Here is a 57,671-nt window from a genome sequence, read left to right on the forward strand (position 1 = left end):
CATGGCGATCGAGCGTTCCACTGCGTCCTCCGTCATCGGCTGCCCGGTGCGGAGCACCAGCATCATCTCGTCGAACAGGCGCTGGACGAGGGCGACTTCCCGCCCGTCGCCGACCGCGCTGATCTCATTGCCCCGGACGTGGATGTCGGCCGCCGGGAAGGCCTTCTCGATCACGCGCAGCAGGGAGTCGCCGGATCCCAGGACGGTCACCATGGGGTGTTGCGCGGGAACGGTGAACTGTGCTCTCGCCTGCCCCTGAGCAGGGGTGCGAGCTGTGGGTGTCTGAGTCATGGGCCGGCTCTGTAGGCCTGCGGTTCCTCCTCGTCACGGCCGCGTAGCTGAGGGCGGCCTCGCGATTCCAAGGGTACGACGGTGCACCGTCAACGCCGTAGGGCTTTTCTGCACCCCGGTCCCATGGGCATCGTGCGCCGCGCTCACGCCGAGCGCCCGAACCCGATCGTCGGCACCGCCCGGCGCAGCGGCCAGGGCCTGACCCGCTCCTCCCCCGGCACCAGCCGGTCCAGGAACGCGTACCGCCGCAGGGCGGCCGGATCCTGTTCCTCGACCGACTGCACCCGGCGCCACCAGGCCGCGATCTCCGCCCAGCCGGGCGCCGACAGGGAGCCGCCGAACTCCTGGACGGAGAGGGCGGCGGTCAGACCGGCGAAGGCCAGCCGGTCGGCGAGCGGCCAGCCCGCCAGGGTGCCGGTGACGAAGCCCGCCACGAAGACGTCGCCCGCGCCGGTCGGGTCCAGGGCCTCGACGGCGATCGCCGGGACCTCGGCGCTCTCGCCGGTCCGCCGGTCGACCGCGTACGCGCCGTCCGCTCCGAGGGTGACGACGGCGAGCGGTACATGGGCGGTGAGGGCGTGGGCGGCGGCGCGGGGGCAGTCGGCGCCGGTGTAGCGCATGGCCTCCTCGGCGTTGGGCAGGAACGCCTCGCAGTGCGCGAGGTCGGCGAGGCCCGCCAGGTCCCAGGCGCCGGTGTCGTCCCAGCCGACGTCGGCGAAGATCCGGGTGCCCGCGCGGGCGGCCTCGGCGATCCAGGGGGCGGTCCGCCCGGGCGTGAGGGAGGCGACGGCGGCGCGCGCCCGCGGGGCGTGCTCGGGAGCGCTCTCCTCGGGGGGCGGCTCGTGTCCGTGCGAGACCATGGTGCGCTCGCCCTCGTAGGCCATGGAGACGGTCACCGAGGAGTGCCAGCCGGGGACCGTGCGGGACGGCGCGAGGTCGATGCCCTCGCCCTGCTCCAGGGCGTCCCAGCAGTACTCGCCGTAGTGGTCGTCGCCGAAGGCTGCCGCCAGGGACGTGCGCAGGCCGAGGCGGGCCAGCGCGGTGGCCATGTTGGCGACGCCGCCGGGGCTCGATCCCATCCCGCGCGCCCAGGACTCGGTGCCGCGCACCGGGGCGGAGTCGAGCCCGGTGAAGATGATGTCGAGGAAGACGTCACCGGTGAGGTACACGTCCCAGGGCGGGTCGTCGGGGGTGCGCAGGGCGGACAGCGGATCGATGTGGGCCTGCCACTGCGGGCCCGGGGTGATGGGCGACGGTCCCTTTCCGTCGTAGGCGTCGTACGCGATCACGTGGCGCTCCCTGGCGTGGTGCGGATCTGGCCAGTGTGCACCAAGCCACCGACAATGTGCCGTGTGTCACGTCCGGCCGCCGCCGGGACGGGGACCTGTCCGCGACCGCCCGCCCCCGGGTGCCCCGTGCGCCCCGGCCGCCGCGCCGGGCCGTCACCAGCGGGGGACGGACGGGGTGACCCAGTGCGGGTCGGTGGCGCGCATCGCGGCCGCGTCGTCGCGCTCGCGCAGCCGGCCGTCGTCGTCGAGCCAGCGCCGGTGGAGGAACTCCAGCCGTTCGCGGTCGAGGGTGACGCCGAGGCCCGGGGCGTCCGGCACGGCGACCCGGCCGCCGTCGAAGGCGAGGCGCTCGGTGAGGACGTCCTCCGACTGCCAGGGGTAGTGGGAGTCGCAGGCGTGGTGCAGGTCCGCGACGGTGGCCGCGACATGGGTCATGGCGGCCAGGCTGATGCCCAGGTGGGTGTTGGAGTGCATGGAGATCCCGACGCCGAAGGTGCGGCAGACGGCGGCGAGCTCCCGGGTGTTGCGCAGGCCGCCCCAGTAGTGGTGGTCGGACAGGACGACCTGCACGGCGCCCCGGGCGAACGCCTCCGGGATCTCGGCGAAGGTCGTCACGCACATGTTGGTGGCCAGCGGTACGCCGGTGCGGGCGGCGACCTCGGCCATGGCGGGGGTGCCGAGCGCGGGGTCCTCCAGGTACTCCAGGAGGTCACCGATCTCCTCGGCCACGCGCAGCGAGGTCGCCACGCTCCAGGCGCCGTTGGGGTCCAGGCGCAGCGGGTGCCCGGGGAACGCCTCGGCGAGGGCGCGTATCGCAGCGATCTCCTGGTCCGGCGGGAAGACACCGCCCTTGAGCTTGAAGGAGGTGAAGCCGTGGCGTTCGGTGAACCTGCGGGCCTGCTCGACGATCCCGGCCGGGTCGAGCGCGGCCCCCCAGTCGTCCTTCTCGCAGGCCGTGCCCTCGGGGTGGGCGGCCCACTTGTAGAAGAGGTACGCGCTGTACTCGACCGAGTCGCGGACCTTGCCGCCGAGCAGGGCGTGCACGGGCAGGCCGAGGCTCTTGCCGAGGGCGTCGAGGCAGGCGACCTCGAAGGCGGAGACGACGGACAGGCGCAGCTTGTCGGCGGTCTGCACGCCCCGCAGCCCGCCGACGTCGACCCGGCCGGAGGTGCGGGAGTCGTCGACGGCGACCTCGTCGGCGAGCGGGAACAGCGCGTTCAGGTCGCTGACCCGGCGGCCGACCAGACGGTCGGCGAACGGCCGGGCGAGTTCCAGGTACTTGGTGTCGCCGTAGGTCTCGCCGAGTCCGGTGACGCCGTCGGCGGTGACGATCTCGACGATCAGCCGGGGGGTGTAGGGCTGGTGCACGCCCTGCGTGTTCAGCAGCGGCGGGTCGGCCACCAGGATCGGGGTCAGCCGTACCTCGGTGATGGTCAGGTCGCGGGTCACGGGGTGGCTCCTCCGAGGTCGGTTCCGGCGGTCGGCCGGGCGGGCGCGTCAGCCATCGGAACGTCATCTACATATGAAAATGAAGGTTAGGTACGCGAACAGAGACCGTCAACGACGCCGCCTCTCGATCCCTCGTGACGTTCCTTCATGACACCTCGTCATGAAACGGGACGTTCCTCACATCTCATCCCGGACCCTTCTTCCCGAACAGCACTTTTGATACAAATTGCCCGCACGATCCCGTCTGTCGACGGTCGTCGCGCCTCCCCCGCCTTGAGCCGCTCCTTTCGCATGCCCCGGGAACGCCCGTGTCCGCCCATCGCACCAGCCCCTGGCCCCTCGTCGCCCTTTTCACGGCCGGATATCTCGCCCCGTACCTGCTGCCCACCCTGGTCGGCAGACTGGATTCGGGGCTGCCCCTGTCGGCCACCCAGGCCGGGGCGGTCGGCAGTGTTCTCCTGCTGAGTTCGGCCTCCGCCGGATTCCTGTTCGCCTCGCGCGTGGACCGGATCGGGGCGCGACGGCTGGCCCGGACCGGCCTCGCCCTCGCCGCGATCGGCTACGGCGGCGCGGCGCTCACCGGCGCCGTACCTGCCGTCGTGCTCGGCGCGCTGCTGGGCGGGTTCGGATCCGGCACGCTCACCGCGGTGGCCGCCACCCGGATCGCCACGCAGCCCGACCCGCACCGCGCCTCGACCCTCGGCCTGCTCGGCGTCTCCGGGCTCGCCGGGCTCCTCCACCTCACGCTGCCGCACCTCGGTCCGGGGCACGGCCGTCCGCTGGCCGCGCTGGCCCTGACCGCGCTCGCCGTCTGGCCCCTGACGGACCGTCTGCCGGAGCCCGCGGCCACCGCCCGGACCCCCCGGCGGCAGCGGGCCCGGCGGCTGCGGCCGTGCTCCGGTCTCGTGCTGGTCTCGGTGATGCCCTGCTGGTCCCTGGTGCAGAACTCCCTGTGGGGGGTCAGCGGCCGGATAGGACTGACCCAGGCGCACCTCACCGAGACGGCCGTCGGCGTGGTCTTCGCCGTCGCGCTCGGGGCGGCGCTGCTGGGAGTGCTGGGCGCGCGGGCGCTGGGGCCGCGACTGGGACGGGCGCTGCCGATCGGCGCCGGTACCGCGCTGATCGCCGGCTGTGTCGCGCTCAGCGCGTCCGCGACCGGCCCGACGACCTTCGCGATCGGCGAGATCGCCTGGAACACGATCTATCCGGTGGTGATGTCGTACGTCATCGGGCTCGCCGCCTCCCTCGCCCCGTGCGGCCGCTGGGCGGTGCTCGTCGGGTCGGCCGCCTCGCTCGGCACGGCGGCGGGACCGCTGACCGGGAGCCTGCTGGCGGCGCGGGCCGGGTTCCCCGCCATGGGCGCGGTGCTCGCCGCCGTACTGCTCCTCGTCGCCGTGCCCATGACGGCCGTGGCGCTGCGCGCCGCCGGGCGCCCGCTGCTGCCGGGCGTGGTCCGGCGGCGGGGCGGCGGTGTGCGCGTCGTCGAGGCGACGCCGGACGCCCCGCACGTCCCCGCCCGCAGCGCCTTCGACACGGTCGGCTGAACCCGCCCCCGCGCGGGGGCGGGCGGGAACGGCCGGACAGGACCTACGGGAACTCGTACGCCTCCACCTCGGCGAGGTAGCGCGAGCGCCGCTCCTCGTCGTCCTCCAGGAAGGAGGCGAGGAAGGAGTTGCGGGCCAGTTCGCGCAGCCGGTCCTCGCCCAGACCGAGAGTCGAGGCCACCGCGTCGAAGTTGTCGCCGGCGTAGCCGCCGAAGTAGGCGGGGTCGTCGGAGTTGACCGTGCACAGCAGACCGGCGTCCAGCATGGCGGGCAGCGGGTGGTCCGCCAGGACGTCCACCGTGCGCAGCCGGACGTTGGACAGCGGGCACAGGGTCAGCGGGACGCGCTCGCGCACCAGCCGCTCCACCAGGTCCGCGTCCTCCATGCAGCGCAGTCCGTGGTCGACGCGCTCGACGCCGAGCACGTCCAGGGCCTCGGTGACGTACTGCGGCGGACCCTCCTCGCCGGCGTGCGCCACGCGGCGCAGGCCCAGGGCGGCGGCCGCCTCGTACACCTCGCGGAACTTCACCGGCGGGTGGCCGACCTCGGCGGAGTCCAGACCGACGCCGGTGATCCGGTCGAGGTACGGCTTCGCCGCGTCCAGGGTCTCCATCGCCGACCCGGCGGACTCGTCGCGCAGGAAGCACAGGATCAGCCGGGTGGAGACCCCGTGGTTCTCCTCGCTGTGCCCGAGCGCCCGCCACAGCCCCTCGACGACCGTGCCCATCGCCACTCCCCGGGCGAGGTGGGCCTGCGGGTCGAAGAAGATCTCCGCGTGCCGCACGCCCTGCGCGGCGGCGCGGGCGAGGTAGGCGTTCGCGAGGTCCTCGAAGTCCCGCTCGGTGCGCAGCACCGCCATGAGCTCGTAGTACAGGTTCAGGAAGGACTGGAGATCGTCGAACCGGTAGGCCTCGCGGAGCTCTTCCGTGTCGGCGTACGGCAGCGTGACACCGTTGCGCGCGGCGAGCGCGAACGCCAGCTCGGGCTCCAGGGTGCCTTCGATATGCAGGTGCAGTTCAGCTTTGGGGAGGGGCATCAAAGCATCGTACGGCGGTTTTATCTGCGCTTCGGAACCGGCACTCGGAGCAGATCGTGCGCCACGCTCAGCTCCCCCTCGAAGCCGGCGGCCCGCGCCTGCCGCTCGAACTCGTCCGGTTCGGTATAGCGCTGGCTGAAGTGGGTGAGCACCAGGTGCCGCACTCCCGCGTCCCGCGCCACCCGGGCCGCCTGGCCCGCCGTCAGATGCCCGTGCTCCACGGCGAGGTCCTCGTCCTCGTCGAGGAAGGTGGACTCGATCACGAGCAGGTCGCAGTCCTGGGCCAGCGCGTGCACACCGTCGCAGAGCCGGGTGTCCATGACGAACGCGAACCGCTGCCCGCGCCGCACCTCGCTGACGTCCTCCAGGAGGACGGAGCCGATCGCGCCCTCCCGCTGGATCCGGCCCACGTCCGGGCCCTTGACGCCGTGCGCGGCGAGCCGCTCGGGCAGCATCCGGCGGCCGTCGGGCTCCACGAGCCGGTAGCCGTAGGACTCGACGGGGTGGGAGAGCCTGCGCGCCTCCAGCCGGTACGCGTCCGTCACGGCGAGCGCGCCGTCCTCGGCGACGGGGACCTCCTTGATGTCGACGGTCTCGCGGTAGGCCGTGGCATAGCGCAGGCGTTCGAAGAAATACCTGCCGGAGCGCGGGTAGTGCGCGGTGATCTCGTGCGGCACCCGGTCGAGGTTGATGCGCTGGATCACCCCGGCCAGACCCAGACTGTGGTCCCCGTGGAAGTGGGTGACGCAGATCCGGTTCAGGTCGTGGGCGGCGACCCCGGCCCGCAGCATCTGGCGCTGGGTGCCCTCGCCGGGGTCGAAGAGCAGACCCTCGCCGTCCCAGCGCAGCAGATAGCCGTTGTGGTTGCGGTGCCGGGTGGGCACCTGGCTGGCGGTGCCGAGGACCACCAGTTCGCGTACGGACACCGCCGCCTACCCGGGGGGCCAGTGCATACCGCGCCCGCCCAGGACGTGCGCGTGGGCGTGGAAGACGGTCTGGCCGGCGCCGGTACCGGTGTTGAAGACCACGCGGTAGCTGTCCAGCTTGTCCTCGTCCGCGACCGTCTCCGTCTCGCGCAGCACGTCCGCGGTGAGCGCGGGGTCGGCCGCGGCGAGCTCGGCGGCGTTCGCGTAGTGCGCCTTGGGGATCACCAGGACGTGGGTGGGCGCCTGGGGGTTGATGTCCCGGAACGCGACGGTCGTCTCCGTCTCACGGACGATCGTCGCCGGGACGTGCCCCGCCACGATCTTGCAGAACAGGCAGTCGTCCTGCGGCTCCCCTGCCATGCGTGTGCCTCCTCGCGCGGTCGGTCTCGTAGCAGGCATCGTAGCGAGCCGGAAGGTCACCCCGCGTCCGGGCGGCCGGAGCGGTCCGGGAGATCCGGGAGGTCCGGCGGGGTCCTGGCGGGTGTCGTCTCCAGCGCCTCCAGCGCGATCCGGACGGCCTCCGCGAGCTGGACGTCCCGCCCCGCCGCGTGGTCCTGCGGGCGCTGCACCGCCTCGACGTCGGGATCCACCCCGTGGTTCTCCACGCCCCAGCCGTAACCCTCCAGCCAGAACGCGTACTTGGGCTGGGTGATCAAGGTCTCGTCGACCAGGCGGTAGCGGCTGTCGATGCCGACGACACCGCCCCAGGTACGGGTGCCGACGACCGGTCCGATGCCCAGCGCCTTGATCGCCGCGTTGACGATGTCGCCGTCGGAGCCGGAGAACTCGTTGGCGACGGCGACGACGGGGCCGCGGGGCGCGTCACGCGGATAGCTCAAGGGCCGTATGCCCCGCGGCACGTTCCAGCCGACGATCCGCCGCGCCAGTTTCTCCACGACCAGCTGGGAGGTGTGACCGCCCCGGTTCTCCCGGATGTCCACCACCAGGCCCTCGCGGCCCACCTCCACCCGCAGGTCGCGGTGGATCTGCGCCCAGCCGGGCGCCTGCATGTCGGGGATGTGCAGATAGCCGAGCCGGCCGCCGGACAGCTCGTGCACGTACGCCCGCCGGTCGGCGACCCAGGCGTGGTAGCGCAGCGGCTCCTCGTCGGCGGTCGGTACGACGACCGCGTGCCGCAGGTCACCGCCGCCGGCCGGGGAGACGGTCAGCTCCACCGGCTTGCCGGCCGTGCCCACGAGGAGCGGGCCGGGGCCGGTCACCGGGTCCACCGGATGTCCGGCGACCGCGACGATCGCGTCCCCCGCGCGCACCGCGACGCCCGGCGCGGCCAGCGGGGAGCGGGCGTCGGGGTCGGAGGTCTCCGAGGGCAGCACCCGGTCGACGCGCCAGGTGCCGTCCGGGTGCCGGGAGAGGTCGGCGCCCAGCAGACCCTGGCGGGCGCCGCGGCCGTGGCCGCCGGGCGGGACGACGTACGCGTGCGAGGTGCCGAGTTCGCCCTGCACCTCCCACAGCAGGTCGACCAGGTCGTCATGGGTGGCCACCCGGTCCAGCACCGGGCGGTAGCGGTCCAGGACACCCGGCCAGTCGGTCCCGCCCAGGTCCGCCCGCCAGAAGTTGTCCCGCATGACGCGGCCGGTCTCCTCGTACATCTGCCGCCACTCGGCCGCCGGGTCGACGCTCTGCCGTACCCGGGTGAGGTCGACGGTGGTGTGGGAGTCGCCGTCGTCGTCGCCCGAGGCGCGCCGGTCGCTGGGGACGACCTTCAGCCGGCCGTCGGTCCACAGCAGCAGCCGCTTGCCGTCGCCGGTGACCTCGAAGCCGTCGGCGTCGGCGGCCAGGTGCTCGAGGCGCTGCCGGTCCAGGTCGTAGCGCTCCAGCTCGGTCTTGGGGTCGGGGTCGTCGGGGGTGGCGCGGGAGGCGCCGAGGACCCCGCGCACCGGGTGGCGCAGCCACAGCACACCGTCCTTGCCGGCCCGCAGGGTGGAGTAGCGGGCGGCCTCGACCGGGAAGGGCACGATGCGGTCGGCGAGTCCCTCCAGGTCGATCCGGGTCGCCGGGGTGCCCTCGCTGTCGGGCGTCTCGTCCTTGTCGGGGGCCTCGAAGGGGCGGCCGTGGCGCTGCGGCCCGAACGGCGACGGGGTGGTCGCGGCCAGCGTGATCAGGTGCGGGCGGGTGCTCTCGACGAACGAGAGGTCGAAGACGTGCTCGTCGTAGACCGGGTCGAAGGAACGGGTCGACAGGAAGGCCAGGTGCCTGCCGTCGAGGGTGAACGCGGGCGCGTAGTCCTGGAAGCGCAGCGGGGTCGCCTCGGTGACCGACAGATCGGTGGTGTTGGCGAGCCTGAGCTGGGCCAGCGGGCTCGGGCCGGGGTGCGACCAGGCGAGCCAGGCGGAGTCCGGCGAGAAGGCGAGGCCCTCCACGTCGCCGTGCTCGCTGCGGTCGACCTCGCGCACCTCGCCGGTCTCCCGCTCGACGAGCAGCAGCCGTCCGTCGTGCGCGGCGACGGCGGCCCGGCTGCCGTCGGGCGCCATCGCCAGGTCCAGGACCCGGCCGAGCCGGCCGGCGGCGATCCGGCGCGGGGTCGCGCCGGGGGCGAGGCCGGTCGAGGGCGCGAACTCCAGGGCGTCGTCGCCCTCGGCGTCGGTCACCCACACCACCCACTCCTCGCCCTCCGTGCGGAAGGTGCGCGGCAGCCGGGCGCGTACCCCGGGCCGGGCGGCCAGCGCGCGGGCCGGTCCCGCCCGGTGGGTGACCCAGTGCACCGCGCCGCGCACGGAGACCGCGCTGCCGCGCCCGGTGTGGTCGGGGGAGGCGGAGGCGAACCAGCGGCCGGCGTGCACCGGGTACGGCCGCCGGTCGGTGCGCTGCCCGCCGAGGCGGACGTCGAGGCGGCGCGGTTCGGCCCCGTCGAGGTCGTCGAGCAGCCAGAGTTCACCGGCCGAGGCGTACACGACCCGGCGGCCGTCGCTCGCGGCGTGCCGGGCGTAGAAGCCGCCGACGGGAGTGTGCCGGCGCAGGTCGGAGCCGTCGGCGAGGGAGGAGTACAGCGCGCCGGTGCCCTCGTGGTCGGAGAGGAACGCGAGCCGCTCCCCCGCCCACACCGGGAACTCCAGGTTGCCGTCCAACTCCTCGTGCAGCCGGGTGAATTCGCCGTCGTCCTCGCGGTCGATCCACAACTTGCCGGCCGTGCCGCCTCGGTAGCGCTTCCACCAGGCGGCCTCACGGCCCATCGGCGCGGACAGCAGCACGGTGTGCGGCCCGTACGCCACGTCCCCGACGGGCCCGTACGGCAGTACGGCGGCCGGTCCGCCGTCCAGCGGGACGGCGCGCGCCCAGGTGCGGCGCAGACTGGCCTGGCCATGGGTGGTGAGGGCGAGGACCTGGCCGTCCGGGGTCCAGCCGCGCACCCGGGTCGTCGCGCTGCCCCAGTACGTCAGCCGTTCGGTGGGGCCGCCCTCGACCGGGGCGATGTGCACCTCGGGGGCTCCGTCGCGGGTGGAGGTCCAGGCGACGGTGGTGCCGTCGGGCGAGATGCGCGGCATCGTCACGGGCATGTTGTCGGCGCTGACCCGCCAGGCACGCCCGCCGTCCAGGGGCGCGATCCATACGTCGTCCTCGGCCGTGAAGGCCACCGACTCGCCGTGCAGGTGCGGGAAACGGAGGTAGGCCGACGTGGGGCCGGAGGCAGCAGGCTGGGTCACGCGGTCACCCTATGCAGCGAGGGGCGCACGGGAACAGGGGGACGTCTCACTTGCCCTCGACGGGCCGGCACCCCGGATCGTCCACACACCAGATGGTCCTGGTGACGGTCACCGTGGCGGTCGGGCCGCCCCGCTGTCCGCCCGAACCTCCGCCCGAACCCCCGCCGACGGGCGAGGGGGTGGCGTCGCAGTCGCCGAGGCCGCTCACGTGGAACCGCACCTTGCCGCCCACCTTGGCGGTGAGGTCGCCGCGCACACAGGCGCCGTCCACGGCCCGGGTGACCTTCCCGGTGACGGTGATGTCCCTGCCGTCGTCCGTCCTGCCCCGGCAGTCGACGGTGGCGACGGTGCTCGCGCTCGCCGTGGCCGCCTTGTCGCCGAACGCGGCCGTGCAGGTGAGCCAGCGCACGTCCACCCGCTGCCGCTCGAGCTCCTTCGTCGCGGTCTGGTCGGTGGTGTACGCCACCGAGGCGGAACTCAGCCCGCCCGGATCGCACGCCACGGCGCCCGCGCCGACGACCACCGCGCACCACGCCACGGCCATCGCCCGCGACCCGCGCGGGCGGTCCCAAATCCACCTCAATGCCCCCATGGACGGCAGCGTGCCACTCCTGGGCGTGGGGCGGTAGACCTCATACGGTCACGATGGGGCCTGCGGGGGCCGCGAAGGGGGCGTACCGGGGTCACCGCACAGGGCGCGGGGGGAGCGCGCGGGAACCGGGTCGGCCGCGCGGCGACAGCCGCTCCTACGGCCCCCGCGTCGCCCCCGGCCGCGGCCGGGGGCCGAGGACGTCGGCGTAGCACCGGTGGCGGGCGAAGTCGGTGACGAGCGGCCGTATCCGGGCGAGTTCCACGGCGTCCTCCCCGCGGTCAGGACCAGCGGCCGGTGCGGCCGAGCAGCAGGGCCGCGGCCGCGGTGCCCGCGGTCGAGGTGCGCAGCACGCTGGGGCCGAGCCGGTAGGGGCGCGCCCCGGCCTGCTCGAACAGCGCCAACTCCTCGGGGGAGACGCCGCCTTCCGGGCCGACCACGAGCACGATCTCGCCCTCGGTGGGCAGTTCGGCGGCGGCCAGCGGCGCGTCACCGCTCTCGTGGAGCACGGCGGCGAAGTCGGCGGCCGCCAGCAGCGCGCCGAGCTGCCGGGTCGTCGCCGCGTCCGCGACCTCGGGGAACCGCACCCGCCGGGACTGCTTGCCGGCCTCGCGGGCGGTGGCCCGCCACTTGCCGAGCGCCTTCAGTCCGCGCTCGCCCTTCCACTGGGTGATGCAGCGGGAGGCCGCCCACGGCACGATCGCGTCGACGCCGACCTCGGTCATGGTCTCGACGGCGACCTCGCCCCGGTCGCCCTTGGGCAGTGCCTGCACGACGGTGATACGGGGGGTGGGCGCCGGCTCCTCGTGCACCTCGCGCAGGTCGACGACCAGCCGGTCCTTGCCCTCGGCGGCGGCCACCTCGCCCTCGGCCCAGCGTCCGGCGCCGTCGGTGAGGACGACCGTCTCGCCCGCCCGCAGCCGCTTCACGGACACCGCGTGGCGTCCCTCGGGTCCGTCGAGGACGTACTGTCCGGCGGCGTCGGCGCGGACGTCCTCGACGACGAAGACCGGAGCGGTCATCGGACCTCACCACCCTGCGACAAGGCGGCCCGGGCCGCGTCCAGTTCGGCGGACAGCACCTCGACCAGCCGCCCGGCGGGCAGCTCGCGGGCCATCCGGTGGCCCTGGCCCGCCCACAGCCCCATGCCCTGCGCGTCGGCGGCCCGGGCGGCGGCCTTGCGCAGCGGCGCGGTGAGGTGGTGGATCTCGGGATACGCGGCGGGCGCGTACGGTCCGTGCTCGCGCAGGAAGCGGTTGACCAGACCGCGGGCCGGCCGCCCGGAGAACGCGCGGGTCAGCTCCGTGCGGACGAACAGCGGATCGGTGAGCGCCCGCTTGTGCACGGTGTGCGCGCCGGACTCGGCGGTGGCCAGGAAGGCCGTGCCGAGCTGGGCCGCTTCGGCGCCGGCCGCCAGCACGGCGGCGATCTGGCTGCCGCGCATGATGCCGCCGGCGGCCACCAGCGGCAGGCCCACGCTCTCGCGGACCTGCGCGAGCAGGGCGAGCAGTCCGATGCCGCAGCCGTCGTTCTCCTGGAGGTCGCGGTGGGTGCCCTGGTGTCCGCCCGCCTCCACGCCCTGCACGATCACCGCGTCGGCGCCCGCCCGCTCCACGGCGAGGGCCTCCTCGACGGTGGTCGCGGTGACCAGCGTGCGGGTGCCGACCCGGCGCAGGGCGTCCAGCGTGTCCCGGCCCGGCACCCCGAAGTGGAACGACACCACGGGCACCGGGTTCGCCAGCAGCACCGCGAGCTTGGCTTCGTAGCCGTCGTCGCGCCCGCTGTCCGGGTCGCCGAGCTCCGCGTCGTACCAGGCGGCCTCGCCGGCCAGCTGGTGCGCGTACACCTCGACGGCGCCGGTCTCCGCGTATTCCGGCTGCGGCATGAACACGTTCACGCCGAAGGGGCGGGCCGTCAGGCTCCGCAGCTGTTTGATCTCCTGGTACATGCCGTCGGCCGTCTTGTACCCGGCGGCCAGGAAGCCGAGACCGCCCGCCTCGCAGACGGCGGCGGCGAGCTTCGGCACGGAGACACCGCCCGCCATGGGGGCCTGCACGATCGGATGCGCGCAGAGATCGGTCAGTGCGGAGGACATGTCGGCATGTTGTCACGTCCCTCGAACAAGTCCGAATCGGGCCGGGCGCGGGCCGCGCGCGGGAGCGGACGCGCGGCACGGGCCGCGACCGGGAGCGGACGCGCGGCACGGGCCGCGACCGGGAGCGGACGCGCGGCACGGACGAAGGGCCCGGGGGCGGCTGCCCCCGGGCCCTTCATGTCCTCGTCCGCTCGGCTCAGCGGCCGTTGAACGCGTCCTTCAGCCGCGAGAACAGCCCCTGCTGACCCGGCTGGAACTGCCCCGTCGGACGCTCCTCGCCGCGCAGCTTGGCCAGTTCGCGCAGCAGGCGCTCCTGCTCGGGGTCGAGCTTGTTCGGGGTCTGGACCTCGACATGCACGATGAGGTCGCCCCGGCCGCCGCCGCGCAGGTGGGTGACGCCACGGCCGTGCAGCGGGATCGACTGGCCGGACTGGGTGCCGGGCCGGATGTCGACCTCCTCCATGCCGTCCAGCGTCTCCAGCGGCACCTTCGTGCCGAGGGCCGCCGCCGTCATCGGGATCGTGACCGTGCAGTGCAGGTCGTCGCCGCGCCGCTGGAAGGTGGAGTGCGGCAGCTCGTGGATCTCGACGTAGAGGTCACCGGCCGGACCGCCGCCGGGACCGACCTCGCCCTCGCCGGCCAGCTGGATCCGCGTTCCGTTGTCGACACCGGCCGGGATCTTCACCGTCAGCGTCCGGCGGGAGCGCACCCGGCCGTCGCCCGCGCACTCGTGGCACGGGTTGAGCACGACGGTTCCGAAGCCCTGGCACTGGGGGCAGGGCCGGGACGTCATGACCTGGCCGAGGAAGGACCGCGTGACCTGCGAGACCTCACCGCGACCGCGGCACATGTCGCAGGTCTGGGGGGTCGTGCCCGGCGCCGCGCCCTCACCGTTGCAGGTGGTGCAGACGATCGCCGTGTCGACCTGGATGTCCTTCGTGGTGCCGAAGGCCGCCTCGTCCAGCTCGATCTCCAGCCGGATCATGGCGTCCTGGCCCCGGCGGGTGCGCGAGCGCGGACCGCGCTGCGACGCCGTGCCGAAGAACGCGTCCATGATGTCGGAGAAGTTGCCGAAGCCGCCCGCGCCGAAGCCGCCCGCGGCACCGGCTCCGCCGGACTGCGAGAGCGGGTCGCCGCCGAGGTCGTAGACCTGCTTCTTCTGCGGGTCCGACAGCACCTCGTAAGCGGCGTTGATCTCCTTGAACCGCTCCTGGGTCTTCGGATCCGGGTTCACGTCCGGATGCAGCTCGCGCGCGAGCCGCCGGAAGGCCTTCTTGATCTCTTCCTGCGACGCGTCGCGGCGCACGCCGAGAACGGCGTAGTAGTCCGTGGCCACTCAGGACTCCGCCAGGATCTGTCCGACGTACCGTGCCACTGCGCGTACCGCTCCCATCGTTCCCGGGTAATCCATACGAGTCGGTCCGACCACACCGAGCTTGGCGACCGCCTCGTTGCCCGAACCGTAGCCGACCGAGACCACCGAAGTGGAGTTGAGTCCCTCATAGGCGTTCTCATGACCGATCCGCACCGTCATGCCCGAATCACCGGCCTCACCAAGCAACTTGAGCAGCACGACGTGCTCCTCCAGCGCCTCGAGGACCGGGCGGATCGTGAGAGGGAAGTCATGTCCGAAGCGGGTCAGATTGGCGGTGCCGCCGATCATCAGCCGCTCCTCGTTCTCCTCGACGAGCGTCTCCAGCAGGGTGGAGAGCACCGTCGAGACCGTGCCGCGGTCGTCCGCCTCGAACGCCTCCGGCAGATCCTCCACGAGCCGCGGCACGTCCGCGAACCGGCGGCCCGCGACCCGGCTGTTCAGCCGTGCCCGCAGATCCGCCAGGGAGGTCTCGCCGAACGGCGCCGCGCAGTCGACCACGCGCTGCTCGACCCGGCCGGTGTCGGTGATCAGCACCAGCATCACCCGCGCGGGCGCCAGCGACAGCAGCTCCACGTGCCGCACGGTCGACCGGGTCAGCGACGGGTACTGCACGACGGCGACCTGCCGGGTCAGCTGCGCGAGCAGCCGCACGGTACGGGCCACCACGTCGTCGAGGTCCACGGCCCCGTCGAGGAAGCTCTGGATCGCGCGCCGCTCGGGTGCCGTCATCGGTTTGACGCCCGCGAGCTTGTCGACGAACAGCCGGTAGCCCTTGTCGGTGGGGATCCGCCCCGCACTGGTGTGCGGCTGGGCGATGAACCCCTCGTCCTCCAGGGCCGCCATGTCGTTGCGCACCGTCGCCGGGGACACGCCGAGGTTGTGCCGCTCGGTCAGCGCCTTGGAGCCCACCGGCTCCTCGGTGCCGACGTAGTCCTGGACGATGGCGCGCAGCACCTGAAGCCTGCGTTCGCTCAGCATCTCGCGCACACCTCCAGACTGTCGTCCCCTGATGCCTGCCGCCTGGCACTCTGCGCGCGCGAGTGCCAACGGTCCCCGGGTCAGTGTACGGCCGTGGGGTACACCCCGGGCAAGGCTGGGCCTGCGACGTCGTGCCGGGCCCGCTTCCACCGATAGCGTCGCGGCATGTCGGTGACTTGGGAAGAGCTGGGGTGGGAGCGGTTGGCGGAGGGGGTCGGGCGGTGCCGGCTGCCGGTGTGGGACTGCACGGTGGGGCTGGTCGTGGGGGCCGGATCCGCACTGTTGATCGACGCCGGGTCGAGCCTGGCGGAGGGCGCCCGGCTGCGCGGGCAGGCGGAGGCGATCGCCGGCTGCCGGGTGCGTCTGCTCGCCCTCACCCACCCCCACTTCGACCATGTCTTCGGGGCGGCGGCGTTCGCGGGCGCGACCGTACTGGTGGCGGCCGGAGAAGGCGCGCCGCCCGGGGCGGTCACCCCGGGCGACGGGGGCGGGAACGAGCGCGGGGACGGGCGCGGGCGCGAGGACCGGCCCGGAGGCGGAGTCGGGGACGGGGGCGGGGGCGGGGACTTCTTCGGGGCGGACCGCGCCGGGATGTGTGCGGACGCGGTGCGCAACGGCCTCGACCGCCGGGCCGCGGAGGAGGCCGCCGACGCCCTCGTGCGCCCCCACCGGGCCGTGCGCGGCACCCTGGCCCTGGAGCCGGCCGGCGGCCCGCGGATCCGGCTGGTGGACGTGGGCCCCGGGCACACCGCCCGGGACCTCGCGGTGGTGGTGGCGGCCGACCCGGTGGTGGTGTTCTGCGGCGACCTGGTCGAGGAGTCCGGCGAACCCCAGGCCGGGCCCGACGCCGTGCCGTCGCGCTGGCCCGCCGCCCTGGACCGGCTGCTGGAACTGGGCGGCGAGGACGCGTCGTACGTGCCCGGTCACGGAGCGGTGGTGGACGCGCGCTTCGTCCGCGCCCAGCGGGACGCGCTGGCGCGGCGCTTCGGCGTGTCGTGAGACCGGGCCGACGGGTTCTCCTATCGTCGTCCGAATGCGCTCGTACTCGCCCGACCTGACGCCGCCGTGGAAGAAGACCGGACCCGTACCGGAGGTCCCCGCCGAACCCGGTCTCGTGGTCGAGGAGCCGGGAACCGGGTTCTGCGGCGCGGTGATCCGCTGCGAGGCGGGCACGGTGACGCTGGAGGACCGGTTCGGCAAGCACCGGGTGTTCCCGCTGGAGCCGCGGGGCTTCCTCCTGGAGGGCGCCGTGGTGACGCTGGTCCGGCCGTCCGCGGGCGGCCCGGCACGGCCCGCCCGTACGGCGTCCGGCTCGGTCGCCGTGCCCGGCGCACGCGCCCGGGTGGCCCGCGCCGGGCGGATCTACGTGGAGGGCCGGCACGACGCCGAGCTGGTCGAGAAGGTGTGGGGCGACGACCTGCGCATCGAGGGCGTGGTCGTGGAGTACCTGGAGGGGGTCGACGACCTGCCGGCGATCGTCGCCGACTTCTCCCCCGGCCCGGACGCCCGCCTCGGCGTCCTGGTGGACCATCTGGTGCCGGGCTCCAAGGAGTCCCGGATCGCCGCGTCGGTGACGAGCGAGCACGCCCTGGTGGTGGGGCACCCGTACATCGACGTCTGGGAGGCGGTGAAACCGTCGTCCCTGGGCATCCCGGCGTGGCCGCGGGTCCCGCGCGGCCAGGACTGGAAGACGGGCGTGTGCCGGGCCCTGGGCTGGCCCGCGGACAACACGGGCGCGGTGTGGCAGGCGATCCTCGCGCGCGTGGGCTCCTACAAGGACCTGGAACCCGAGCTGCTGGGATGTGTCGAGCGTCTCATCGACCACGTGACCGTGCCCTGAGGTCGACCACGTGACCGTGCCCCGAAAGCGTGCCGAGCCGCTGATCCGCCGGGACCGGTGGACCGCTCTCCGCCCGCGCGGAGGCGGTCCGCCGATCGGTTCCGTCCACCGGGCCGGGCGGCTCGTGCCCCCCCCCCCGCCGTCGCGGGGGTGGCCCTTCAGTCCACCAGGTCCCGCACCACCGCGTCCGCCAGCAACCGCCCCCGCAGCGTCAGCACGGCCCGCCCGTCGTCGTACGCCTCCCGCGCCAGCAGCCCGTCCGACAGCGCCCGGCGCGACGCCTTGAGCCCCTCCTCCTTCAGAAGCCCCAGCGGCACCCCCTCCCGCAGCCGGAGCTCCAGCAGGATCCGCTCCACCCGCCGGTCCTCGTCCGCCAGGACCTCGCGTCCGGCTCCCGGCGAGCGGCCGGACGCCAGCGCCGCCGCGTACGCCCCCGGGTGCTTGACGTTCCACCAGCGCACCCCGCCCACGTGCGAGTGCGCCCCCGGCCCGGCGCCCCACCAGTCGGCGCCGCGCCAGTACAGCTCGTTGTGCAGGCAGCGGGCCGCCTGCGAGGTCGCCCAGTTGGAGACCTCGTACCAGTCGAAGCCCGCCGCCGACAGCGTCTCCTCGGCGATCAGGTAGCGGTCCGCGTGGACGTCGTCGTCCGTCATCGGCACCTCGCCGCGCCGGATCCTGCGGGCGAGCTGCGTGCCCTCCTCGACGATCAGGGCGTACGCGCTGACGTGGTCGGGGCCGGCGCCCAGCGCCGCGTCCAGCGACGCCCGCCAGTCGTCGTCCGACTCGCCGGGCGTGCCGTAGATCAGGTCCAGGTTGACGTGCTCGAAGCCCGCCGCGCGCGCCTCCGCGACGCACGCCTCGGGCCGTCCCGGGGTGTGCGTGCGGTCCAGGACCTTCAGCACGTGCTGCCGCGCGCTCTGCATGCCGAAGGAGATCCGGTTGAAGCCGCCCTCGCGGAGCGTGGCGAGGTAGGCGGGGTCCACCGACTCCGGGTTCGCCTCCGTGGTGACCTCCGCGTCCGCCGCCAGCCCGAACTCGTCGCGGATCGCGCCCAGCATCCGTACGAGATCGTCCGCGGCCAGCAGGGTGGGCGTGCCGCCGCCGACGAACACCGTACGGACCTCGCGCGGGTCGTCGCCGAGGACCTTGCGGGCGAGGCGGATCTCGTCGATCAGGGTCTCGGCGTAGTTGTCGCGGGAGGCGAGGACGCCGCCGGTGCCGCGCAGTTCGGTCGCCGTGTAGGTGTTGAAGTCGCAGTAGCCGCAGCGGGTCGCGCAGTACGGGACGTGCAGGTAGAACCCGAGGGGGCGGTCGGCGGCCCCGGCGAGCGCGGGCGCGGGCAGCGCGCCGTCGTCGGGGACGGGCTCGCCGTCGGGGAGTGCGGAAGGCATGTGCTCCATTGTCCCGCACGCGCGCAGGGCCCCGGGGCCGGTCGCCCCGGGGCCGGTCCGGGGCTATTCCGCCTGGAGCACCAGCAGCGCCAGGTCGTCCTCGGGCGGGTGCCCGCCGAACTCGTGCACCAGCCCTATGATGCGCTCCGCGATCAGCTCGGCGTCCAGCCCCGCGCAGCCTGCCAGCGCGACCGCGAGGCCGTCGCCGTCGTCGAACTGCCGGGAGCCGGAGCGCCGCTCGGTCACCCCGTCGGTGACGCACAGCAGGCTGTCGCCGGGGAGCAGCTCGAACGTTTCGCTGGTGTAGGTCTCGTCCTCGACGACGCCGAGGAGGGTCTGCGGCCGGGCGACCGTACGGACGTCGCCGTCCGGCCCGAGGAGCAGCGGCAGCGGATGTCCGGCGGAGGCGAGGGTGCAGCTCAGGCCGCCGTCGAAGGGGGCGAGCTCGCCGTAGAGGAGCGAGAGGAACCGGGTCTGCGGGCCGTCGCCGGGGGCGGTGGGGCCGACGAGGGCACGGGCGGAGGCGTCCGCGGCCTCGGTGGCGTCGTCGAGGAGGAGCTGGTTGAGGCGGTCCAGGACGTCGGCGACGCGATAGCCCTCGCGGGCCAGCAGCCGCAGCCAGGGCCGGGCCAGGCCGATCACCACGGCCGCCTCGGGACCCTTGCCCTGGACGTCGCCGACGGCGAAGCACCAGCGGCCGTCGCCGGCCGGGAAGAGGTCGTAGAAGTCGCCGCTCGGTCCGCCCTTGTCCCGGGGCTCGTAGACGAGGGCGCTGCGCACCCCGGGGATCTCCGCGACGGCGCCGGGCAGCAGCCCGCGCTGGAGCACGGCGCTGATGGTGGCCTGGCGGGCGTACTGGCGGGCGGCGCCGATGGCCAGCGCCACCCGGCGGCTGAGGTCCTCGACCAGCCCGGTGACCTCGTCGGGGAAGCGGGCGAGTCCGGCCCGGCCGATGACCAGGGTGCCCAGCGGGCGGCCGCCCGCGACGAGACGGTAGGCGAGCGCCGTCCCGTACGACCCGTCGGCCCCGTGCGCCCCGCCGGATCCGTACGACCCACCGATCCCGTGCGAATCGCTGGATCCGTACGACCCACCGATCCCGTGCGAATCGCTGGATCCGTGCGAATCACCGGGTCCGTACGAGTCGCCGGATCCGTGGGTGCCGTCCACGGACCAGGCCACGGCGGGCCAGGGGAACGGGACCGGGCCGGCGGCGATCCCCTCCGACGGCCGGGGCGGGTCCTTCTCCAGGGCCCTGCGCAGCTCCTCGATGACGTTCTCGCTGCCGTGCCAGACCCGGGCCAGCCGTGGTCCGGTGCCCCCCGCCGGATCGCCGGACCAGCCGCCGCGGCCGGTGGCCTCGTCCTCCAGCCACACCGCGCACCAGTCGGCCAGCCGCGGCACCAGCAGCTGGCCGGTGAGCGCGGCGACCAGGTCCTCGTCGAGCTGGCCGGCGAGCAGGTCGGAGGCCTCGGCGAGGAAGGTCAGGGCGCCGCGGCCCAGCCAGTCCCCGTCCCGCTCGGCCCGCTGCGGCTCGGGGGCGAAAATCTCGGCCACGCCGAGGGCGTACCCCGGGGCGCACGCGTCGTCGTCCGTCTCGGTGCCGTCGGGGGGCTCGAAGGGCAGCCGCGCCCACACCGTCTTGGCGCCCCTGCGATAGGTGACGCCCCAGGCCTCGGCGAGCGTGGCGACCAGGCGCAGACCGCGCCCGTACTCCGGGATCTCGTACGCCGGTTCGGCGCCGCCGTCGCGCGGGGCGCGTGAGGGGTGCTGGTCGGAGACCTCCACGACGACCGCGCCCGCCGGCTCCTCCAGACGGCACACGAGCTCGACGGCCGTACCGGCGTGGACGACGGCGTTGGTGACGAGTTCGCTGACGACCAGCAGCACGTCGTCGGCCAGCCGACCGGTGCGCAGGGCGGCGCGGAGCCCGGCTCGGGCGTCGTGCCGGGGTTCGGTGTTGCGGCCGGTGCCGGGGTCGGTACCGGGCTGCCCCTGATCCGCCCAGTCGACGAGCGCGGCGCGCACGAGTGCGCGGGCGGAGCCGGGCGCGAGGGGGCTCCCGGCCAGGGTCGCGCGCACCTGCGCGCGCTCCGGCGCGCAGGCGTCGGAGGCACCGGAAGCATCGGAGGCAAGGGGAGGGTTCTCCCGTTGCGTCGGAATGGCCCCCATGGGCGGCTCCCGAACGGTTCGGACGAATTGGGCCTCGGTCGTTGCCGACAGCGTGACAGACCGAGCGCGCCCATAAGCGCCGAGTTACCGAAGTGGGCCGCCATGAGTGAGAACCGTGCTACGCGTGTGCTCGAAGACGGCCAGAAACCTGACCGACTCCGAGCATCCGGACATCACATGTCGCCCACCACGCGGGACCGGGCCCCTGCCTACGCCTCGCGCGAGCCCGCGTACATCTCGTCGATCAGGTGCTTGTACTCGCGCTCCACCACCGGCCGCTTCAGCTTCAGGCTCGGCGTGATCTCGCCGTGCTCCACGTCGAGGTCGCGCGGCAGCAGCCGGAACTTCTTGATGGTCTGCCAGCGCTGGAGGCCCTCGTTGAGCTGCTTGACGTACCCCTCGACCATGGCGACCGTCGCCGGCGCGGCGACGACGTCGGCGTACGGCTTGTCCGCCAGCCCGTTCTCCTTCGCCCAGTCCAGGATCGCCGGCTCGTCGAGCGCGATGAGGGCCGTACAGAAGTTACGGTCGGCGCCGTGCACGAGGATGTTGGAGACGTACGGGCACACCGCCTTGAACTGGCCCTCGACCTCGGCCGGCGCGATGTACTTGCCGCCGGACGTTTTGATCAGGTCCTTCTTGCGGTCGGTGATCTTCAGATAGCCGTCGGCCGACAGCTCGCCGATGTCGCCGGTGTGGAACCAGCCGTCCGCCTCCAGCACCTCGGCGGTCTTCTCGGGCAGCCCGTGGTAGCCCTCCATGATGCCGGGGCCGCGCAGCAGGATCTCGCCGTCGTCCGCGATGCGCACCTCGGTGCCGGGCAGCGGCTTGCCGACCGTGCCGGTGCGGTAGGCCTCGCCCGGGTTGACGAAGGAGGCGGCGGAGGACTCGGTGAGGCCGTAGCCCTCCAGGATGTGGATGCCGGCGCCGGCGAAGAAGTAGCCGATCTCGGGAGCGAGGGCGGCGCTGCCCGAGATGCAGGCGCGCAGGTTGCCGCCGAAGGCCTCGCGGATCTTGGCGAAGACGAGCGTGTCGGCGACCTTGTGCTTGGCCGCCAGCCCGAACGGCGCCGTGTGGCCGCCGGTGCGCCGGAAGTTGTCCTGGGTGACCTTGGCGTACTCGCGGGAGACCTCGGCGGCCCACTGGAAGATCTTGTACTTGGCGCCGCCGCCCGCGCGGGCCTTGGCCGCGACCCCGTTGTAGACCTTCTCGAAGATGCGCGGCACGGCCGCCATGTAGGTCGGCTTGACGACCGGAAGGTTCTCGATGATCTTGTCGACACGGCCGTCGACGGCGGTGACGTGCCCGACCTCGATCTGACCGGAGGTGAGCACCTTGCCGAAGACGTGCGCCAGCGGCAGCCACAGGTACTGCACGTCGTCGACGCCGATCAGCCCGGTCCCGGCGATCGCCTTCGCCATGTACGACCAGTTGTCGTGCGGCAGACGCACGCCCTTCGGGCGGCCGGTGGTGCCCGAGGTGTAGATGAGGGTGGCGAGCTGGTCCTTGGTGATCGCCGCGACCCGCTCCTTGATCAGGCCGGGGTGCTTCTCCAGGTAGGCGGCGCCGCGCCGCTCCAGCTCGGCGAGGGTGAGGACCCGGTCGTCGCTCTCGACTCCGGCCGGGTCGATCACCACGACGTGGGTGAGCTCGGCCAGTTCGGCGCGCTTCTCCTGCGCCTTGGCGAGCTGGGCCGCGTCCTCGGCGATCAGTACCCGGCTCTCCGAGTCGGCGAGGATGAACGCCGACTCGTCGGCGTTGGTCTGCGGGTAGACCGTGGTCGTGGCGGCGCCGGCGCACAGGATGCCCAGGTCGGCGAGGATCCACTCGACCCGGGTCGAGGAGGCCAGGGCCACCCGCTGTTCGGGCTGCACGCCGAGTTCGATCAGGCCCGCGGCGATCGCGTAGACCCGCTCGGCGGCCTGCGCCCAGCTGAGCGACTTCCAGTCGTCCGGCCCCTGCCCCGATTCCGCCACCACGGGGTAGCGGTAGGCCTCGGCGTCCGGAGTGGCCGCCACCCGGTCAAGGAAGAGGCCCGCGACGGACGGCGGACGGTTCTCGATCAGTGTCTGTGTGTCGCTCACGACATCCTCCGGGGCCCGCGACGGTGCGGCTGGCTCGGCTGGCCCGGTACGGGCCGGCTCAGTACGGCTGGGTCTGCTCACGAGGTGCTGTCCGAGCGTTGTTTAACTCGCGAGTAACTATCGAGCAGAGATCAGAGTAAGGCGCGACCGCCCCCTGCGTAAGAGGCCGCGGCCTGTCACTTCCTACAGAGAGCGACGGCCCGCACGCACGGGGGCCCGCCGCGCTTTCGCACGACGAGCCCCGATTGCGCCCGTTTCGACGCGGTGCCCACGGGTGACCCGTGGTTACTTCTTGCCCTTGCCCGACCCCGCGCTGTCGTCGCTGGAGAGCACCGCGATGAAGGCCTCCTGCGGAACTTCCACGGAACCCACCATCTTCATGCGCTTCTTGCCCTCCTTCTGCTTCTCCAGCAGCTTCCGCTTCCGGGAGATGTCACCGCCGTAGCACTTGGCGAGGACGTCCTTGCGGATGGCCCGGATGGTCTCGCGGGCGATGACCCGGGAGCCGATGGCGGCCTGGATGGGCACCTCGAAGGCCTGCCGCGGGATGAGCTCGCGCAGCTTGGCGACGAGCCGTACCCCGTACGCGTACGCGGCGTCCTTGTGCGTGATCGCGGAGAACGCGTCCACCTTGTCGCCGTGCAGCAGGATGTCGACCTTGACCAGGCTGGAGGTCTGCTCGCCGGTGGGCTCGTAGTCGAGCGAGGCGTAGCCGCGGGTCTTGGACTTCAGCTGGTCGAAGAAGTCGAAGACGATCTCGGCGAGCGGGAGGGTGTAGCGGATCTCGACCCGGTCCTCGGACAGGTAGTCCATGCCGAGCAGGGTGCCGCGCCGGGTCTGGCACAGCTCCATGATCGAACCGATGAACTCGGAGGGCGCGAGGATCGTGGCGCGCACGACCGGCTCGTACACCTCGTTGATCTTGCCCTCGGGGAACTCGCTCGGGTTGGTGACCGTGTGCTCGCTGCCGTCCTCCATGAGGACGCGGTAGACCACGTTCGGCGCGGTGGCGATGAGGTCGAGCCCGAACTCGCGCTCCAGCCGCTCCCGGATCACGTCCAGGTGCAGCAGCCCGAGGAAGCCGACGCGGAAGCCGAAGCCGAGCGCGGCGGACGTCTCCGGCTCGTAGACCAGCGCGGCGTCGTTGAGCTGGAGCTTGTCGAGGGCGTCACGCAGCTCGGGGTAGTCGGAGCCGTCCAGCGGGTACAGGCCCGAGAAGACCATCGGCTTGGGGTCCTTGTACCCGCCCAGCGCCTCGGTCGCGCCCTTGTGCAGGGTGGTGATGGTGTCACCGACCTTGGACTGGCGGACGTCCTTCACGCCGGTGATGAGATAGCCCACCTCGCCGACGCCCAGGCCGTCGGCCGGCAGCATCTCGGGCGAGTTGGTGCCGATCTCCAGCAGTTCGTGCGTGGCGCCGGTGGACATCATCCGGATCCGCTCACGCTTGTTGAGCTGTCCGTCGATGACACGCACGTACGTCACGACGCCCCGGTAGGAGTCGTACACCGAGTCGAAGATCATCGCGCGGGCGGGCGCGTCGGCGACGCCGACCGGCGCCGGTACCGCCTCGACGACCCGGTTCAGCAGCGCGTCCACGCCGACACCGGTCTTGGCGGAGACCCGCAGCACGTCGTCGGGGTCGCAGCCGACCAGGTTGGCGAGCTCCTCGGCGAACTTCTCGGGCTGCGCGGCAGGCAGGTCGATCTTGTTCAGCACGGGGACGATGGCCAGGTCGTTCTCCATCGCGAGGTACAGGTTCGCGAGGGTCTGCGCCTCGATGCCCTGGGCCGCGTCGACGAGGAGGACGGTTCCCTCGCAGGCCGCCAGCGACCGCGAGACCTCATAGGTGAAGTCGACGTGCCCCGGGGTGTCGATCATGTTGAGGATGTGCGTCGCGCCCTGGTCGGGGCCCGTGGTCGGGGCCCAGGGCAGACGCACCGCCTGGGACTTGATCGTGATGCCGCGCTCGCGCTCGATGTCCATGCGGTCGAGGTACTGGGCGCGCATCTGCCGCTGCTCGACCACACCGGTCAGCTGGAGCATCCGGTCGGCGAGCGTGGACTTGCCGTGGTCGATGTGCGCGATGATGCAGAAATTGCGGATCCGAGCCGGGTCGGTACGGCTCGGCTCGGGCACATGGCTAGGGATCGCGGGCACGCAGGGTCCTGATTCTTGAGGCGTCCGCAGTGTGTGCGGTCTCGGGTCGGATCGTTACGCAGCCTCCATGGTCCCACGCGCGGCGACCGGAAGCCGGTTTGGGCCAGCCGGAGAGCCCCTGGTAACGTGGGGACCTGTGTCTCTTGCCCTCTCAGCACGGGACACACCCCAAGAAAATCACCGGCACGGGACCCGAGCGGCCCCGTGCCAGAACCTGTGAAGGCTCATTCGTGGCGAACATCAAGTCCCAGATCAAGCGGATCAAGACCAACGAGAAGGCGCGACTGCGCAACAAGTCGGTCAAGTCCTCCCTGAAGACCGCGATCCGCAAGGCCCGCGAGGCCGCTGCCGCGGGTGACGTCGAGAAGGCCACCGAGTACCAGCGCGCTGCCGCGCGTCAGCTCGACAAGGCCGTCTCCAAGGGCGTCATCCACAAGAACCAGGCCGCCAACAAGAAGTCGGCGCTGGCTTCCAAGGTCGCCAACCTCAACGGCTGATCCTCTTTCTTGATCTGACCGCCGGAAGGACCCAGAGCGGGCCCTCTCTCATCCGCTCCCGTCCGGCACCCATGGATCTGCGCGCGGCCTGCGTTCGCCACGCGGGCGCGGATCCCCCGGCTTGAACCGAAGGCCCCGGCACCTCGCCCTTCCCCAGGACGAGCACCGGGGCCTTCGGCATGAGCGGAGACGGAGACGGTGGCGCAGGCGGGCACAGAGGCGGGGGCGGGTACAGAGGCCGGGAAGGCGACGGGCGGGCCTGTGGCGCCTCCGCTCCGTTCACCGCTCCGTCCACGCTCCGTCCACGCTCCGGAGCAGCGTCCGGGTTACGCGCGTCCCCGGGACCGCGCCGCCCGTGCGATCGTCACGACCGCCTTCTCCAGGGCGTACTCGGGATCGTCGCCGCCGCCCTTGACCCCGGCGTCGGCCTCGGCCACCGCCCGCAGGGCGACGGCGACCCCGTCCGGCGTCCACCCCCGCATCTGCTGCCGGACCCGGTCGATCTTCCACGGCGGCATCCCGAGCTCCCGCGCCAGATCGGCCGGCCGCCCGCCACGGGCCGAGGACAGTTTCCCGATCGCCCGCACCCCCTGTGCCAGCGCACTCGTGATCAGCACCGGCGCCACCCCCGTCGCGAGCGACCACCGCAGCGCCTCCAGCGCCTCCGCCGCCCGCCCCTCGACCGCCCGGTCCGCGACCGTGAAACTCGACGCCTCGGCCCGCCCGGTGTAGTACCGCCCGACGACGGCCTCGTCGATCGTCCCCTCCACGTCGGCGACCAGTTGGGCCGCCGCGGACGCCAGCTCCCGCAGATCGCTCCCGATGGCCTCGACGAGGGCCTGGCACGCCTCCGGCGTGGCCGACCGCCCCAGCGCGCGGAACTCGCCCCGCACGAACGCCAGCCGGTCCGCGGGCTTCGTCATCTTGGGGCACGCAACCTCCCGCGCCCCCGCCTTGCGCGCGGCGTCCAGCAGCCCCTTGCCCTTGGCCCCGCCCGCGTGCAGCAGCACGAGCGTGATCTCCTCGGCCGGCGCCCCGAGATACGCCTTCACGTCCTTGATCGTGTCGGCGGACAGATCCTGCGCGTTGCGTACGACCACGACCTTGCGCTCCGCGAAGAGCGACGGGCTCGTCAGCTCGGCCAGCGTGCCGGGCTGCAACTGGTCCGAGGTCAGGTCGCGTACGTCCGTGTCGGCGTCGGCGGCCCTCGCGGCGGCCACCACCTCCTGCACGGCGCGGTCGAGCAGGAGGTCCTCCTGGCCCACGGCCAGCGTCACCGGGGCGAGAGGGTCGTCATTCGCAGTCTTCCTTGCCATCCGGACAAGCATGGCACGGCCCACCGACAACGATCCGCGAGTCGGCCGTCGGCCGGCCGTCGGTCGGGCGTCGGCCGGCCGACGAGAGAGCGCCACCGCGGGACCGGGTCCCGGTCCCCGCCGCCGCCCGGGGCCCGGCGTCCCCGGGGTTTCTCGTACCCGGGTTACGGCTCCTCGCGCCAGCCGTCCCACTCCCCCGCGAACGCGTCCAGCTCCCGGGGGTCCAGCCGCCCCTCCGCGTCCTGGATGGCGAGGAGCCACTGCGCGTCCTCGGCATCGTCCTCACCGGCCAGCGCGTCCCGCACCAGCCGTGGCTCCTCGTCGAGCCCGAACCGCTCCCCGAGCGCCTCCACCGCCTCCTCCGCGGCATCACGGTCGGGCAGCACCAGCACATGTCTCACATCGCTCACGGACCCATTCTCCGGCACCGCAACACCCGGCAGCCGCCACCTCCCGTTGCCTGTCCTCGTCAACCGCCCTCCCGTCAACCGTCCTCCCGTCATCCGTCCTCCCGTCATCCGTCCTCGGCGACCCTCAGTTCTCCCTCCTCCTCGGTCACCGCCAACGCCCCGTCCACATCCGTCCGCACCACCACGGCTCCCCCGGCCCGCAGCGCGGCGACCGTACCGGGAGCCGGGTGTCCGTACAGGTTGTCCGCGCCGCAGGAGATGAGGGCCAGCCGCGGCGACACCACCCGTATGAGATCCGGATCCTGATAGGCCGAGCCGTGATGGGCCACCTTGAGCACGTCCACCGCCGCCAGCGCCCCGGCCACCGGCGACCGCAACAGCGCCTGCTGGGCCGGGGGTTCGAGGTCCCCGAGCAGCAGCAGCCGCAGCCCGGCCGACCGCACGAGCAGCGTGACGCTGGCGTCGTTCGGGCCGTCGGGCGCGGGCGCCTGTCGCGGCGGCGGCCACAGCACCTCCCACGAGAGGTCGCCGATGCGGCGCTGTTCCCCGGCGGCGGCCTCGGTGACCGGTACGCCGTGCGCCGCGGCCTGCGTCCGCACGAACTCGGCCTGGTCCGCGGGCTCCGCGAACCCCGTCGTCTCGATCGCGCCCACCGAACGTCCGCGCAGCACGCCCGGCAGTCCCGCCACATGGTCGGCGTGGAAGTGGGTCAGCACGACCAGCGGGATCCTGGTGATACCGAGGGCGCGCAGACACCGGTCGACCGACGCCGCGTCGGGCCCGGCGTCCACGACCACACCGGTGCCCTCCCCCGCCGCCAGCACCGTCGCGTCCCCCTGCCCCACATCGCACACGGCGTACCGCCAGCCCGGCGGTGGCCATCCGCTGATCACCCGGCTCAGCGAGGGCGGCCGCGTCACCACAAGGACGAACAGCACCCCACAGGCCCCGACCAGCCACGGGTTCCTCGGCAGCCGCCGCCCGACCGCCACGACCACCGCCATGACGAGCGCGAGCAGCAGCGCGCCCGCCCAGCTGCCGGGCCAGTCCACTCCCCCGCCGGGCAGCGCGGCCCCGTACCGCGCCACACCCGCGATCCACTCCGCAGGCCAACTCGCGCACCACGCCAGCACCTTGGCCACCGGCATCGCCACCGGCGCGGTCGACAGCGCCGCGAAGCCCAGCACCGTGGCCGGTGCGACCGCGAGCTCGGCGAGCAGGTTGCAGGGCACCGCCACCAGGCTCACCCGCGCTGACAGCACGGCGACCACCGGCGCACACAGCATCTGGGCCGCACCCGCCGCGGACAACGCCTCGGCCAGCCGTGGTGGCACCCCTCGCCGCCGCAGCCCGGCACTCCAGCGCGGCGCCAGCGTGAGCAGCGCGCCGGTGGCCAGCACCGAGAGCAGGAAGCCGTAGCTTCGGGCCAGCCACGGGTCGTACAGCACCAGCAGCAGTACCGCCGTCGCCAGGGCCGGGACGAGGGATCTGCGGCGCCCGGTCACGAGGGCGAGCAGCGCGACCGTGCCGCAGGCCGCCGCCCGCAGCACACTCGGGTCGGGTCGGCACACGACCACGAACGCCACGGTGAGCGCGCCGCCGAACAGTGCCGTCGTACGGAGCGGGATGCCGAGGCGGGGTGCGAGGCCGCGCCGCTCGACCTGCTGGGCGAGGCCGGGCGGCCCGAGGAGCAGGGCCAGGAGGATCGTCAGATTGCTCCCGGACACCGCCAGGATGTGTGCGAGGTCGGTCCTTTTGAAGGCCTCGTCCAGTTCGGGTTCGATGCGCGAGGTGTCCCCGACGACCAGGCCGGGCAGCAGCGCCCGCGCGTCCCCCGGGAGCCCGTCGGTGGCTTGCCTCAGCCCCGCGCGCAGCCGTCCCGCGAACCGCTGCGCCCCCGAGGGGCCCTGTGTCACCTCCGGCGCCGCCCGGTCCCGGACCCGCAGTACGGCAGCGATCCGGTCGCCGCCCGTCGTGGCCGGAGCCAGCCGCCCGGTCACCCGCAGCCGCGTCGAGGGCAGCAGCTCCAGCCAGGGCGAGCCCGCCGGCCCGCCCCGGGGCTCGGACCCGGCCCCGGGCGTACCGACGACCTGCCCTTGCCCTTGCCCTTGCCCTTGCCCTTGCCCTTGCCCTTGCAGATCGTCCCGCGCGTCCGTCCGGCCCGGACCAGGCGGCCCGTCCGAACCGCCACCCCGTCCCGGCCGGGCGCGACCCGCGCGGACGTCGACGATCACCAGGACCGGCGTCCGTGTCGAGACCATCGCCCCGCCCGCCTGCTCCACCCCGCGCACCTCGGCCTCGATCAGCGCGGAGACCGGCGCCGCGCGATCACCTCTGACACGCGGTGCGAAGAGCCTCGGGTCCGAGGTGATCTCGACCTCGGCGGTGACGGTGGCGTACTGCCGTGCCAGCGCCGGCACCGGTCCCCGGCGCAGATCCGCTCCGTGCGGCCCGGCCGAAGCGGCGGCCGCCGCCACACACAGCAGCACGGCGGCGATCGTCGCCCGCGGCCAGGCGCGCGGTCCGCGCTCCCCTCGGCCGGCTGGGTCCGGTCCGGGCCCAGGTCGGCCGACGGTGTCCGGTCCGGGTGCGCGCCGACCGAATCCGGACGACCCGCGGGTCAGCAGGAGCGCGCCGCCCAGGGAGAGGCCCGCCACCACGATGCCGACGACACGCCCCGTCGGTGCGTCCAGTGTCAGCGCGGCCGTCGCCCAGGCCGCGAGGGCCGGCGGTACCAGTCGGAGGTCGGTCGGTCCTTCCTGTCGTGGGTGGGCCGCTCCCAGCCGCTTCCCCGAGTCGGTGTGCACGGATCGGCGGGAGCGGGAGGAGAGGACCGGGGAACGGCGGCGGAGGTCGCCGGTCACGGCCGTACGAGATTTCGCAGATCGGCGAAGCGGCGGTCGCCGATGCCGTTGACGTCGCGCAGTTCGTCCACCGACCGGAAGCCGCCGTGCCGCACGCGGTAGTCGAGGATGTGCCGGGCCAGTACGGGCCCCACGCCGGGCAGGGTGTCGAGCTGTTCCACGGTGGCCGTGTTGAGCGAGACCGGGGCCGCGGACAAGGCGCCGCCGACCGGCCCGCCGACGGAGGTGCCGCCCGTACCGGGCCCGGCCGCCGGGGCCGGTGCCGGACCGCCGACGATCACCTGCTCCCCGTCCACGAGGAACCGGGCGCGGTTGAGGCCGTCGGTACCGGTACCGGGGCGCACCCCACCGGCCGCGCGGAGTGCGTCGACGACGCGCGAACCGGCGGGCAGGCGGTGGATCCCCGGATCACGGACCTTGCCACCGACGTCGACGACGATCTCGGTCCCGGCCGCACCGGTCCCACCCGCGGTCGCGCCCAGACCTGCCGTACCCGCCTGACCCTCCGCACCCTCCGTACCTTGCGCACCCGCCGGGCCCGGGGAGTCGGCCGAAGTGCCCGCCGCGGCCGACCCGCCCGCAGCCCGTACCCCGTACGGCACGGCCGCCCGCACCGTCTCCGGCGCCTGGACGGACCGGGGGCGGCCGGTCCAGAAGTGCTGCGCGGCGAAGCCCGCCGCGACGACGAGCACCACCGTCAGCGCGACCACGTTCCTGCGTTCCAGGCCGCACCGTGTCTGCAACCACACCGGCACGCGCTCCCGCAGAGCCGGTCCGACCCGCTCCCGCCAAGTCCCCCGCGTACGGGCGGAGTCGGAGCCGCCCCCGGTGCCGATCCGACCCGCCGTGGCCCCCATGCCCATCAGGGCCCTCAGGCCCGTCATGACCTTCATGCCCGGAGCCTCGGACCCGGGTTCCGGGTGGGCCTCGGTCACTGCGGCTCGGGCATGCGGCTCCCGCCGACCGAGGTGCGGTCCGCGTGCGCCCACAGGTGTGGGTGCCGGGTCCGGCGGCCCGGTCCCGGGCTCGTGCCGCTCGGCCGTGCGGTCGGCGAAGAGAACCTGTGCACGTCGGCGTAGCTCCTGCGCCGGTGTGTGACGGTGCCGGGAACGGCTGCGGGCCGGGGAACGGCGGTGGCGGGCGCGGACGTCCGAAGCGGGACCGCGGCCGGGACCGCTGGTCGCGGATCCTGTGTGTGAGCGTGATCGAAGTGCCATGCGGCGAGGATCGGACATCCCGGCATTTCGTGTTGATCTTGCTCAAATACCGTGGAAGACCGCCGAACTGTGGATAACTTCGCCCCTCGTACGGGTGAGCCCCGCAGCGCGATCGGACTCCCCGGCCGCACGGTGGGCCGTCACCGGCCGCGCGGCCGGCCCTGCGTCACCGTGCCGACACCACGACGCCGAGCAGTCCCGGCCCCGTGTGCGCGCCGATCACCGCTCCGATCTCGCTCACATGCAGGTCGGCCAGCCCGGGGAGGCGTGTCTGCAGGCGGTCCGCGAGGGCGGTGGCCCGGTCGAGGGCGTCGAGATGGTGGACGGCGATGTCGACGGGGGCGCCGCCGGCCCGGTCGGCCACGATCTCCTCGATGCGGGCGATCGCCTTCGAGGCCGTGCGCACCTTCTCGAGGGGGCCGATCCGGCCGTCCTCCAGTTGCAGCAGCGGCTTCACCGCGAGCGCGGAGCCCAGCAGGGCCTGCGCGGCGCCGATCCGGCCGCCGCGGCGCAGATAGTCGAGGGTGTCGACGTAGAAGTAGGCGGAGGTGCCTGCGGCCCGCTTCTCCGCGGCGGTGACGGCCTCGTCCACGGTGCCGCCCGACTCGGCCGCTCGCGCCGCGGCGAGCGCGCAGAAGCCGAGCGCCATCGCGACCATGCCGGTGTCCACCACACGGACCGGCACCGGCGCCTCGCGCGCCGCGACGACCGCCGCGTCGTACGTCCCGGACAGTTCGGCGGACAGGTGGAGCGAGACGATGTCCGTGGCGCCGGACTCCGCGATCCGGTGGTAGGTCTGCGCGAACTGCTCGGGGCTGGGACGGGAGGTGGTGACCGGGCGCCGCTTCTGGAGCGCCTGGGCGAGGGAGCGGGTGGAGATCTCGGTGCCCTCTTCGAACGCCTGTCCGCCGATGACCACCGTCAGAGGCACCGTGGTGATGCCATGGCGCTCCGTCGTCCGGGGCGGCAGGTAGGCCGTTGAATCGGTGACGATCGCGACATGGCGGGACATGAGCTGGAGGTTACCTGGCGTAGCGCCCAAGCGGCAGTCCGGCCCCTCGCACTCGGACGGGGTACCGCCGGATCAGGTGGTGCTCTCGGGCCGGGGCTTCCTCTGCCAGGGGTAGTCGGGGCGCCGGACCGGTGGGGTGATGGCCGGCTGGACCGGCTCGTCCGCCGGGGCGGACCAGCGGGACCCCGATCCGGTCCGGTCGTCCGCCGGGGCACCGGCCGCCGGCGCCTCGGGCCACGGGGCGGACGTGGGGGTGGGGTCCGCGGTGGTCCAGTGGCGCAGGGCGCCCGCCTCGACGTCGATCTGCGCGCTCAGCGAGTCGAGGTCGTCCTGCGCGAACCGACCGGCCCGGTCGCGGGCCGCCCAGCGCAGGGAGTCCGCGGACTTGGTGATGCGCTCGGTGCGCTCGCGCAGGCCGGGCAGCCGCTCGGCGAGCGTGGCCCGGTCCGGCTCGGACTCCATGCGCTTGAGATCGCGGTCCAGTTCGTACCCGTGGGCGCTGAGGCGCTCGAAGAGGCCGAGGGACTCCTTGAGGGACTCGTCCTCCACCACACCCGTGCGCAGCGCCTCCTGGGTGGCGCGCATCGAGGTGCGCAGCCGGAGCCGGAGCTGGGCGATCTCGCCCGCCGGTCCGGGCTGGGCGAACGACTTGGCCCGCAGCGCGTGGTCCTCGACCGTGCGGCGGGCCTGGTCGATGGTGCGGTCCACACCGCGCTTGGCGGCGCCGACCACCTTCACCGTCGCATAGGCGCCGAGCACCACGAAGAGCAGGAAGAGCAGGGCGAAGACAGTGATCACGGTTGCCACGGTGCTCCTCCTCGGACTGCCGCGGCACGCACCGCGCCGCTCTTCAACGGTAAACGCCACGGGCAGGTACGGAGTTCCGCCAGAACCCCGAACCTGCCCGTAGGGGAGTACCCCGAGCCGGACGACCGGCCCACCTGTACGGCCGACCGGGACGGCCGGCCTCACGGGCGGCCGGGTCTCACGACCGGCCGCCCGGAGGATCCGCGGCTACGCCGTGACGATGTTCACCAGCTTCGGCGCCCGCACGATCACCTTGCGGATGCCCGCGCCGTCCAGCGCCGCGACGACCTTCTCGTCGGACAGCGCCACCTTCTCCAGGTCCTCCTCGGAGATGGCCGGGGAGACCTCCAGACGCGCCTTGACCTTGCCCTTGATCTGCACGACGCAGGTCACGGTCTCGTCCACGACGTAGGCGGGGTCGGCCACGGGCAGGTCCCGGTGGACGACCGAGCCGGTGTGGCCCAGCCTGCGCCACAGTTCCTCGGCGATGTGCGGGGCCAGCGGCGCGATCAGCAGCACCAGCGGCTCGGCGACGGTGCGCGGCACCGTGCCGCCCGCCTTGGTCAGGTGGTTGTTCAGCTCGGTGACCTTGGCGATGGCGGTGTTGAAGCGCAGCCCCTCCAGGTCCTGGCGCACGCCGTCGATCGCCTTGTGCAGGGCACGCAGCGTCTCCTCGTCGGGCTCGGCGTCGCTGACGGTGACCTCGCCGGTCGCCTCGTCGACGATGTTGCGCCACAGTCGCTGCAGCAGCCGGTACTGGCCCACCACCGCGCGCGTGTCCCACGGGCGCGAGACGTCCAGCGGGCCCATCGCCATCTCGTACAGGCGCAGCGTGTCCGCCCCGTACTCGGCGCAGATCTCGTCCGGAGTGACCGCGTTCTTCAGGGACTTGCCCATCTTGCCCAGCAGCCGGGTGACCTGCTCGCCCTGGTGGTAGTACGCGCCGTCGCGCTCCTCCACCTCGGCGGCCGACACCGCGATGCCGCGGCTGTCGCGGTAGACGTAGGCCTGGATCATGCCCTGGTTGAACAGCTTGTGGAACGGTTCGGCCGACGAGACATGGCCCAGGTCGAACAGCACCTTGGACCAGAAGCGCGCGTACAGCAGGTGCAGCACGGCGTGTTCGGCACCGCCGACGTACAGGTCGACGCCGCCGTGCGGCTGGCCCTCGCGCGGGCCCATCCAGTACCGCTCGATCTCCGGGTCGACCAGCGCGCGGTCGTTGTGCGGGTCCAGGTAGCGCAGTTCGTACCAGCAGGAACCGGCCCAGTTGGGCATGGTGTTGGTCTCGCGCCGGTACTTCTTCGGCCCGTCGCCCAGGTCCAGGGTGACGTTGACCCATTCCTCGTTGCGCGACAGCGGGGTCTCGGGCTGGGTGTCGGCGTCGTCCGGGTCGAAGGTGCGCGGCGAGTAGTCCTCGACCTCCGGCAGCTCCAGCGGCAGCATCGACTCGGGCAGGGCGTGGGCGGTGCCGTCCTCGTCGTAGACGATCGGGAAGGGCTCGCCCCAGTAGCGCTGGCGGCTGAACAGCCAGTCGCGCAGCCGGAAGTTGACGGTGCCCTCACCGATGCCCTTGCGGGCCAGCCACTCGGTGATGCGGGCCTTGGCGTCGACGACGCCCAGGCCGTCCAGGGAGACCTGGTCGCTCGCGGAGTTGACGATCTTCGCGTCGTACGAACCGAAGGCGTCGTCCCAGGTGGAGGGGTCCGTGCCGCGGTCGTCGGCCGGCTCCACGACACAGCGCATCGGCAGCTCGAAGGCGCGCGCGAAGGCGAAGTCGCGGCTGTCGTGCGCCGGGACGGCCATGATCGCGCCGGTGCCGTAGCCCATCAGGACGTAGTCGGCGATGAAGACCGGGATGCGCTCGCCGTTGACCGGGTTGGTCGCGAACGCGCCGGTGAACACACCGGTCTTGTCCTTGGCCTCGGCCTGCCGCTCGACGTCGGACTTCGAGGCGGCCTGCGCGCGGTACGCCGCGACGGCCTCGGCCGGGGTGGCGTGACCGCCGGTCCACACGTCGTGGGTGCCCTCCGGCCAGGCGGTCGGGGTGAACTTGTCGACCAGGGGGTGTTCGGGCGCCAGCACCATGTAGGTCGCGCCGAACAGGGTGTCCTGGCGCGTGGTGAAGATGGTGATGTGCTCGCCGTCGATGGGGAAGTCGACGCGGGCGCCTTCGGAGCGGCCGATCCAGTTGCGCTGCTGCAGCTTGATGGCCTCGGGCCAGTCCAGCGCGTCCAGGTCGTCCAGCAGCCGGTCCGCGTAGGCGGTGATGCGCATGTTCCACTGGCGCAGCTTGGCCTTGAAGACGGGGAAGTTCCCGCGCTCGGAGCGGCCGTCGGCGGTGACCTCCTCGTTGGCCAGCACGGTGCCCAGTCCGGGGCACCAGTTGACCGGCGCCTCGGAGGCGTACGCCAGGCGGAACCCGCTCAGGACGTCGGCGCGCTCGGCGGCGGTCAGCTCGTTCCACGCGCGCGTGTGGCCCGGTACGGCGCGTTCACCGGACTCGAACTGGGCGATCAGCGCGGAGATCGGACGGGCCTTGTCCGCCTCGTCGTCGTACCAGGAGTTGAAGATCTGCAGGAAGATCCACTGGGTCCACTTGTAGTAGTCCGGGTCGATCGTCGCGAAGGACCGGCGCCGGTCGTGGCCCAGTCCCAGCCGGCGCAGCTGGGCCTTCATGTTGGCGATGTTGGCCTCGGTGGACACGCGCGGGTGCGTGCCGGTCTGCACGGCGTACTGCTCGGCGGGCAGGCCGAAGGCGTCGAAGCCCAGGGTGTGCAGGACGTTGTGGCCGGTCATCCGCTGGAACCGGGCGAAGACATCGGTGGCGATGTAGCCCAGGGGGTGGCCGACGTGCAGGCCCGCACCGGACGGGTACGGGAACATGTCCATGATGAACTTCTTGGGCCTGGCGGCCAGCGCGGGGTCGCCGGCCAGGTCACCCGTGGGGTTGGGCGCCTCGTAGGTGCCGTCGGCGTCCCAGAAGTCCTGCCAGCGTGCCTCGATCTCGGCGGCCATGGCTGCCGTGTAGCGGTGCGGCGCGGCGTCCGCCGGCACGGCGGCGGCAGCAGCGGGGTTCGTCTCGCTCATGATCCTCAAAGCTCCATCGATCGTCTCTGCCTGCGGAAATGAAAAAGCCCCTCGCACAGGAGGGGACGCCGCGCCGATGCCGACCACGGTCTCACCGGTGGTCGGGACTGATCAGCGCGGCTCGCTAAGCAGAAGGCGTACAGCACGCATGGCGCTAGGGTACCGCAGGCCCTGAGCACGTTGCGTCGTACTTGCGTATGTCTCTGTTGGAGATCATGCACACCACACGAAAGCTGAATCAAGTTCAACGATTACTTCGCGTAACAGCAGCAACAGGGACATCGCAACGGACGCGCTGTCCTTTGATAACAACGCAATAACTCAAACCTCGTACCCATCGGTATGGAGCCACTTAGAGTTCGGCAGCGGGACCGCTTTCCCGAAACTGCTCGGAGTTGCCCCCATGAACCCTCGTCGTAGTAACAGTTCGCTCCCCAAGCCCGGCCGATCGGCCTACGGCGTGGCGTCGGCTGTCGTTCTGATCCTCATCCCCGTGGTGGTGCTGGCCGGAGGTGATCAGTTCCAGCAGTTCCTCAACTTCGGCGCCGGCGTGCTGTCCCTGGTCTGCCTGACCTGTTCGGTGATCTGGGGCCTCATAGCCCAGGACCGGCTCATCCTCAACACACGTCAGCGGATCGTCGCGCAGGGCGTCCACCGCGTGACCGCCGTCGGCTCGATCGCGTTCCTCATCGTCCACATCAGCGTCAAGCTGCTCCTGGGACACACCGTCCTGATCGCCGCGCTGCTCCCCTTCAGCCTGGGCGTCAAGGGCAGCGCCGGTCTCATCGGCCTCGGCTCGCTGGCCGGCCTGCTCATGATCTTCGTGGGTATCACGGGTGCGCTGCGCAACCAGTTCGCCGCGCCGGCCGTGGTCGCCGCCCGCTGGCGCGCGATGCACATGCTGGCCTACCCCGCCCTGTGCGCGGCCCTGACGCACGGTCTGTTCGCGGGCCGTGCGGCGAAGCCCTTCTTCATGGTCTCCTACGAGCTGTGCCTGGCCGGAGTCCTGGCCGCCCTCGCGCTGCGCAGCTCCCCCCGTTCGGTCAAGCGCAAGGTCGCCGACCAGCTCATGAGGTTCATGGGCAACAGCGACATGTCGGCCATGGACGGCCTGGAGGCGAGCCGGGCCCGGGTGGCGGAGGCCGGATCGTCGCTGCCGGGCTACGAGGGCCGCGGCGGTCGTCCGTCGCCGACCGCCGAGACGACGGCCTCGCCCCGGATGACGCCGTCGGCGTCGTACGGCACACCCGCCCCGGAGTCCGGGAACGGCTTCGCGGCCGTCTACCGCACCGCCAACGCGCCTGCGGGCGGCGGACAGCAGCCCTACGCGACCGGGCGCGCGAACGCACCGTTCGAGGCGCAGGCCACGGCGGCCATGCCGCGCGTGGACTCCGGCGGCAACGCCTCGGGCAGCTGGCCGGTCCCCTCCCCGCCGCCGGTCGGCGAGGCACCCCCGTCCGCCTACGACCCGCTCCAGGACACGGGATTCAGCATCCCGGCCTACGGCAGTCAGGGTGCCGCCGGGTACCGCGGGAGTGATGTGTACGACACCGGTGAGACGAACGCCCGGTACAACACGTACAACCAGAACGACACGTACAACAGCGGTCCCGCCAGTGAACCAAACCCCGGTGCGCCGTACGACACGCCGGGTTCGGGCGAACCTTGGAACATGCCTTCCGGAGGCTATAGGTGAACGAGGCCCTGCCCGACGTTCCAGAAGTCCGCGTGGTCGGGCTTCCGCAACTCACGTCGGGCTTCGACCTTGTCGAGAGACTCGATCTGCCCATGCACCTGAAGGTGCACGGGCCGCTCGAACCCCTGGGCGGAGAGAAGCTCGCGCAGCTCTCCGAACGCATCAACCTCAAGGGCCGCGGCGGCGCGGGCTTCCCCTTCCACAAGAAGCTGCGCTCGGTCGCCGACGCGGCGATCAAGCGCGGCGTCCGGCCGGTCGTCGTCGTCAACGGAAGCGAGGACGAACCGGCCTGCCGCAAGGACACGGTGCTCATCAACCGTGCCCCGCACCTCATCCTGGACGGCGCGCTACTGGTCGCGGAGGCGCTGGGTGCCCGCACGCTCGTGGTGGCGGTCACCCGTGAGTCCACCCAGCGGTCCATGGAGGCCGCGCTCGCCGAGCGCGGCCTGAGCAACGGCCGGCGCTCGGCGCTGAAGGCCTTCGTCCAGCGCAACCCGATCCGCATGGTCACCGGCGCGGCCGCGTCCGTGATCCGTTCCATCGACGGCGGCCCGGCGATCCCGCCCGGCCGCAAGGTCAGCGCGTCGCAGAACGGCGTGGGCGGCGCCCCGACCCTGCTGTCCAACGCCGAGACCTTCGCCCAGCTGGCGATCGCCGCCCGCATCGGCCCCGAGCGCTACGGCAACACCGGCCTGTACGACGAGCCCGGCACCGTCATGCTGACGGTCTCCGGCGCCGTGGCCCGCCCGATGGTCCTGGAGGTCCCCACGGGCGTACCGCTGCGCTACGTGCTCCAGCTGGCCGGCGCCCCGCCCGTCCCCCAGGGTGTGCTGACCGGCGGCTACCACGGCAAGTGGATCGACGCGGCCACGGTCAACGAGGCGATCGTCTCCCGCGACTCCCTGGACGCGGTGGGCGGCGCGCTCGGCGCGGGCGCGATCCTGCCGATCACTCAGGAGACCTGCCCCCTGGGCGAGTCGCTGCGCGTGGCCCAGTGGCTGGCCGAGGAGAGCGCGGGACAGTGCGGCCCCTGCTACCTCGGCCTGCCGGCCGCGGCGCGCGGCATGGAGGACATCCTCAACGGGGGCGGGCCCGCCGCGCTGGAGGCCCTCAAGCAGGTCGCCAAGAACGTCAAGCGGCGCGGCGCGTGCTCGCACCCGGACGGCTCCGCGATGTTCCTGGAGTCGACGATCAAGGCGTTCACCGACGACCTGGCCGCGCATGTCCTCGGCAACGGCTGCGGGCGGCCCGTGGAGGGCGTTCTGCCGCTCTTCGAGCCCGGCATGGCGCCGGCGGCCATCATGGGCCCCGAAAGGCCCGCGGACGACAGCGAGAGCCGTCAGAAGATCTTCGTCGACTGGACCCTGTGCCGGGGCCACGGTCTGTGCGCGGATCTCCTCCCGGAGGTGTTCGAGCTCGGCGCCGACGGCTTCCCGACCGTCGCGCAGGCGAAGGTCCCGCGTTTCGCGGAGGCCAAGGCGCTGCGCGCGGTACGCCGCTGCCCGGCCCTCGCCCTGCGCATCGAGGAGGACACCCGTTCGCAGGCGCCCGCCCGCAACCTGCCGGTCGTGTCCCAGGGGCGCGGCCGTCGAGCCCTGGGCCGCTGACCCATCGCGCCGGTGGCCGGCCCCGACCGGGCCGGCCACCGGCGCGTCGCCGTACGGCAGCGGTCGCGCTGTCGCCGGACTTCGTCCCGGGAAATACGAAGAAGCTGGAACACGTAGAAGGCGGATCACTCGACCGAGTGATCCGCCTTCTACTTCTGTGGAGCTAAGGAGAATTGAACTCCTGACCTCCTGCATGCCATGCAGGCGCTCTACCAACTGAGCTATAGCCCCTCGCGGTCATGCGGTGGACCCGCATGTTGACCGTGTCGCCCGGTTTCCCCGGCGGCGACGCCAACATTACACGGTCACCGGGGTGCACCACCAAATCGATTCCGTTCTGTACGGATTCGCTCGGGATAGTGTCGTTCGCTGTGACCGCGCTCACGCTCTCCGCAGGCCACCGCCGCACGCCGATGGCCCTGGGGGCCTGCCTGTTCTCCTTCGCCGCCTTCTGGATCGCCCAGCGGGCCGCCCACGTCTCGATGATCGACCTGATGGTCTACCGGGCCGAGGGCGCGACCGTGCGCGCCGGAGGCGATCTGTACGCGCTGCGCGCGACGGCGGAGCGCCTGCCCACCACGTACCCGCCGTTCGCGGCTCTGCTGTTCACCCCGCTGACCGTGCCGGGCACCGCGAGCCTGCGCGCCCTGGCGACGGCCGGGAACCTCGTCCTGCTGGTGCTGTTCGTCAGACTGTCGCTGCGGCTCGTGGGCCACACGCGCGTGGAGAGCGTCTGGTGGGCCGCCGCGGCGGCCGTGTGGTGCGAGCCGGTGTGGACGACGCTGCGCTACGGACAGGTGAATCTGCTGATCGCGGTCCTGGTGCTGTGGGACCTGACCCGGCACCCCGGGCACCGGTGGGCCGGCCTGGGCATCGGGCTCGCGACGGCGGTGAAGCTGACGCCCGCGCTGTTCGTGGTGTTCCTGCTCACCGCGGGTGTCACGGCCCGGGTCGGACGCGGCTGCGCGGGCCACCGGCTGCGGCACGCGCGCGGGGCGGTGGTCGCGTTCGCCTGCGCCACGCTGCTGACGGCGGCGGTCCTGCCACGGGACTCCCGGCGGTTCTGGACGGACATGATGTTCCGTGCCGGGCGGGTCGGTCACGCGGAGGAGACCGCGAATCAGGCTCTGCGGGGCCTCCTGGCCCGCCTCCTGCACACGCCGGAGCCGGGGAGCCTCTGGGTCGCCACGGCGGCCGTGGTGGCCCTGGGAGGGCTCGCGGTGGCGGTCGCGGCGGAGCTGCGCGGGCTGCGGGCCTGGGCGGTGACCGTCTGCGCGACGACGGCGCTGCTCGTCAGCCCCGTGTCGTGGTCGCACCACTGGGTGTGGTGTGTGCCACTGATCCTGCTCCTGGTGACGCGTGGGCACCGGGCGGCGGCCGTGGGGGCGCTGCTCGTCTTCGGCTCGTACGCGCTGTGGTGGGTGCCGCACGGCCACGGGCGGCCCGAACTGCATCAACAAGGTGCCGAGTTGGCGCTGTCGGCCCTGTACGCGGGCGCGGGCCTGCTTTTCCTCGTCATCGCCGGGATCTCGCTACGAGACCCCGGCCGTGATCAAGCCGTGACGAACGAGTAGAACCGTTTGAGTGTGCAGTGCTCCTCGAGGAGCCGGCCGTAGATCGGCTCGCCCTCGAGTTCACGGTACGTCTCGATGGGGTCGCCTTTTATGATCAGCGCCCGCGCGCATTCCTCGCACCAGTACTGGTAGTCGGGATTGAGCGGCTCCATGTCGCGCACGATCGGCGTCCCGCTGCCGCACCAGTCGCACTTTCGCCTGTGTGCACCCATCGATCAGCTCCAGCTGTGGCCGCAGGCCGTGCACACATAGGAAATCCCGCCGTTGTCGCCCAGCACCTGCGCGACGTCCGCGGAACCACAGGAAGGGCAGCTGAGCCGGATGATCGTATCCCGTGTCAGTACTGCGTCGAAGAGGTCACGGACCTCTTCGAGGATGCTCGCAGGCATCACCACTCCCTCCCAGTCGGGCCGCGCCCCCTTCCGGCCGTTTGATTCTGCCACGGCCGGGCCGATACGGTCAGCGACGCCTTAGTACCAGTCCGGACACGGCGCCCGTCACGGCCACCGCGGCAAGCGCGAACGTGCACGCCACAAGCGCTTCCGCAGAGGTATACGCCCCCGGGACCCCAAGTGACTCAAGGCGTTCCAGGAACAGTGTGCCGAACACCGCGACGCCGATCAGCTGACCGAGCTGGGTGACCGTGGCGAGCAGGCCGCTGGCGTCCGCCGCGTCCTCGGGGCGCACGGTGGCCAGCGCCCGGGTGAGCGTCGGGCTGAAGCCCAGCGCGACACCGGTCCCGACCCCCGCGTAGGCCGCGTACAGCCGGGCACCGCCCTCTCCGCCGTCCCTGAGCACCAGGCCTACGGCCGCCACGGACACCGCGGTGAGCGCGAATCCGGCCGGGGTCAGCATCCGCTGCCAGGAGGCGGGCCAGGACCGCCAGGTCAGGCCGACCACTCCGAAGACGACCGCGGTCGGCGCGAAGGTGAGACCGGCGTGCAGCGCGCTGTAGCCGAGGCCGCCCTGGACGTGCAGGGTGAGCGCGAACAGGAAGCCGCCGTTGACGGCCATGACGGCCGCGATCCGGAAGACGGCCAGACCCATGCCGGGGTGGCGCAGGACCCGCGGGGTGATCAGCGGGGCGCCGCCGCGCCGGGCGAGCCGCGCCTCGAAGCGGCAGAACAGCGCGAAGAGGCCGGCCGCGGCGGCCAGCGACAGCCAGGACCACAGCGGCCAGTCCTCCTCCTGCCCGAGCACCAGCGGCACCGTCAGGAGCGAGACGGCCCCGCCCAGCAGCACCAGCCCGGTCAGGTCGAAGCCGCGCGTCCGGTCCGCCGCGCCGCCCCGGGGCAGTGCGTGCCGGCCGACGGCCAGGAGTACGGCGCCGACCGGCACGTTGACGAGGAACACGGGCCGCCAGCCGGTCCCGAACAGATCGGCGCTGACCAGGACGCCGCCGATCACCTGTCCGGCCGCCGCGCCGACGGCGATGACCGCCGCGTACGCGCCGAGGGCCCGCATCCGGGCCTCCCCGGTGAAGGAGCGCTGGATCAGGCTGAGCACCTGCGGGATCATTACCGCCGAGCCTGCGCCCTGCACCAGCCGGAAGGCGATCAGCTCGGTCGCGCCCTGGGCCAGTCCGCAGGCGAGTGAGGCGGCGGTGAAGAGGGCGAGTCCGGTCAGGTGGACCCGGCCGTGGCCGAGCTGGTCGCCGAGGCGGGCTCCGGTGATCAGCAGCACGGAGTACGTGATGGCGTATCCGGCGATCACGAGTTGCAGGTCGGCGCCGGAGGCGTGCAGGTCGGAACCGATGGTGGGGGCCGCCACGTTCACGATGAAGACGTCGAGCAGTGCCATGAACTGGGCCGCGAGCACGACCGTGAGCAGCCGCCGGGACCCGTTGTCGGTGCCGGGGGCTTTACTGGATCCAGGCCGCGGAACGGGCGTGGAATCCGGTTCCGTGCGAGGTGTTGTCGTCATGCCGTCGAGCGTGACGAGGCTTCGGTACGGGTGCGGAGTGCCCGCTGATGCTGGTACTGCCAGCACCTGGCAGGGACCGTGCCGGGCGGTGACGATGGAGTTCGCGGCGGCGGACGGGACGACGGGCGACGGGCGACGGGCGACGGTACGGCGGGCGGCAGGACGACGGGGGGACGTGACGATGGGGACGACACAGCGGCGCCGGCCGGAGCTGGCGGCCTTCCTGCGCAACAGGCGCGCCCGGGTGACACCGGCCGACGTGGGGATGCCGCCGGGGCTGCGGCGCCGTACCCCTGGGCTGCGGCGCGAGGAGGTGGCCCAGATCTCGGGTGTCGGGGTCACCTGGTACACCTGGCTGGAGCAGGGGCGGCCGATCAACGCCTCCGCCCAGGTCCTGGACGCCGTGGCCCGCACGCTGCGGCTGGACCAGCCGGAGCGGGAGCATCTGTACCGCCTGGCGGAGGTCCCCTTCGAGCCCGATCCGGGGTCCCTGACGCAGACCGTCGCCCCGGAGATCCAGGGAGTCATCGACACCCTCGACCCGCTTCCGGCGGCGGTCTACAACTCGCGCTACGACGTCCTCGCCACCAACCCGGCCTACCGCGACCTGTTCCTGGTCCCGGAGACCGTCCGGATCGGGGTGCCGAACGTGCTGTGGACGCTGTTCACGGTGTCCGAGGAGGCCTGCCCGGTGGTGCACCGGGAGCGTGAGCTGCCCGTGATGGTGGCGACACTGCGCTCCTCGTACGGCCGGCACGTCGGTGAGCCGGCCTGGGAGATCTTCATCCGAAGACTGTCGGCGGCCAGCCCGCACTTCGCCGAGGTGTGGGCGAGCGGCGAGGTCATACCGCCGGGGCCGCGGATAAAGACGTTCCGGCACCAGGCGGTGGGCGAGCTGAGGATGACCTCGCAGTCGCTGTCGATCGACGGGATGCCGGAGTGCCGGATCGTCGTCTACACACCGGAGAGCGAGGAGGCGCGAAGCAGGCTCGAGCTGCTGCGGGAGACCAGGCAGCGGCTGTGGCCGCCGTCGGACGAGGGGGTCGCCGAGATCATCCAGCAGTGGCAGACAGAAAATCCCGCCCCCTGAGGGGACGGGATCCTGATCCAACCGATCTTTGACAACTCGACAGAGTGTCTTTCTGTGGAGCTAAGGAGAATTGAACTCCTGACCTCCTGCATGCCATGCAGGCGCTCTACCAACTGAGCTATAGCCCCTTGTGTTCTTCCCGCTCTGCGGTGCGAACAAGAAGAACTTTAGCCTGTGACCTGCCGGAAAGTGAAATCCGGGTCCCGGGCCCCGCTGCGCGCCCCGGAACGGCGGTCAGTCGTCGTCGCCGAGCACGGGCTCCGGCAGGGTGCCGGCGTTGTGCTCGAGCAGGCGCCAGCCGCGGGCGCCCTCGCCGAGGACGGACCAGCAGCAGTTGGAGAGACCACCGAGGCTCTCCCAGTGCCGTGGCTCCAGGCCGAGCAGGCGTCCGATCGTGGTGCGGATCGTGCCGCCGTGGCTGACCACGACGAGGGTGCCGTCCTCGGGGAGCTTCTCCGCGTGGCCGAGGACGACCGGGGCGGCGCGGTCGGCGACCTCGGTCTCCAGCTCGCCGCCGCCGCGGCGGACCGGCTCACCGCGCTTCCACGCGGCGTACTCCTCGCCGTGCCGGGCGAGGATCTCCTCGTGCGTCAGCCCCTGCCAGACGCCCGCGTAGGTCTCGCGCAGGGCCTCGTCGTGGGCCACGGTGAGGCCGGTGAGCGCGGCGAGCTCGCCGGCCGTGTCGGCGGCCCGCCGAAGATCGGAGGCGACGATCGCGTCGGGCAGCAGGGACGCCAGCAGCCGGGCGGCGCGGCGGGCCTGGGCGACTCCGGTCCCGGTGAGCTCGACGTCCGTGCTGCCCTGGAAGCGGCGCTCCACGTTCCACGAGGTCTGGCCGTGCCGCCAGAGGATGATCCGGCGCCCGCGGCCGGGCTCACGGTCGGCCGCTGATCCGGCCCCGGCACCCGGGGTGGTCATCGCCACTCACCGTCCCCGTCGGCCTCCTCCTCGGCCGCGCGCAGCTTGGCGTGCTCCGCGGCCTTGCCGCGGGTCGCCTGGGCGTCCGCGGGCAGCGTCAGCTCGGGGCAGTCCTTCCACAGCCGCTCCAGGGCGTAGAAGACCCGCTCCTCGCTGTGCTGGACGTGGACGACGATGTCGACGTAGTCGAGCAGCACCCAACGGGCCTCGCGGTCGCCCTCGCGGCGCACCGGCTTGGCGCCGAGCTCCTTGTTGAGCCGTTCCTCGATCTCGTCGACGATGGACTTGACCTGGCGGTCGTTGGGGGCGGAGGCCAGCAGGAAGGCGTCCGTGATCGACAGCACATCGCTGACGTCGTAGGCGATGATGTCGTGCGCGAGCTTGTCGGCCGCCGCCTGGGCGGCGGTGTTGATGAGCTCGATGGAACGGTCAGTGGCGGTCACTACAAGGCTTTCCGTCGGCGGTCATGTGTCACCAAGGGTCTCACGGACAGCCGAGGGCGCCCCACGTGACGACCGGATCACCTGTCCGGATCACGTGGGGCGCGGGGTCCTTTGCTAGAGGGCCGGGGGCTTGTAGTCCTGGCCGAGGATCACCACGACGGCCGCGTTCGCGGAGACCTTGCCCTTGGTCACGGCGCTGGTGGGCAGCCCCAGCGTCTTGGCGACCTCGGTGGCGTTGTCCTTGTCGGCGGCGTCGGCGTAGGTGACCTCGGAGGTGGTCTCGGAGCCGTCCGCGGTGCCGCCGTCCAGGAAGGTGAAGCCGCCGTTGAGGAGCGCGACCCTGGCCTTCTCGGTGTTGTCCTTGGCGCCGGTGGCGTTCTGGACCGAGACACGGATCGCGGAACCCTGGTCGGGGCTCTTCGCGGCACCGCCGAGCACGTCCTTGACCACGCTGCTGCTGGTCCGGGCGCTCAGTGTGCCGTCGGTCTGGACGGGCAGCAGTGCCGTCTTGTAGTCGCCGCCCTTGGCGAGGTCGGCGAGCTTGGCGAGGAAGGCGCCGAGGTCCTTGTCGGTCAGCGACGGGTCGAGGATCTGCGCCAGTGTCTGCACGGTGACCGTCGCCCCCTGCGCGTCGGAGGACACCTTGCGCAGTACGCCCTGCATGACCTGGCCGAAGCGTTCGAGCTGGGCGTTCTGGGCCTCGCCGGAGGCGCTGTAGGTGGCGTAGGCGACGGCCATCCTGCCGCTGAGGGTCTGGTCCTTGCCCTTGTGGACGAGGGGGGCGGCGTTCTTCTTCTCGGCCTCGGGGTCGGGGACGTCGGTGTCGGTGTCGACCTCGATGTTGCCGACCAGGTCGACCAGGTTCTCCAGGTAGGGGGTGTCCAGGCGCCAGGTGCCCTCGATGTCGGTGCCGAGGACGGTGTCCAGTGCCTCGCGCGTGCCGGAGGAGCCGTCGTCGTCGACCGACTTGGCGAGTGTCGTGGAGGCGCCGTCGTCGCCGGTCACCGCGAGGGAGTTGGGCAGCAGGACGGTGGTGCCCTGCTTGGTGGTGGTGTTGTCGACGAGCAGCGCCGTGGAGGTGCCGCCCTTCTTGGTGTTGTGCAGGTGGACGACGATGACGTCGCGGTTCTGGGCGCCCGCGGCGGTGGTGGTGCCGGCCTTGTCCGCCGACTTCCCGAGGCCGGGGATCTTGCCCGCGTACCAGAGGTAGCCGACGCCGCCGACCACGAACAGGGCCATGACCACGACGAGGGCGACGACGCGGCTGCGGGCGCGGCGGCGGGCCTCCTCGCGGCGCTCGGTGCGGTTCTCGGTGAACGCCATCCAGTCGATGACGTCCTCGGAGTCGCCGTCGGGCTCCTCCACGAAGGCGAACTGCCCGGTGCTGTAGTCGGGTTGCGACCGGACGGTGGCGTCGGGCGTCTCGTCCTCGGAGGGTTCCGGGTCCGGTGCGGGGCCGGTCTGCTGCGGTATGTAGGCGGTCCGCTCGGCGACGCGGGGCTGCTGGCCGCTGGTGGCGGTCTGCCCGTAGGGGTCGTACGGGGCGGCGGCCGAGCCGTTCGTGCCCGCGCCGGTGTGCGTGCCGGGGGCGTAGTCGTCGTAGGCGGGCACCTGCGGCTGCTGCCCGGTGTCGTAGGGGTCGTACGGGGAGACGGGCTGTTGGCTGCCCGTGGCGTACGGGTCGTAGCCGTAGCCCTGCTGCTGCGTGTACGGGTCGTACGCCTGCTGCGGGGGCCGGGGCGCCTGCTGCGTCCGGACCTGCTGGTACATCGGCCGGCCGTACTCGTCGTAACCGACGAGTTCGTACTGGTCTTCACCGTATTCCGCGTCGTATCGGTCGTTCACCGGTGCCCCTCTCGGCTCACTCGCCGCGGTACAGCTCACGCTTGTCGATGTAGCGCACCACTCCGTCCGGCACCAGATACCAGACGGGGTCGCCCTTGGCGACTCTCGCACGGCAGTCTGTGGAGGAGATGGCGAGCGCGGGAACTTCGACCAGGGAGACTCCGCCCTCGGGGAGGCCGGGGTCGGTGAGTTGATGGCCCGGTCGGGTGACGCCGATGAAGTGCGCCAGGGAGAACAGCTCCTCGGAGTCCCGCCACGTCAGGAGCTGGGCGAGGGCGTCGGCGCCGGTGATGAAGAACAGGTCGGCGTCGGGGTTGAGCGCGCGCAGGTCGCGCAGGGTGTCGACGGTGTAGGTCGGGCCGCCGCGGTCGATGTCGATGCGGCTGACCGAGAACTGCGGGTTCTCGGCGGTCGCGATGACCGTCATCAGATAGCGGTCCTCGGCCGGCGAGACGCTGCGGTGGGTCTTCTGCCACGGCTGGCCGGTCGGCACGAACACCACCTCGTCGAGGTGGAACTGCGCGGCGACCTCGCTGGCGGCCACGAGGTGTCCGTGGTGGATCGGGTCGAAGGTGCCGCCCATGACGCCCAGGCGGCGCTTGCCCGGGGTCGACGGCCCGTTGCCCGGTCCGTCGGGCCGTGGCCGCGCCGGGCCGTGGTGCGGCGGCCCGCCGAAGGTGCCGTGCCCCGTGTCGGCCGGGTCGGCCGTGCCGTTCACCGGACCGGTAGGCATGTCCTGCTCTCCCATGCGTGCAGACCCTACCGGCCCGGTCCGAGAGCCTTGGCCACGAGTTCCCCGGGGCGGCCCCGGGAGGGCCTTCGCCGGATTCAGCGGTCGCGGTTGAAGCGGGTGGTGATCCACAGCAGGAGCAGCAGGACGATGAACGCACCACCGCCCGTGACCAGGGGGTTGAGGCTTTCGTGGTTGCCACCGTGCTCCTCGCCCTCGGCGGCGAGAGTGACCAGCTGGGCTGCGGCGCTGTGGAAGCTCATCTTCAGCAGAACCTATCCGATGGGTGTCCCCCCGCTCGGGTGGAGCCGAGAAGGGGGAAGGGCGGGATAAAGACGTCGGCCCATCGTATGCGGGCGCCTCGGCGGCGATCACGCCGACTCCGCCGTTGGGGAACCTTCGAAGGCCCTCAGTCGTCCTTCCGCTTGTAGCCCCGCAACAGGAACCACCCGGTCAGTACACAGCCCAGGACCATCACGATCAGGACGATCCGGAGCAGATTGCCCGTCCCTTGCTGCTCGGCCGCACTCGCGGCCTCGGTGAGCCAGGCGGCTGCGGGGGTGTGCTCCATGGCGTTGGACTCCTTCGCTGTACTGCCCGTACACGGTAACTCCGCCTAGGCTGGGCTCAGCCTCGGGGGCAGGCGGGAAAGAACCGCGCACGGCGGCGCCGCACGGCGCGCACCGCCCGCACGGCACTCAGACGTACATGGGGGAAGACATGTCCGACGACGGCCGCCCGCACAACGGGCACGAGCGCGCGCCGAGCCGGCAGCGCAGGCGCTTCCAGGGGATCTCCTCCCGGGCGTACGAGCACCCGGCCGACCGTTCCGCCCTGGTGGCGCTGCGCAAGCTCAGCGGTTTCGACACGGTCTTCAAGGCGCTCAGCGGGCTGCTGCCCGAGCGCAGCCTGAGACTTCTGTTCCTGTCCGACTCGGTGCGGGTGTCGGACCAGCAGTTCACCCATCTCAACGACATGCTGCGGGACGCCTGTTACATCCTGGACCTGGAGAAGGTCCCGCCGATGTACGTCACCCAGGATCCGCAGCCGAACGCGATGTGCATCGGTCTGGACGAGCCGATCATCGTCGTCACCACGGGCCTGGTCGAGCTGCTCGACGAGGAGGAGATGCGGGCGGTCGTGGGTCACGAGGTGGGCCACGCGCTGTCCGGCCACGCCGTGTACCGCACGATCCTGCTGTTCCTGACCGGCCTGGCGCTGAAGGTCGCCTGGATACCGCTGGGCAACCTCGCGATCATGGGGATAGTGACCGCGCTGCGGGAGTGGTTCCGCAAGTCGGAGCTGTCCGCCGACCGGGCGGGTCTGCTGGTGGGCCAGGACCTCCAGGCCTCGATGCGCGGCCTGATGAAGATCGCGGGCGGCAACCATCTGCACGAGATGAACGTGGACGCCTTCCTTCAGCAGGCCGAGGAGTACGACGCGGCCGGCGACCTGCGCGACTCCGTGCTGAAGATCCTCAATGTGCTGCCCCGCACCCACCCCTTCGCCGCGGTGCGGGCGGGCGAGCTGAAGAAGTGGGCGGCGTCCCGCGACTACCAGCGGATCATGGACGGTCACTACCCGCGGCGCGGCGACGACAAGGACACCTCGGTCACGGACTCGTTCCGGGAGTCCGCCGCCAGCTATGCCGGGCATGTCAAGAGCTCCAAGGACCCGCTGATGAAGCTGGTCACGGACATCGCCGGCGGGGCGGGGGATCTGGGCGGCCGGGTGCGGCGCGGCTTCGGCGGGTTCGCCGGCCCGCCGCCGCCGAAGGACCGCCCGTCGTCGGACGGGCCGGACCCGCAGGACGGCCCGGCGGACACCCCGCCGCACGACAAGGACTGAGCGGTTCCGGACGGGCGGGGCCGGGAGCGCGGCTCCGCAGTCCTGCCGCCCCCGGGCCCGGGGCCCGTCGGCTCACACCTTCGGCTGGGCGCTCGGGGCCAGTGCCCCGCACAGTGCCGTCGCGTCGCCCGTGGCGTACGGGTCGGTGCCTGCCGGGCCGCCGCTCCTGGCTGTCTGGCCGAAGAGCAGGGGGTGCAGGCGGTTCGCGGAGTCGTCGGCGCAGGACAGCGGGCCGGCCTGGGCGACGGAGACGACGAGCTGGGCCTGGCGCAGGCGCAGGTCGTCGTGGTCGAACCGGAAGCGCAGCTCGCGACGGACGGTGAACAAGGAGGCCTCGGCCTTCGGGCCGGAGCCGGTCGGCCGCAGCGCGTACACGAAGGTGTGGTCGGCGGTGACCTCGAGGGTCGACGCGTCACTCTCGGTGAACGCCAGCGTGCCCTGCACCCGGATCCTGGAGTCGGCCAGCTCCACCTGGGCGGGGTCGAAGCGGATCAGCCAGCCGGTGGGCGCGTGCCGGCCGTCGGCGCTCGGGTGGTCGAAGCTCTGGTCGAACTGGTCGAGTTGGTCGGGGTCGAGCAGCACGCGCACGGGACGGACCTGCTGTCCGGTGAGCACCTCGGGGTAGAGGGCGGAGCGGACGATGTAGTCCTTGGTCGTGGTCAGGGCGGTCACGACCTGGCCCTCGGAGAAGTGCGCGGTGGCCCGGGCGGCGGGCAGCGGTATGCCCTCGGCGCCCAGGCGGAACTGCGCCGCGGGACTGTGCGCGTACAGGTACTCGGCATCGGCCGTGCCGGGCACCTTGCCCGAGGGGGAGAGCGGGATCATGGTCATCCGCAGCGGCTCGGCCGGCTGGAGGGCCCCGGGGGTCTGGTAGGGGTCGCGTACGCCCATGTAGATCGCGGTACCGAAGGCGACGGCTATCAGCAGGACCAGGATCAGCGCCTGCCGGGACAGGCCCCGGTGCAGGGGCGGGCGGCGGCGCACGGCGGGCGTGTGGTCGGTCATGCGCTCCTGCGCGGAGTACTCCTGGATGCGAGCAGCGCGGACGAACGACTCGTCGAAGACGACGGATCGGTATTCTTCCTCGCCACTTCCGGGAGCGCCCTCGGGCGTCCCCTCAGGTGGGTCTCCAGGTCCGCCCATACATTCAGGGTAGGTCGCGCGGAGCCCCGGTAAACGCCCGGCTGTACGACAAGTTCTGACAGGTTCTCACCAGGATCGCCGAGCGGGTTCAGGGAGTGCGCGGGAGCACCGGGACCGCCGGCCGGGCGTGGTCGGCGGAAGCGGAGGGAGTGGCCGCTCCGCCCTGTTCGAGGCCTGTCGAAGCGGGCAGCGGGATCTGGTCGCGGTCGCCGGAGGAGGCGCCGCGGTAGACCGCGGTGAAGGCCAGCGCGACCATGCCGATCCCCATCACGAGGGCGAGCATCCAGGCGACGGGGCGATGCCAGCGGACCTGCCTGCCGTGCCCCCACAGGGGGCCGTAGTGGCGTTCGGGGGCATCGGGGTCGTCGGGGTCGGCCAGATCGTCGAGGTCCGGGTCGTGGCCGAGATCGCCGGGTCCCTCGGGGCCGTACCCGTCGTCGTGGCGTTCGCCTCTGGCGTGGGCGCGGCGGGCCTCGGCCTCGGAGGCCTCCGCTCTCGCCTGGGCGGCGGCCAGGAGGCGTTCCACGGCGGTCGGCTCGTGCACCTCGGCCGCCCGCACGAAGGCCTCGTCGAAGACCACGGAGGCGAACTCTTCGTCCGACACCCCGCGGTCGTGGTCGTCGTCGGGCTCCCAGCCGTCAGGGAACGGCGTGCCCCCCACGTCCTCCGGCACGGATCCAGAGTAGACCTGGGGGGTCATTTTGGGCAGACGGTATGGAAATTCATCCGCCTGCCGAGACGGCTCCGCCGGGGCGGCGGGACCGGCCTGCGCACCCGTCACATGCGTCCCACCGGTGGCTCCCGCCTCACAGGAAGCCACCGCCCCTCCGCCGGCGCACGGCGCCTCGTCTCAGCGCCGGATGTGGCCGTCCCCGGTGACGATGTACTTGGTGCTGGTGAGCTCCGGCAGGCCCATCGGGCCGCGGGCGTGCAGCTTCTGGGTGGAGATGCCGATCTCCGCGCCGAAGCCGAACTGGCCGCCGTCGGTGAAGCGTGTCGAGGCGTTCACGGCGACGGTGGTGGAGTCGACCAACTGGGTGAAGCGGCGGGCGGCCTGCTGCGAGGTGGTGACGATGGCCTCGGTGTGCCCGGAGGTCCACAGCCGGATGTGCTCGACGGCCCGGTCGAGGGAGTCGACGACGGCGGCGGCGATGTCGTACGAGAGGTACTCGGTCTCCCAGTCCTCCGGTGTGGCCTCCACGACGGTCGCCTTGGAGTCCTCGGCGTAGGCCAGGACCCGTTCGTCGGCGTGGACGGTGACGCCGGCCTCGGCGAGGGCGTCCAGCGCGCGGGGCAGGAACTCGGCGGCGATGTCCTGGTGGACCAGGAGGGTCTCGGCCGCGTTGCAGACGCTGACGCGCTGCGCCTTGGAGTTGATCAGGATGTCGACCGCCATGTCCAGGTCGGCGTGGGCGTCGACGTAGACGTGGCAGTTGCCGGTGCCGGTCTCGATGACCGGGACGGTGGACTCGGCGACGACGGTGCGGATCAGGGAGGCGCCGCCGCGCGGGATGAGGACGTCGACCAGGCCGCGGGCGCGCATCAGCTCCCGGACGCTCTCGCGGCTCTCGCCGGGGACGAGCTGCACGGCGTCGGCGGGCAGCCCGGCGCCGCCGACGGCGTCCCGCAGGACGCGCACGAGGGCGGTGTTCGACTCGTAGGCGGAGGCCGAGCCGCGCAGCAGCACGGCGTTGCCGGACTTCAGGCAGAGGGCGGCGGCGTCGACGGTGACGTTCGGGCGGGCCTCGTAGATGATCCCGACGACGCCGAGCGGTACGCGGACCTGGCGCAGGTCGATGCCGTTGGGGAGGGTGGAGCCGCGGACGACCTCTCCGACCGGGTCGGGCAGGGACACGACGTCGCGCACGTCGGAGGCGATGGCCCGCACCCGCTCCGGGGTGAGCGTGAGGCGGTCGACGATCGCCTCGCTGGTGCCGGCCTCGCGGGCCCTGGCGATGTCCTTGGCGTTGGCCTCGACGATTTCACTCGTACGGACCTCCAGCGCGTCCGCCACGGCGAGGAGCGCGTCGTCCTTCACGGCCCGCGGCAACGGCGCGAGGTCGGCGGCGGCGGCCTTGGCCCGGTAGGCGGCCTGGGTGACCGGTGACATGGAGTCGTACGGAGAAAGCGTGGTCATGAGGGAAGGGTAGTGCGCCGGGCGGGGCCGTCCAGGGCTCATCCCAAACCCCGAGACAACACCCGAAGGGCCCGAAAGGCCCGAAAGACCCCTGGACGGGGAAGGCCACGCGAACGGGCAGGACCGCGCGAGTGGGCACGCCCCAGGGGCCCGCCGGGGCAAAGGGGCCGGCAGGACCCGGTGCCCCGGTGACCCGGGAGGGCCCTGCCCCGGCAGGCCCTGGCAGGGATGCGCGCCGGCCGGGGTCAGTAGGGATGCACGCCGACCGGGGTCGCCGGTGCGGGGCCGTAGCCCTCGGCGACGCGCTGGTGGTAGGTCTCCCGATCGATGACCTCCAGGCCGACGATCTCCCAGGGCGGCAGGCCCGCGGTCTGGCGGTGCTCGCCCCACAACCGCAGGGCGACGGCGGCGGCGTCGTGCAGGTCGCGGGCCTCTTCCCAGTAGCGGATCTCCGCGTGGTCCTGCGCGTACCGGCTGGTCAGCAGGAAGGGGTGGTCGTGCGCCAGCTGTTCCAGGGCCCGCCGGACCTCGTTGATCGGGGACGCGGCGCCGGAGAGGCTGAGGGTGATGTGCCACAGCCGGGGCAGCTCCGCGGGCTTCTCGCCCTCGTACCGGTCGCCGGCCGCGACGCTGGTCAGGGCGCGCTCCTCGCCGGGGGCGCGGGAGGAGGCGACGCGGGTGGCACGAGCGCCTTCGGCGCCGCCGCGGGACGCTCCCGCCCCAGGGCGCACTCGTCTCACTACGGCCTCCTTCGCGCCAGCGCAGTGCTCCTGCGGATTGTTCCCTGAGTCAAAGTTGAGCAGGCCGGGAGGCTTCGCGTGGCGGTTTCACGGAACGTCCCCCACCGGGAGCGCCCGTTCGACCCGGTTTACGGGTGCAGGATCACCAGGTCGTCCCTGTGTACGATCTCGCGTTCGTACGCGGGGCCCAGTTCGCGCGCCAGCTCGTGGGTGGAGCGGCCGAGCAGCCGGGGGATCTCCTTGGCGTCGAAGTTGACCAGTCCGCGGGCCACCGCGCGCCCCGTGCCGTCGCGGAGCTCGACGGGGTCTCCGGCGCTGAACTCGCCCTCGACGGCGGCGATTCCGGCCGGCAGCAGCGACTTGCGCCGCTCGACGACGGCGCGCACGGCCCCGTCGTCCAGGGTGAGGGAGCCCTGCGGGGTGGAGGCGTGCTGGAGCCACAGCAGCCGGTCGGCGGAGCGCTTGCCCGCCGGGTGGAAGTAGGTGCCGGTGTCTCCGCCGGCGAGGGCCTCGGCGGCGTGGACGGTGCTGGTGAGGACCACGGGGATGCCGGCGGCGGCGGCGATCCGGGCCGCCTCGACCTTGGTGACCATGCCGCCGGTGCCGACGCCGGCCTTGCCCGCGCTGCCGATCTCGACGCCTTCCAGGTCGGCGGGGCCGCGCACCTCCGCTATCCGCGAGGTGCCGGGCTTGCCGGGGTCGCCGTCGTACACGCCGTCGATGTCGGACAGCAGCACGAGCAGGTCGGCGTGGACGAGGTGGGCGACGAGCGCGGCGAGGCGGTCGTTGTCGCCGAAGCGGATCTCGTCGGTGGCGACGGTGTCGTTCTCGTTGACGACGGGAAGGGCGCCCATGGCGAGGAGCTCGTCGAGGGTGCGGGAGGCGTTGCGGTGGTGTGCGCGGCGGCTCATGTCGTCGGCGGTCAGCAGGACTTGGCCGACGCGGACGCCGTAGCGGGCGAGGGAGGCGGTGTAGCGGGCCATGAGCAGGCCCTGGCCGACGCTCGCGGCGGCCTGCTGGCGGGCCAGGTCCCTGGGGCGGCGGCGCAGGCCCAGCGGGGCCAGGCCGGCGGCGATGGCGCCGGAGGAGACGAGGACGATCTCCCGCTCTCCCCCGCTGCGGCTCTTGGCGAGGACGTCCACGAGCGCGTCGACCCGGTCGGCGTCCAGTCCGCCGGCGGCGGTGGTCAGTGACGAGGAACCCACTTTGACGACGATCCTGCGGGCCTCGCCCACGGCCTGCCTTGCCCCTGCCACCTTGCTCGACGTCCCCTCGCGTAGGTCTGGCGCTCCGCCCGGCAATCTACGCGAAGCGGGTAGGGCGGCGCGCATCGGTCCAGCCCCCGGACAGGCCCTGCGTAATCATTTGCTCACGCATTGCGTACGAGAAAAAAGTTGCCCCGGTTGCCTATGGAAATTAAAGGCGATCTAAATTTAATGTGAACGGTGTGCCATCTACAGTTCACCCCGTGAAGCGTATTCTCCTCAGGTCAGGGAAGAGCCCCTTCGACGTCCTCCCGGTGGAGGAAGCTCTCCACCGTGACGTCATCGCCACCAACTCCGGCAACCTGATCTTCAGCGACGCCACGCACAAGATCCTCGAGACCCCGGGCGCCGAGGTGGTCTCGAACGGCATGAAGAGCGACGTCGGGGCGGCCTCACGGATCAACGACGAGTGCGACGTGTTCGTCGTGCCGCTCGCCAACGCCTTCCGGCCGTCGTTCGAGCTCCCGTTGCAGCGGCTGACCCGGCTGATCGGCAAGCTGAAGATCCCGGTCGTGGTCGTGGGGGTGGGCGCGCAGACCGGTGTGACGTACGACCCGGCGCGGCTGAAGGCCATGGAGCCCACCGTCCGCGCCTTCTGTTCGGCGGTCCTGGACCACAGCGCGTCCATCGGCGTGCGCGGCGAGTTCACCGAGAAGTACCTCAACGACATGGGCTTCCGGGACGTCGAGGTGATCGGCTGCCCGTCGATGTTCATGCACGGCGACCGGCTCCCCGTCGAGAAGCGGGTGGAAGCGCTGACCGCGGACTCCCGGGTGGCGGTGAACGGCTCGCACACCGCGGTGCGCGGCGGCGGCCTGTCGAAGATCATCGACCGGGCCCACGAGCAGTACCCGAACCTGCTCTACATAGGCCAGAACCTCACGGACGCCAAGCAGCTGCACTGGCGGGACGTGAACTCCCCGGCCGGCCGGATCACCGAGATGCCGACCCACCCCGACCACCCGATGTACCGGGAGGACAAGGCCCGGGTCTACGTCGACCCGGTCACCTGGATCGACGACCTGCGGGGCTTCGACTACTCTTTCGGATCGCGAATCCACGGCAACATCGCGGCACTGCTGGCGGGCACGCCCGCGACCGTGCTGGCCTTCGACTCGCGCACGCTGGAGCTGTGCCGCTACTTCGAGATCCCGCACCGGCTGCTGAGCGAGGCGCCCGCGGACCTCGACCCGGCCGCGCTGTACGAGGAGGCGGACTTCGGCCCGCTGACCGGCAATCACAAGCAGCGCTTCGACCGCTTCACCTCGTTCCTGGACAAGAACGGCCTGGAGAACACCTTCACGCACGGCGACGGCGGCGCGGCCTTCGAGAAGAAGCTGCGGTCGCTGTCGTTCCCGGCGGGCGTGCGCCCGTGGAACGACGCCGACCTGGACTCCCTCGCCAGCCGGTTCGGGTGGTTGCAGCAGCGGATCACCGAACTGGACAGCCACAACACGCAGTTGAAGCGGGATCTGGCCAAGGCGCGGTCCGGCGCGAAGGCCGCCGCCAAGGCGGCGCTTCCCTCGCCCTCGATCTACCGTCGGGCGCGGCGGGCGGTCGGACGTCCGCTGCGGCAGGCGCTGAAGTCCTCGAAGTAGCCCCGCACAGCCGGGAGAAGGAGGCGGCGGCGCGCGCGGCGCGTCGCCGCTCCCCTCACGGCCGGCCGTTCACCCCGCCGTGGCGCTTCGCGGAGCCGTCCGCAGCCGGGAGAGCCGGCGCCTCACCTTGCGCGTCGCCCGGCGCAGGAACGACTCCGCCGGATTCTTGCGCCAGCCGGGGTACTCCTTGGCCTCGCGGGGTTCGGCCAGGTAGACGCGGTCGGGCACCCCGGCCGCCCGGGAGCGGAAGTGCGGGTAGGCGAGGTAGAGCCGGGTGTTGCCCTTCTTCAGGACGGGGTCCGGCTTCTGCTTTTCCTTGATGAACCGGATGACGTCCATGAGGAGGTCCGGGCGCTGCCGGGCCACCAGGTGCAGCCGCAGCCGCTCGTGGACCCGGAGCCGTTGGGCGACGCCCTCGTTCCAGTAGGCGTCCATCAGGGGCCGGGCCAGTTCCATCTTGGTGCGCCGGATCTCCTCGTCGTTCCTGAGGAAGACCGGCCCGAACTGCGGCAGCAGGGTGACCAGGAAGGGGCGGACCATCAGCACGTCCCGCTCGGCGCCGGGCGGGAGCATCCGGGCGAGCAGTTCCATCAGCGCCCGCGCCGAGTCGAAGCGCAGGGTGTAGCTCCCGCTCTTGGTCACATGCTTGCCGTCGGCACGGCCCACCAGGTAGTAGCAGGTGTGGTCGGCGACCACGGAGACGCCGTCGGCGCGCAGATACGCCTCCATCGTGAACAGCGCGTCCTCGCCGGTCCACAGGGACTCGTCGAAGCGCATCCCGTGGCGTTCCAGCAGGGCGCGGCGGAACAGCTTCTGCGCGCTGAGCGTGAACTTGATGTTGGAGGAGTAGACGTCGGTCCGCTTCAGCGTCTTGCCGAACATCGACTTGGGCGCGTTGCGGTTGACGCCCTCTATCTTGCCGAGCACGACGTCCGTGCCGTTCTCGTCGGCCATGGCGACCATGCGCTCCAGGGCCTCGGGGCCGAGCCGGTCGTCGGCGTCGAGGAAGAAGACGTAGCG

Annotated in this window: 48 protein-coding genes and 2 tRNA genes (2 of these 50 cut by a window edge); 10 read left to right on the plus strand and 40 right to left on the minus strand. The window is 72.5% G+C overall.

Annotation, left to right across the window (positions count from 1 at the left end; translation table 11 throughout):
• From ACZ60B_RS10715 to ACZ60B_RS10725, 3 genes are all read right to left on the minus strand, one after another.
• Positions 1–291, minus strand: partial view of a PhoH family protein gene (locus ACZ60B_RS10715; RefSeq protein ID WP_152884144.1) — the 5' end (the start) only. 768 nt of this gene lie to the left of the window's left edge; the window shows 291 of its 1,059 coding nt (coding positions 1–291); its start codon is at positions 289–291; its stop codon lies off the left edge, out of view.
• Between the two features lie 143 nt (positions 292–434).
• On the minus strand, positions 435–1,538 hold the full coding sequence (locus tag ACZ60B_RS10720; RefSeq protein ID WP_469385756.1) for a carbohydrate kinase family protein: 1,104 nt from the start codon (positions 1,536–1,538) through the stop codon (positions 435–437).
• 195 nt (positions 1,539–1,733) lie between these two features.
• Positions 1,734–3,029 carry a glucarate dehydratase family protein gene (locus ACZ60B_RS10725; protein ID WP_469385651.1) on the minus strand — a complete coding sequence of 432 codons (1,296 nt, stop codon included), beginning with the start codon at positions 3,027–3,029 and terminating at the stop codon, positions 1,734–1,736.
• A gap of 308 nt (positions 3,030–3,337) precedes the next feature.
• On the opposite strand from ACZ60B_RS10725, the gene ACZ60B_RS10730 reads away from it, so the two are divergent.
• On the plus strand, positions 3,338–4,573 hold the full coding sequence (locus ACZ60B_RS10730) for an MFS transporter (protein ID WP_469385652.1): 1,236 nt from the start codon (positions 3,338–3,340) through the stop codon (positions 4,571–4,573).
• Positions 4,574–4,616: 43 nt separating this feature from the next.
• On the opposite strand, the gene ACZ60B_RS10735 is transcribed toward ACZ60B_RS10730, so the two are convergent.
• The 9 genes from ACZ60B_RS10735 to hrcA form a co-directional block, all read right to left on the minus strand.
• Positions 4,617–5,609, minus strand: coding sequence for an adenosine deaminase (locus tag ACZ60B_RS10735; protein ID WP_469385653.1), 993 nt, complete (start codon positions 5,607–5,609; stop codon positions 4,617–4,619).
• Positions 5,610–5,629: 20 nt separating this feature from the next.
• The gene (locus ACZ60B_RS10740) at positions 5,630–6,535 is read right to left on the minus strand and encodes a ribonuclease Z (RefSeq protein ID WP_469385654.1); all 906 of its coding nucleotides are present in this window, start codon (positions 6,533–6,535) and stop codon (positions 5,630–5,632) included.
• Between the two features lie 6 nt (positions 6,536–6,541).
• Positions 6,542–6,895, minus strand: coding sequence for a histidine triad nucleotide-binding protein (locus ACZ60B_RS10745; protein ID WP_469385655.1), 354 nt, complete (start codon positions 6,893–6,895; stop codon positions 6,542–6,544).
• A 56-nt stretch (positions 6,896–6,951) separates the two neighbouring features.
• Positions 6,952–10,197 carry a S41 family peptidase gene (locus ACZ60B_RS10750; protein WP_469385656.1) on the minus strand — a complete coding sequence of 1,082 codons (3,246 nt, stop codon included), beginning with the start codon at positions 10,195–10,197 and terminating at the stop codon, positions 6,952–6,954.
• Positions 10,198–10,243: 46 nt separating this feature from the next.
• A complete protein-coding gene (locus ACZ60B_RS10755) occupies positions 10,244–10,789 on the minus strand; it encodes a hypothetical protein (protein ID WP_469385657.1) in 546 nt (181 codons plus the stop codon).
• A gap of 278 nt (positions 10,790–11,067) precedes the next feature.
• Positions 11,068–11,808 (minus strand): 16S rRNA (uracil(1498)-N(3))-methyltransferase, encoded by a 741-nt coding sequence (locus ACZ60B_RS10760; RefSeq protein ID WP_469385658.1) that lies wholly within the window; start codon positions 11,806–11,808, stop codon positions 11,068–11,070.
• Positions 11,805–12,881, minus strand: coding sequence for a nitronate monooxygenase (locus ACZ60B_RS10765; RefSeq protein WP_469385659.1), 1,077 nt, complete (start codon positions 12,879–12,881; stop codon positions 11,805–11,807). Before ACZ60B_RS10765 ends, ACZ60B_RS10760 begins: the two co-directional genes overlap by 4 nt.
• A gap of 196 nt (positions 12,882–13,077) precedes the next feature.
• Positions 13,078–14,217, minus strand: a complete 1,140-nt coding sequence (gene dnaJ / locus ACZ60B_RS10770) for a molecular chaperone DnaJ (protein ID WP_392616428.1) — start codon at positions 14,215–14,217, stop codon at positions 13,078–13,080.
• On the minus strand, positions 14,218–15,234 hold the full coding sequence (gene hrcA / locus ACZ60B_RS10775; RefSeq protein ID WP_384722742.1) for a heat-inducible transcriptional repressor HrcA: 1,017 nt from the start codon (positions 15,232–15,234) through the stop codon (positions 14,218–14,220).
• A 165-nt stretch (positions 15,235–15,399) separates the two neighbouring features.
• Here hrcA and ACZ60B_RS10780 point away from each other — a divergent pair, with 165 nt between their 5' ends.
• Together ACZ60B_RS10780 and ACZ60B_RS10785 are read left to right on the plus strand one after the other, a co-directional pair.
• Complete coding sequence (locus ACZ60B_RS10780; RefSeq protein ID WP_469385660.1) at positions 15,400–16,233, plus strand: MBL fold metallo-hydrolase; 834 nt, start codon at positions 15,400–15,402, stop codon at positions 16,231–16,233.
• A gap of 34 nt (positions 16,234–16,267) precedes the next feature.
• Positions 16,268–17,074, plus strand: a complete 807-nt coding sequence (locus tag ACZ60B_RS10785) for a DUF3097 domain-containing protein (RefSeq protein ID WP_469385661.1) — start codon at positions 16,268–16,270, stop codon at positions 17,072–17,074.
• Between the two features lie 158 nt (positions 17,075–17,232).
• Here the strand turns inward: ACZ60B_RS10785 and hemW are convergent, their stop codons facing one another.
• The 4 genes from hemW to lepA form a co-directional block, all read right to left on the minus strand.
• Entirely contained in the window at positions 17,233–18,465 is a 1,233-nt protein-coding gene (gene hemW, locus ACZ60B_RS10790; RefSeq protein ID WP_469385662.1) for a radical SAM family heme chaperone HemW, read from the minus strand.
• Between the two features lie 63 nt (positions 18,466–18,528).
• Positions 18,529–20,637 (minus strand): SpoIIE family protein phosphatase, encoded by a 2,109-nt coding sequence (locus ACZ60B_RS10795; protein WP_469385663.1) that lies wholly within the window; start codon positions 20,635–20,637, stop codon positions 18,529–18,531.
• 209 nt (positions 20,638–20,846) lie between these two features.
• A complete protein-coding gene (locus ACZ60B_RS10800; RefSeq protein ID WP_469385664.1) occupies positions 20,847–22,721 on the minus strand; it encodes an AMP-dependent synthetase/ligase in 1,875 nt (624 codons plus the stop codon).
• Between the two features lie 285 nt (positions 22,722–23,006).
• Positions 23,007–24,881, minus strand: a complete 1,875-nt coding sequence (gene lepA / locus ACZ60B_RS10805; RefSeq protein WP_469385665.1) for a translation elongation factor 4 — start codon at positions 24,879–24,881, stop codon at positions 23,007–23,009.
• Positions 24,882–25,111: 230 nt separating this feature from the next.
• Here lepA and rpsT point away from each other — a divergent pair, with 230 nt between their 5' ends.
• Positions 25,112–25,378 (plus strand): 30S ribosomal protein S20, encoded by a 267-nt coding sequence (gene rpsT / locus ACZ60B_RS10810; RefSeq protein ID WP_162469724.1) that lies wholly within the window; start codon positions 25,112–25,114, stop codon positions 25,376–25,378.
• Positions 25,379–25,704: 326 nt separating this feature from the next.
• Here rpsT and holA read toward each other — a convergent pair whose 3' ends face one another.
• The 7 genes from holA to leuS all read right to left on the minus strand — a co-directional run bounded on the left by holA (position 25,705) and on the right by leuS (position 36,094).
• A complete protein-coding gene (holA, locus tag ACZ60B_RS10815) occupies positions 25,705–26,694 on the minus strand; it encodes a DNA polymerase III subunit delta (protein WP_469385666.1) in 990 nt (329 codons plus the stop codon).
• A gap of 164 nt (positions 26,695–26,858) precedes the next feature.
• On the minus strand, positions 26,859–27,104 hold the full coding sequence (locus tag ACZ60B_RS10820; RefSeq protein ID WP_162469725.1) for a hypothetical protein: 246 nt from the start codon (positions 27,102–27,104) through the stop codon (positions 26,859–26,861).
• A gap of 104 nt (positions 27,105–27,208) precedes the next feature.
• A complete protein-coding gene (locus ACZ60B_RS10825) occupies positions 27,209–29,968 on the minus strand; it encodes a ComEC/Rec2 family competence protein (protein ID WP_469385667.1) in 2,760 nt (919 codons plus the stop codon).
• A complete protein-coding gene (locus ACZ60B_RS10830; RefSeq protein WP_469385668.1) occupies positions 29,965–31,185 on the minus strand; it encodes a ComEA family DNA-binding protein in 1,221 nt (406 codons plus the stop codon). Before ACZ60B_RS10830 ends, ACZ60B_RS10825 begins: the two co-directional genes overlap by 4 nt.
• Positions 31,186–31,351: 166 nt before the next feature.
• Positions 31,352–32,197 carry a DegV family protein gene (locus tag ACZ60B_RS10835; RefSeq protein WP_469385669.1) on the minus strand — a complete coding sequence of 282 codons (846 nt, stop codon included), beginning with the start codon at positions 32,195–32,197 and terminating at the stop codon, positions 31,352–31,354.
• Positions 32,198–32,269: 72 nt separating this feature from the next.
• Complete coding sequence (locus ACZ60B_RS10840) at positions 32,270–33,004, minus strand: hypothetical protein (protein WP_469385670.1); 735 nt, start codon at positions 33,002–33,004, stop codon at positions 32,270–32,272.
• A gap of 207 nt (positions 33,005–33,211) precedes the next feature.
• The gene (gene leuS / locus ACZ60B_RS10845; RefSeq protein WP_469385671.1) at positions 33,212–36,094 is read right to left on the minus strand and encodes a leucine--tRNA ligase; all 2,883 of its coding nucleotides are present in this window, start codon (positions 36,092–36,094) and stop codon (positions 33,212–33,214) included.
• A 403-nt stretch (positions 36,095–36,497) separates the two neighbouring features.
• On the opposite strand from leuS, the gene ACZ60B_RS10850 reads away from it, so the two are divergent.
• Both ACZ60B_RS10850 and ACZ60B_RS10855 read left to right on the plus strand, forming a co-directional pair.
• A complete protein-coding gene (locus tag ACZ60B_RS10850) occupies positions 36,498–37,790 on the plus strand; it encodes a ferric reductase-like transmembrane domain-containing protein (RefSeq protein ID WP_469385672.1) in 1,293 nt (430 codons plus the stop codon).
• On the plus strand, positions 37,787–39,397 hold the full coding sequence (locus tag ACZ60B_RS10855) for an NADH-ubiquinone oxidoreductase-F iron-sulfur binding region domain-containing protein (protein WP_469385673.1): 1,611 nt from the start codon (positions 37,787–37,789) through the stop codon (positions 39,395–39,397). Before ACZ60B_RS10850 ends, ACZ60B_RS10855 begins: the two co-directional genes overlap by 4 nt.
• 158 nt (positions 39,398–39,555) lie before the next feature.
• Here the strand turns inward: ACZ60B_RS10855 and ACZ60B_RS10860 are convergent.
• Positions 39,556–39,628: transfer RNA gene (locus tag ACZ60B_RS10860), tRNA-Ala, on the minus strand.
• Positions 39,629–39,768: 140 nt separating this feature from the next.
• On the opposite strand from ACZ60B_RS10860, the gene ACZ60B_RS10865 reads away from it, so the two are divergent.
• Positions 39,769–40,971, plus strand: a complete 1,203-nt coding sequence (locus ACZ60B_RS10865) for a glycosyltransferase 87 family protein (RefSeq protein ID WP_469385674.1) — start codon at positions 39,769–39,771, stop codon at positions 40,969–40,971.
• Here the strand turns inward: ACZ60B_RS10865 and ACZ60B_RS10870 are convergent.
• The 3 genes from ACZ60B_RS10870 to ACZ60B_RS10880 form a co-directional block, all read right to left on the minus strand.
• A complete protein-coding gene (locus ACZ60B_RS10870) occupies positions 40,950–41,183 on the minus strand; it encodes a hypothetical protein (protein ID WP_019523121.1) in 234 nt (77 codons plus the stop codon). The genes ACZ60B_RS10865 and ACZ60B_RS10870 overlap by 22 nt on opposite strands.
• Before the next feature lie 3 nt (positions 41,184–41,186).
• Positions 41,187–41,360, minus strand: a complete 174-nt coding sequence (locus ACZ60B_RS10875) for a hypothetical protein (protein WP_469385675.1) — start codon at positions 41,358–41,360, stop codon at positions 41,187–41,189.
• A 70-nt stretch (positions 41,361–41,430) separates the two neighbouring features.
• Positions 41,431–42,894, minus strand: a complete 1,464-nt coding sequence (locus tag ACZ60B_RS10880; protein WP_469385676.1) for an MFS transporter — start codon at positions 42,892–42,894, stop codon at positions 41,431–41,433.
• Positions 42,895–43,075: 181 nt separating this feature from the next.
• Here ACZ60B_RS10880 and ACZ60B_RS10885 point away from each other — a divergent pair, with 181 nt between their 5' ends.
• The gene (locus ACZ60B_RS10885; protein ID WP_469385677.1) at positions 43,076–43,984 is read left to right on the plus strand and encodes a helix-turn-helix transcriptional regulator; all 909 of its coding nucleotides are present in this window, start codon (positions 43,076–43,078) and stop codon (positions 43,982–43,984) included.
• 55 nt (positions 43,985–44,039) lie between these two features.
• On the opposite strand, the gene ACZ60B_RS10890 is transcribed toward ACZ60B_RS10885, so the two are convergent.
• The 7 genes from ACZ60B_RS10890 to ACZ60B_RS10920 all read right to left on the minus strand — a co-directional run bounded on the left by ACZ60B_RS10890 (position 44,040) and on the right by ACZ60B_RS10920 (position 48,491).
• Positions 44,040–44,112, minus strand: a tRNA-Ala gene (locus ACZ60B_RS10890).
• A 106-nt stretch (positions 44,113–44,218) separates the two neighbouring features.
• Complete coding sequence (locus tag ACZ60B_RS10895; RefSeq protein ID WP_469385678.1) at positions 44,219–44,902, minus strand: histidine phosphatase family protein; 684 nt, start codon at positions 44,900–44,902, stop codon at positions 44,219–44,221.
• Positions 44,899–45,345 carry a ribosome silencing factor gene (gene rsfS / locus ACZ60B_RS10900; protein WP_469385679.1) on the minus strand — a complete coding sequence of 149 codons (447 nt, stop codon included), beginning with the start codon at positions 45,343–45,345 and terminating at the stop codon, positions 44,899–44,901. The genes ACZ60B_RS10895 and rsfS overlap by 4 nt, the downstream gene beginning before the upstream one ends.
• Before the next feature lie 114 nt (positions 45,346–45,459).
• Entirely contained in the window at positions 45,460–47,190 is a 1,731-nt protein-coding gene (locus ACZ60B_RS10905) for an LCP family protein (RefSeq protein WP_469385680.1), read from the minus strand.
• Between the two features lie 16 nt (positions 47,191–47,206).
• A complete protein-coding gene (nadD, locus tag ACZ60B_RS10910) occupies positions 47,207–47,938 on the minus strand; it encodes a nicotinate-nucleotide adenylyltransferase (protein ID WP_469385681.1) in 732 nt (243 codons plus the stop codon).
• Positions 47,939–48,018: 80 nt separating this feature from the next.
• Positions 48,019–48,183 carry a hypothetical protein gene (locus tag ACZ60B_RS10915; protein ID WP_469385682.1) on the minus strand — a complete coding sequence of 55 codons (165 nt, stop codon included), beginning with the start codon at positions 48,181–48,183 and terminating at the stop codon, positions 48,019–48,021.
• A gap of 146 nt (positions 48,184–48,329) precedes the next feature.
• A complete protein-coding gene (locus ACZ60B_RS10920) occupies positions 48,330–48,491 on the minus strand; it encodes a hypothetical protein (protein WP_351604286.1) in 162 nt (53 codons plus the stop codon).
• A gap of 149 nt (positions 48,492–48,640) precedes the next feature.
• Between ACZ60B_RS10920 and ACZ60B_RS10925 the strand changes: the two genes are divergently transcribed.
• Positions 48,641–49,768 (plus strand): M48 family metallopeptidase, encoded by a 1,128-nt coding sequence (locus ACZ60B_RS10925; RefSeq protein ID WP_469385683.1) that lies wholly within the window; start codon positions 48,641–48,643, stop codon positions 49,766–49,768.
• Between the two features lie 72 nt (positions 49,769–49,840).
• Here ACZ60B_RS10925 and ACZ60B_RS10930 read toward each other — a convergent pair whose 3' ends face one another.
• The 5 genes from ACZ60B_RS10930 to proB form a co-directional block, all read right to left on the minus strand.
• Positions 49,841–50,911: an SCO2583 family membrane protein gene (locus ACZ60B_RS10930; RefSeq protein ID WP_469385684.1), complete on the minus strand. Its 1,071-nt coding sequence runs from the start codon at positions 50,909–50,911 to the stop codon at positions 49,841–49,843.
• 88 nt (positions 50,912–50,999) lie between these two features.
• Positions 51,000–51,584, minus strand: coding sequence for an SCO2584 family spore wall biosynthesis protein (locus ACZ60B_RS10935; RefSeq protein WP_469385685.1), 585 nt, complete (start codon positions 51,582–51,584; stop codon positions 51,000–51,002).
• Between the two features lie 177 nt (positions 51,585–51,761).
• The gene (locus ACZ60B_RS10940; protein WP_469385686.1) at positions 51,762–53,048 is read right to left on the minus strand and encodes a glutamate-5-semialdehyde dehydrogenase; all 1,287 of its coding nucleotides are present in this window, start codon (positions 53,046–53,048) and stop codon (positions 51,762–51,764) included.
• Positions 53,049–53,293: 245 nt separating this feature from the next.
• Positions 53,294–53,788, minus strand: coding sequence for a hypothetical protein (locus ACZ60B_RS10945; protein ID WP_469385687.1), 495 nt, complete (start codon positions 53,786–53,788; stop codon positions 53,294–53,296).
• 128 nt (positions 53,789–53,916) lie between these two features.
• Entirely contained in the window at positions 53,917–55,023 is a 1,107-nt protein-coding gene (gene proB, locus ACZ60B_RS10950; RefSeq protein WP_469385757.1) for a glutamate 5-kinase, read from the minus strand.
• A gap of 233 nt (positions 55,024–55,256) precedes the next feature.
• Here proB and ACZ60B_RS10955 point away from each other — a divergent pair, with 233 nt between their 5' ends.
• Positions 55,257–56,651 (plus strand): polysaccharide pyruvyl transferase family protein, encoded by a 1,395-nt coding sequence (locus ACZ60B_RS10955; protein ID WP_469385688.1) that lies wholly within the window; start codon positions 55,257–55,259, stop codon positions 56,649–56,651.
• A gap of 69 nt (positions 56,652–56,720) precedes the next feature.
• On the opposite strand, the gene ACZ60B_RS10960 is transcribed toward ACZ60B_RS10955, so the two are convergent.
• On the minus strand, positions 56,721–57,671 hold the 3' portion of the coding sequence (locus tag ACZ60B_RS10960) for a glycosyltransferase family 2 protein (protein WP_469385689.1). 270 nt of this gene lie beyond the right edge of the window; the window shows 951 of its 1,221 coding nt (coding positions 271–1,221); the start codon falls outside the window, past its right edge; its stop codon occupies positions 56,721–56,723.

Source organism: Streptomyces sp. NPDC104096 (assembly GCF_055584385.1).

Coding starts and splice junctions, on each gene's coding strand:
- ACZ60B_RS10735 (WP_469385653.1), bottom strand. CDS start 5,609: ATGCCCCTCCCCAAAGCTGAACTGCACCTGCATATCGAAGGCACCCTG.
- ACZ60B_RS10745 (WP_469385655.1), bottom strand. CDS start 6,895: ATGGCAGGGGAGCCGCAGGACGACTGCCTGTTCTGCAAGATCGTGGCG.
- ACZ60B_RS10755 (WP_469385657.1), bottom strand. CDS start 10,789: ATGGGGGCATTGAGGTGGATTTGGGACCGCCCGCGCGGGTCGCGGGCG.
- ACZ60B_RS10760 (WP_469385658.1), bottom strand. CDS start 11,808: ATGACCGCTCCGGTCTTCGTCGTCGAGGACGTCCGCGCCGACGCCGCC.
- ACZ60B_RS10765 (WP_469385659.1), bottom strand. CDS start 12,881: ATGTCCTCCGCACTGACCGATCTCTGCGCGCATCCGATCGTGCAGGCC.
- hrcA (WP_384722742.1), bottom strand. CDS start 15,234: ATGCTGAGCGAACGCAGGCTTCAGGTGCTGCGCGCCATCGTCCAGGAC.
- ACZ60B_RS10780 (WP_469385660.1), top strand. CDS start 15,400: ATGTCGGTGACTTGGGAAGAGCTGGGGTGGGAGCGGTTGGCGGAGGGG.
- ACZ60B_RS10785 (WP_469385661.1), top strand. CDS start 16,268: ATGCGCTCGTACTCGCCCGACCTGACGCCGCCGTGGAAGAAGACCGGA.
- hemW (WP_469385662.1), bottom strand. CDS start 18,465: ATGCCTTCCGCACTCCCCGACGGCGAGCCCGTCCCCGACGACGGCGCG.
- ACZ60B_RS10795 (WP_469385663.1), bottom strand. CDS start 20,637: ATGGGGGCCATTCCGACGCAACGGGAGAACCCTCCCCTTGCCTCCGAT.
- holA (WP_469385666.1), bottom strand. CDS start 26,694: ATGGCAAGGAAGACTGCGAATGACGACCCTCTCGCCCCGGTGACGCTG.
- ACZ60B_RS10830 (WP_469385668.1), bottom strand. CDS start 31,185: ATGGCACTTCGATCACGCTCACACACAGGATCCGCGACCAGCGGTCCC.
- ACZ60B_RS10835 (WP_469385669.1), bottom strand. CDS start 32,197: ATGTCCCGCCATGTCGCGATCGTCACCGATTCAACGGCCTACCTGCCG.
- leuS (WP_469385671.1), bottom strand. CDS start 36,094: ATGAGCGAGACGAACCCCGCTGCTGCCGCCGCCGTGCCGGCGGACGCC.
- ACZ60B_RS10850 (WP_469385672.1), top strand. CDS start 36,498: ATGAACCCTCGTCGTAGTAACAGTTCGCTCCCCAAGCCCGGCCGATCG.
- ACZ60B_RS10870 (WP_019523121.1), bottom strand. CDS start 41,183: ATGGGTGCACACAGGCGAAAGTGCGACTGGTGCGGCAGCGGGACGCCG.
- ACZ60B_RS10875 (WP_469385675.1), bottom strand. CDS start 41,360: ATGCCTGCGAGCATCCTCGAAGAGGTCCGTGACCTCTTCGACGCAGTA.
- ACZ60B_RS10880 (WP_469385676.1), bottom strand. CDS start 42,894: ATGACGACAACACCTCGCACGGAACCGGATTCCACGCCCGTTCCGCGG.
- ACZ60B_RS10885 (WP_469385677.1), top strand. CDS start 43,076: ATGGGGACGACACAGCGGCGCCGGCCGGAGCTGGCGGCCTTCCTGCGC.
- ACZ60B_RS10895 (WP_469385678.1), bottom strand. CDS start 44,902: ATGACCACCCCGGGTGCCGGGGCCGGATCAGCGGCCGACCGTGAGCCC.
- nadD (WP_469385681.1), bottom strand. CDS start 47,938: ATGGGAGAGCAGGACATGCCTACCGGTCCGGTGAACGGCACGGCCGAC.
- ACZ60B_RS10915 (WP_469385682.1), bottom strand. CDS start 48,183: ATGAGCTTCCACAGCGCCGCAGCCCAGCTGGTCACTCTCGCCGCCGAG.
- ACZ60B_RS10920 (WP_351604286.1), bottom strand. CDS start 48,491: ATGGAGCACACCCCCGCAGCCGCCTGGCTCACCGAGGCCGCGAGTGCG.
- ACZ60B_RS10925 (WP_469385683.1), top strand. CDS start 48,641: ATGTCCGACGACGGCCGCCCGCACAACGGGCACGAGCGCGCGCCGAGC.
- ACZ60B_RS10930 (WP_469385684.1), bottom strand. CDS start 50,911: ATGGGCGGACCTGGAGACCCACCTGAGGGGACGCCCGAGGGCGCTCCC.
- ACZ60B_RS10940 (WP_469385686.1), bottom strand. CDS start 53,048: ATGACCACGCTTTCTCCGTACGACTCCATGTCACCGGTCACCCAGGCC.